Source organism: Nocardia mikamii NBRC 108933 (genome assembly GCF_001613505.1).
GTDB lineage: Bacteria > Actinomycetota > Actinomycetes > Mycobacteriales > Mycobacteriaceae > Nocardia > Nocardia mikamii.
On record NZ_BDCM01000014.1, the window covers coordinates 113,378 to 171,048 of the forward strand.

Sequence of the window (57,671 nt, forward strand, 5' to 3'; positions counted from 1 at the left end):
CATCATCGCGTCTTGCTATCACATGATTCAGCTGTGCGCGACCCCAGCGGCGATCGGCGTGTTGTCGGCACGGCCGCTGCCGTTGAGATTGAGGGCCTTGGTCGACCAGTCCCACACCTCGTGGAACAGCGCCTGATTCTCCGAGAGCTTCACACCCAGTGACGGCACCATTTCCTTGAGTTTCGGTGTCCAGTCGGCGTATTCGCGCGGGAAGCAGCGCTGCAGCACGTCGATCATCGCGCTGACACAGGTGGACGCGCCGGGCGAGGCGCCGAGCAGTCCGGCGATGGAACCGTCTCCGGCGGCGATCACCGCGGTGCCGAGTTCCAGGACGCCGCCCGCACCCTTGCGCCGGATGATCTGCACGCGCTGGCCGGCGGTGATCAGCTCCCAGTCGTGGCCGTCGGCGCGCGGGATGAACTCCTCCATGGTGTTCACCTTGCCCGCCGGCGACTTCAGCAGTTCGCTGACGAGGTATTTGACCAGGCCGAGTTCGGTGACGCCGACACCCAGCATCGGGGTGACGTTGCCGGCCCGCACGGACTTGAGCAGGTCGCTGAACTTGCCGTCCTTCAGGAACTTCGGGGTCCAGCCGGCGTAGGGGCCGAACAGCAGGCCCGGCTTGCCGTTGATGACGCGAGTGTCCAAGTGCGGCACCGACATCGGCGGCGCGCCGACGGCGGCCTTGCCGTAGACCTTGGCGTCGTGCTTGGCGATCAGCTCGGGGTTGGTGCAGCGCAGGAACTGGCCGCTGACCGGGAATCCGGCGAAGCCCTGGATCTCCTTGATGCCGGCCTTCTGCAGCAGCGGCAGCGCGTAGCCGCCCGCGCCGACGAAGACGAATTTGGCGTCGATCGTGCGCGAGGTGCGGGTGCGGGTGTTGCGGACCTTGACCGTCCAGCTGCCGTCGGACTTCTTGGACAGGTTGCGCACCTCGTTGCCGAACGCGATCTCCACGCCCGAGGAACCGAGGTAGGCCAGCAGCTGCTTGGTCAGCGCTCCGAAGTCGATATCGGTACCGGTCTGGGTCCAGTTCAGCGCGACCGGCTCGGAGAAGTCACGGCCCCGGGCCATCAGTGGCAGGCGGCGGGTGAACTCGTCCGGGCTGTCGATGAACTCCATGCCCTCGAACAGCGGGTGCCGCGACAGCGCCGCGTGACGCTTGCGCAGATAGTCCACACCGTCGGCGCCGTGGCAGAAGCTCACGTGCGGAATGGGATTGATGAAGCCCGACGGGTCGGCGAGCACGCCGTTCTCGGCACCGTAGGCCCAGAACTGGCGCGACACCTGGAAGCGCTCGTTGATATCGATCGCCTTGGTGATGTCGACCGAACCGTCGGCGGCCTGCGGCGTGTAGTTCAGCTCGCACAGCGCCGAGTGGCCGGTGCCCGCGTTGTTCCACGGGTCGCTGCTCTCGGGCGCGGCCGCGTCCAGCCGCTCGAACATGGTGATCGACCAGTCGGGCTGCAACTGGCGAAGCAGTGCACCCAGGGTGGCACTCATGATGCCGGCACCGATGAGGACTACATCGGTCTTTTCAGTCATCGCAGCGTTCGGCACGGGGTGATCGACTTCCTTGTCCAGCGCGGGCACTTGGTGGGCGGGTAATGAGGTTACCCGCCGTTCACTTCAACTTGATTCTGCCCCTCACCATGCCCGTTTCCGAAACCGTCACACATGCACGTTCGCCACGGCTCACCGTGCAGGCCCCTGAGCGGGTCGAATATCGTGAAGCTGTGACGAACGAGACGCCCCTTGCCCCGTCGACCACTCACGCCTGGCAGCCCGATGTTCTGGGCGAGGGATATCGGCAGCTGACCATCCCGCTCGGCCCCGATCCGGACGGCGAGGGAGCGGTGGCGGCCACCCTGGTCCGCCACGAGCCCGATATCGCCGAGCCGGCCGCCGGCGCGGTGCTGTACGTGCACGGCTTCACCGACTACTTCTTCCAGAAGCATCTCGCCGAGCACATGAGTGCGCGCGGCTATCGCTTCTACGCCCTGGATCTGCGCAAGTGCGGACGCTCCCGCCGCCCCGGCCAGACCGCGCACTACGTCAGCGACCTGCGGCTCTACGACGCCGAACTGGATCGCGCGGTGCGGATCGTGCGCGAGGAGACCGGATTGCCGGTGCTGCTGATGGCGCACTCCACCGGCGGTCTGGTGTTGCCGCTGTGGCTCAACCGCCGCGACGCCGCCGCCGAGGGCATCACCGGGCTGGTGCTGAACAGTCCCTGGTTCGATCTGCAGGGCCCGGCCTACTACCGCCACATCGGCACCGCCGTGATCGACGGAGTGGGCCGGTTGCGCGCGATGACGCGCCTGCCCGGCGGCGAGCTGAGCACCTACGGCGACAGCCTGCACACCAGCGTCTCCGGCGAATGGGACTACAACCTGGACTGGAAGCCGCTGGGCGGGTTCCCGGTCCACCTGGGCTGGTTGCGCGCCATCCGCCGGGGCCACGCGGAGCTGCACCGCGGGCTCGACGTCGGAGTTCCGGCGCTGATCCTGCGCTCGAAGGTGACGAAGTTCATGCGCAAGTACGGCCCCGCCGCCGATGTGTCGGATGTGGTGCTCGACGTGCGCCAGATTCAGCGCTGGTCGGGATGCCTGGGCGGTCGCACGAACATCGTGCCGATCGAGGGCGCCCGCCACGACGTCTTCCTCTCGTCGCCGCAGGTGCGCTCACACGCGTTCAACGAACTGGACGCGTGGCTGAGCTGGCTGCGGGATTTCCGGGACGCGAACTGAATGACGTTGCCGTAGAAGGTGTATCGCCGGGATACACCTCGGCGGCGATGGCATCTCGGCCGGGGTTCCGATGAGTGTCGGCACTCACCACAGACCGGAGCGCAGCACGATCTCGGTGGCGAATTCGTGATCGGCCTTGATCGGCACCTCGGCGGTGTCGACCTGGGTGACGCGGAATTCGCCGAAGACGTGGCGACCGCAGGAATCGGCGACCGCGCGCGGCAGGTCCTCGGTGGCGATGACGGTGGTCGGCAGCTCCACTGCCGGGCAGGTGGTGTCGGCGGCGGTTCCGTCCACGGCCACGGCCGGATGCGGTCGCCCGGCCACCACCAGTCCGACGAATCGGCCGAAGCCGCGCGCGCCCAGCTGCCAGGCCAGTTCCGCGCCCGCGCCGTAGCCGGCCAGGTTGGCCCAGGCCACGCCGAGGTCGTCGAGGATGGCGTAGACGGCGGCCTTGTCCAGGCCGTCGATCGACTCCACCGTGATGGTGCGCAGATCGGAATTGTGCAGTCGCTCGCACACCTGGTCGTAGACGTCGGCCGGAGCTCCGGCGTCGGGTAGCAGCAGCACCGTATGCCTGGACTCCGGCCCGCCGACTCGTACGGTCCAGGCGCGGTCACCGACCGCGATTCGCCGGGTCTCCATGCCGATCAACGCTACACGGCAGCGGACGGGCGCACGCCATGTCCTCGGCCACGTTCATCGCCCGGTGATGACGCGGATCGCAGCGCTGTGAGGTGGGTAGCCCCGGCACCGGAAACTCGACCGCGGCACATCGAGCGAGTACGGCATCGGCCTGCGACCGGGGTCCGGCGCCCCGCGCGCACCGGCCCCGCCGGACCCGGCGGTCACCGGCCGACGGTGAGAGTGGGCAGCTCCGCGGGCGCACCGTCGCTGATCAGGCGCTCGAGCGCCGCGATGTCGAGGTGTTTCTCGATCAGGTCGGCGAGCAGATCCAATTGAGCGGTACGCACCGCCTCCACACAGGTATCGGAGGCGACCGCGAAGCCGGTGCGACCGGCCTGCCGCGCGGCCTCCCGCAGCCAGGCGCGGCGGAACTCGTCGGATTCCAGCAGCCCGTGCAGATGTGTGCCGCGAACAGCCCTGCGCACGCTGCCTTCGCCGACCGCGACCCCGGCGCCTCGGACTCGCACGTGACCGTCGGCGTCATCCGCGCGGGCCGCCCGGTCGCCGCCCCCGGGCCTGGCCGGATCCGTCTCGACACCGCTGGTCTCGACCCAGGCCGGATCGCCACTGCGCCGCACCCGGCCGTGGTGGATCTCGTAGCCGGACAACGGGATTCCGGCGACCGCTCCCCCGCTCGCCGCGCCGTGGCCGGCACTGCGGCGCAGCACCTTCGGATCGGCGAATTCGATCTCGAGGTCCAGCAGGCCGAGACCGGCCACCTCGCCCGCGCCGGATTCGACGTCGTCGTGGATGCGGCGGCCGAGCATCTGATAGCCACCGCAGATGCCCAGCACCGGCTTTCCGGCGCCGGCGTGGGCCGCGATCGCGTCCGCGATTCCGGTGCGGCGCAACCAGTTCAGATCCGAGACGGTGGATTTGCTCCCCGGAACGACGATCACATCGACGCCGGCCAGCCGCGACGGGTCGCTCACCCAGCGCACCGAGACTCCCGGCTCGCACGCCAGCGCCTCGATATCGGTGGAATTGGAGATACGTGGCAGCCGGATCGCGGCGACGCTCAGCCACTCGCTGCCCACCGGCGGGCGGGGGCGGCCGACCGGAGCGTCGGCGACCGTGCCGAGCGAATCCTCCGCGTCGATCCACAGCTCGTCGCTGAACGGCAGGACACCCAGCGTGGGGCGGCCGGTGAGCGCGGTCAGCTGGTCCAGTCCCGGTCGCAGCAGATCCACGTCGCCGCGGAACTTGTTGACGATGTAGCCCGAGATCAGCTGCTGATCCTCGGGATCGAGAATCGCCACGGTGCCGAACAGGTGCGCCAGCACCCCGCCGCGATCGATATCGCCCACCAGCAGGACCGGCAACTCCGCGGCCCGGGCGAGACCCATATTCGCCAGATCGGTCGCGCGCAGGTTGATCTCGGCGGGTGAGCCCGCGCCCTCGCAGATCACCACGTCGAATTCGGCACGCAGGGCGGCGAGTTCATCGGCCACCACCTCGCGCAACCGCCCCCGGTGCCGGAAATAGTCGCGCGCGCCGACGGTGTCGACGGCGACACCGCGCACCACCAGCTGCGAGCGGCGGTCGCTGCCGGGTTTGAGCAGTACCGGATTGAACCGCACGCTGGGTTCCAGGCCGCAGGCGCGCGCCTGCAAGGCCTGTGCCCGGCCGATCTCGCCCCCGTCGAGGGTTACGACCGAATTGTTGGACATGTTCTGCGCCTTGAACGGCGCCGCCCGCACGCCGCGCCGCGCCAGCATCCGGCAGATGCCGGCCACCACCACGCTTTTACCGGCGTCGGAGGTGGTGCCGGCGACCAACAGCGCGCCGTTCACCGCGTCACCGCGCCGGCCGCAGCGGCGAACCTCATGGGAGCGTGAGGATTTCGGCGCCTTCCTCGGTCACGACCAGCGTGTGCTCGAATTGCGCGGTCCACCGGCGGTCCTTGGTGACCACGGTCCAGCCGTCGTCCCAGATCTCGTAATCGATACCGCCGAGGTTGATCATCGGCTCGATGGTGAAGGTCATGCCCGGCTCGATGACCGATTCGATGGCGGGCTGGTCGTAGTGCAGGATCACCAGGCCGCTGTGAAAGGTCGGGCCGACACCGTGGCCGGTGAAGTCGCGGACCACGCCGTAGCCGAAACGGTTCGCATACGACTCGATGACGCGCCCGATCACGTTCAGCGCACGACCGGGCCGGACCGCCTTGATGGCCCGCATGGTGGCCTCGTGGGTGCGCTCCACCAGCAGCCGGGCCTCCTCGTCGACGTCACCGGCGAGGAAGGTGGCGTTGGTATCGCCGTGCACGCCGTTGATGTAGGCCGTGACGTCGATGTTGACGATGTCACCGTCCTCGATCACCGTGGAGTCCGGAATGCCGTGGCAGATCACCTCGTTCAGCGAGGTGCAGCAGGATTTGGGGAAGCCCTTGTAACCCAGGGTCGACGGGTAGGCCCCGTGATCGCACAGATACTCGTGCACGACCGCGTCGAGGTGATCGGTGGTGACGCCCGGGGCGACGGCTTTACCGGCCTCCTGCAGCGCCTGGGCGGCCAGTTTGCTCGCCAGCCGCATCTTCTCGATGGTCTCCGGCGTCTGCACCCACGGTTCGCGGCCCTCGTTCACGGTCTTCTTCCACGCGTACTCCGGCCGCTCGATCGAGCGCGGCACCTCGCGCACGGGCGAGAGCGTTCCGGGGGCGAGCGGCTTGCGGGTGCGCACAGACATGTATCCAGACTATCCGCCCCGGGGCGAGGCCACGGCGGCGACGCCGCTGTGCGCTGCGGTTACCGGGCGGGCGGCGCGGTGACGCCGCTGACGAGGTCGGTATAGCCGTCGACCAGTTCGGCGAGGTGGTACCAGTGCTTGTGGGTGGTGTCGCTGCGGGCGCCGTCGCGGTCGATGGCGCGGTTGGCGGCGACCCAGCTGCCGGCCATGCGGTCCACCATCGGCCCGAGGACGTCGGTGCGCAGCGCGACGCCGGTGCGATAACCCGGCAGTTCGCGTTCAACCCATTCGTTGATGTCGTCGATGAGTTCACCGCGGCGGCAGTCGATTTCCGCGATGAGAATCGGGTCGGCGACCTGCGCGCGCCGGGTGTGCAGGTCGGCCAGCGCCCGGGCGGACCGCAACAGTTCGCGGTCCTGGAATCGCCGACCTTGGAAGGCGCACAACAATTGCGGGGCTGCGGGTAACGCACTGGCAATCGAAGTCGTCATCGTCGCACCGTCATCACTGATCTCCGGATTTCGCTCGTCCGTCGTTCGGATCGAATGTGGCGAATTCAAGGGTAGATCGGATTCTGCTCTTGCATATGCAAGAACGCAAGATTGCGTCCGCATTGCTGGAATCACGGTGTGGTCACAGTCTTCTCGACCTCAGGATATGCCAGCGACGTGCGATGATGCCTCGAGAACGACTGTGCTGGTAATCATTTCACGGGCCGTTCGCCCACGGCCGGAACCCGCGACGGCGCGTCGGCAGTGATCACGCGACGCACTCAGTGTGGCGACAAACCACGCAAAACGATCGCCATACCACCGCGAAATTCCTCCTCGGCCGAGATGTCGCGGGCGTGCGCGGCGGTTTCGACGAGGTACGGATACTCGTCTGTCGGCAACGTAGTGATCGCCGTCGTGCCCGCACCACCGATCGCGGCATGGTGTTCGTTCTCCAGGCTGCCGAGCAGGAAGGCCACCAGCGTTCGCTGAGCTATCACTCGCTCCCGCCCCGTGAAACCGCCCGTGGTGAGTGCGGCGAGGGTGGCGTCCATCCATCGCAGTGCGGCCGGACTCGCGTGCCGATGTCGCGGCACCAGCGGGGCCACCGCCGGATGCGCCGCGACCGCGGCCCGCATGCGCTCGAGCAGTACCGCGATCGCCGCCCGCCACTCGGCGTCGACGGGGGTGGACACGTCGACGTCGCCGAGCACCCGGTCGACGATCAGCACTTCGAGAGCTTCCCGGTCGGCCACGTAGCGATACAGCGCCATGGTGGCCATGCCCAGTTCGGCGGCCACCGCGCGCATGGTCAGCCCGGACAGGCCCACGCGGTCGATCACAGCGAGGGCCGCCGTCGAGAGGTCCGCGGTGGTCAGCGAGCGAGGGCGGGGCACGGATTGACAGCGTACAAGATACGCGCATACTGGTCCGTAGGCGTACGAGGTACACCTATCTACCGAGGAGCATGCATGTCGGCACCCACCACCATCGCGAGCCGGACCCTGACCGCGGTCACCGGCGAACCGATTCCCGTCCCGGATCCCGATCGCCTGATTCATCTGCAATTCCGCCGGTTCGCCGGATGTCCCATCTGTCATCGCCATCTGCGCACCTTCGTCACCCGGCATGCCGAAATCGCCGCCGCCGGAATCCGCGAGGTCGCCGTCTTCCATTCCGCGGCAACCGAATTGACCGACTATGCCGCCGATATCCCCTTCGACCTGATCGCCGACCCGCACAAGACGCTGTATCGCGAATTCGGCGTGGAATCCGCGCCTCGCGCACTGCTGCATCCGCGGGCGTGGCCCGGTATCGCACTGGCGATCGGCAGCGCCGTCGGCCCGATGGCACGCGGCGAACAACCCACACCCCGCGGCACCCCACAGGGTGGCCGCCTCGGGCTGCCCGCCGATTTCCTCATCGCCTCCGACGGATCCCTCGCCGCCTCCCACTACGGCACCCACGCCGACGACCAGTGGACGGTCGACGAATTGCTCTCCCACGCAGAGGAACTCCGCCCATGACGATCTCGAAGCGGGACCGAGATCCCCCGGCTGATCCCACCGCCGGCGGCTGAGCCGGTCCGGGCGGCTCAGTGCGTGCTCGCGTGCTTCTCCCAGATCCGCACCTTGCTCGGCGCCACGGCCGTGATGCGTTGCCCGCCGGTGGCCGTGGTGCGGACCGCGTCACCGGCGGACAGGGTGGTCTGCCCGGGCGATCGCGGATATTCCCGGGAGGGCACGATCGCGCCGGGACCTGCGGGGCGGGCGGTATGCTCGCCCGACCGTTCCCATATCCGTGGAACGTGCTCCAGCGTCCCGAATCTCACAAGGGAGTACGCGCGCGATGGCAGGTAAACGCACGGTGCTGACGGTTCAGCTGCGACGGCTCGCCGCACTGCTGTCGGAGATGCGTGAGCAGGCGGGGATCAGCAAGGAAGTGGTCAGCGCCCGCACCGGCATCAACGTCACCACGCTCTACCGGATCGAAACCGCGCAGGCGCGCCCGCAGCGACGCACCCTCACCGCGATGCTCGACCTGTACGGCATCGGCGAACCCCAACGCTCCGACGCGGTGCAGTTGCTGATGGAGGCGCAGAAGCCGGGCATGTCGCGCCCGTTCGAGGCGGCCGTCTCGGAGGTCTACGCCGCCTACATCAACTTCGAGACCGAGGCGCTGTCGGCGCGACTGTTCCAGACCTCGTTCATCCCCGGCCTGCTGCAGACCGAGCGCTACGCGTGGGCCGTCCTGGACACCGCGATGCCGAAGGTCGAGACCTCGGTGATCGAACAGCGCCTGCGGGCCCGGGTGGAGCGCTCCAAGGTGCTGACCCGGGACGGGAATCCGCTGGAGTTGTGGGTGGTCCTCGACGAGGCCGCGATCCGCCGGGTGGTCGGCGGGCCGGAGGTGATGCGCGAACAGTTGCTGCGGCTCACCGAGGACACCGACAAACGCAATGTCATCCTGCAGGTGCTGCCGTTCGGCGCGGGTGCGCATCCGGCGATGGTCGGCTCCTTCGTCGTCCTCGACTTCCCTGATCCGGCCGACCCCGAACTGGTCTATGTCGAAGGGATCGCCGGCGACGATATCGTCGAGGGCCACAACGAGATTCGGCGCTTCGGCGTGATGTTCGACCAACTGCGCGCGATGGCATTGAGTCCGCGCGATTCCGCGGAGATGATCAACGAGATCGCCGACGGCCTGCGCTGAGCGACGCCGCGCGGCCCCCGCTCACTGCCGGCTGGCACGCCGGAATCCGACCGCCGCCGGCACCGCGAACACCACCATCGCCCCCACCGACCATCCCACCGTCGCCCACAGCGGCCCGAGTGCCGGCTCCCCGAGCGCCAGCGCACGCATCGAGTCGATGGCCGTGGACATCGGCTGATGGGCCACGATCGGCTGCGCCCACGCGGGATAGGCGACCAGCGGGACGAAGCCGGTGCTGAAGAACATCAGCAGCGACGATCCGAGCGAAATGGCCTCCACCACGAACGTTTTCGCCGAAAACACCGCCACCGCCGTCACCATGGTGGCGAATCCGATTCCGTAGAGCAGCGGCACCCCGAGCACCGCGAGCGCGGTGGCGGGACGGTGGAACCGGAAACCGAGCGCCATGCCCACCGCGAAGAGCACCACCGTGCAGACCACGATCCGGGCGACCTCGGCGAGCAGCCGCGACAGCAACCCCGAGGCGCGATGGACCGGCAGCGCCCAGAAGCGGCCCAGCAGACCCGCATCGCGTTCGCGGCCCAGCGTCACCGCCCCGGCCAGCGATCCCGACATCACCGACACCACGGTCACCATCGGCACCGAACCGTAGAGCGCGTCGACCCCCGAGAACGACGTGATCTGCCGGCCGAGCACCGTATTCAGCATCACCAGCAGCAGCGCCGGGAACACCAGGATCTGCGCCATCGTGAGCGGATCGCGGCGCCAGCGCCGCAACAACCGGCCGGTCTGCACCAGGGTCTGCGGCAGCAGATACCGCCAGCGCTCGGTATCCACGTGCACGGTCGCCAGTTCGCGCACCGCGGTATCCGCCGCCGTCATCGCTGCCGCCGTACGGCCAGCACCACCGACCCGCCGCCGAAAACCAGCAGCCCGGACACCGTCCACACCACCCCCGGCCCGATCGTGGACCAGTCCACCGCCGTCGCGAAGCCCGGCTTGTCACCCGCGAGCGCCCGCATCGCGTCGACGAACTGCGACACCGGCTGATTCCGCGCGAAACCCTGAATCCACGGCGGGAATTGCGAGGCCGGCGCGAACCCCGTGGACACCATGCCGAGGATCAATTGCGGCAGCATCAGCACCTGGGTGGTGGCCTCCGGCGATTTCGACAGCGCGCCCAGCAGGTCACCGAACAGTCCCAGCATCACCCCGACCGACACCGAGAACAAGACGAAACCCAGTGTCTCCCAGAGACTTCCGCCGAAACGAAAGCCGATCACGCCCGCGGCCAGCAGGGCCGCCACCAATGCGATCACGATGCGGTATCCGGTGGCGGCGGTGCGGGCGATCAGCGGCGCGATCGGCGGAATCGGCATGGTCGCGAGCCGGGCATCGAGACCGTCGCGGGCATCGACCGCCGCTTGGAGCGCGGCCGCGGTCGCGCAGAACGACACCGCCTGCATGACGATCATCGGCATCAGGAACTGGGCGTAGCTGCTCGCCCCGTGCCCGGCGAAACTCATCACCCGATTCAGCGGTACGTAGAACCCCAGGGTGAACACCGTCGGCGCCAGCACCGCCGTCAACACCTCGCCGTTGCGCAGCGACGGCCGGATCTGGCGCCGGGTGAGCACCCAGCACGGCAGCCACCAGCCGCGCAGCACGGCATGCGCGCCCCGCCGCGGCATCGCCTGGATTCGCACGGTCATCGCATGCTCCGTTCGCGCCCGGTCGGCATCGGTCCATCACACCAGATCCGGGGCCGCCTCGGCGCGATCTCCGGACAAGCGAGGTCCGTTTCGCGATGTATGTCGCGACATACCGGGTCTCGTCCCGGACGAACCGGACCGGCCCGCGTGGTCCTCCCACCCTCGGCGGCGCGGGGAACTAAGCTGTGCGCCGTGCTCGAACCCCAGCCCGCTGTCGCGCCCCATCCGGATATCGCCCATCTGGCTCCGCTGCTGGGCACCTGGCGGGGCTCCGGTCACGGGGAGTACCCGACCATCGAGCCGTTCGACTATCACGAGGAAATCCGGTTCGGCCATGTCGGCCGGCCGTTCCTCACCTATCGGCAGCGCACCCGCCACGCCGGCGACGGCCGCTCGCTGCACGCCGAGACCGGCTATCTGCGCTCGATCGGCGCGGACCGGGTCGAGCTGATCCTGGCCCACCCCACCGGTATCACCGAGATCTGCGAAGGGCGGATCGCCGTCGCCGAGGACGGGCTGCGGCTCGAACTCGATTCCACTCACATCGGCAACTCCAGTACGGCGAAATCTGTCACCGCGCTGGGCCGCTCGATCCATCTGTCCGGGGACACGATCGACTACAAACTGCGGATGGCTGCCGTCGGGCAACCGAAGCAACACCATCTGTCGGCCAGCTTGCACCGAGCTGAACAGAATTAGAAATTGAAGGTGTAACCAGGCTTTTCATGGCCTTTTCCGCTGCGCATTCCGGCACAGGGGGTTGTCGGCGCGCGGTTCGCCGGTTTACGGTTTTCCAGGTCGGCTAATAGTCGGCGAACCCGATGGTTCGATGCCAGTGGCTCTCACTCACCGACAAGGGAGAAGACCATGAAGCGTTCGACGCTCACGCTGATCACCGCGGGGATGATCCTCGCCGGGACCGGGGCCGTGGAGATTCTGGGAGACGGTTCGGCCGGGGCGTCACCCCCGACCGAGCACGCGACCTCGGCCACCGTCGGTGGAACGGAGGTGCAGGGACAATAAACGGCACCCGAACTACACACCTTTCACCCCCGTGACCGGACGCGCCGAGCGTCCGGTCACGATTGTTTCAGGCACTCCCCGGTGGCAGAGCCGCCAGCATGTCCCTGGTCACCGCGACCGCGTTGTCGGAACTTCCGCCCCGCACCAGCAGTGTGGCCCACGCCAGATCGCCGCGGTAGCCGATGAACCACGAATGAGATCCGCCGTCGACCTCCGCCTCACCGGTCTTACCGAACACCTCACCCTGGTCGGCGATCCGCTCCGCGGTACCGCCGGTGACCACCTTGCGCATCATCGCCTGCAGCCCCTCCACCACCCGCGGCGACAGGCTCGGCCGATCGCCGTGCACGGCCGTCTCGTGCCCGGAGATCAGATACGGCGTCGGCGCCGATCCGTGCGCGACCGTCGCCGCCACCAGCGCCATGCCGAACGGGCTGACCACCACCTTGCCCTGGCCGATCCCGTCCTCGGTGCGGACCACCTCGTCGTCGGCGCGCGGCACCGAACCGGACACGGTCGGCAAGCCGGCCACGGTGTAGTCCGGGCCCACGCCCATCCGCGCCGCCGCGTCGGTCAGTGCCGTACCCGGCAGTTCGCTGGCCAATTTCGCGAAGGCGGTATTGCAGGAACGCTCGTACGCCGTCGACATCGGCACATCGCCGAGGGAGAACTCGTCGTAGTTCGGAATCGTGCGCTCGCCCACCACGATTCGGCTCGGGCACGGGACGACGGTATCCGGGTTCGCGATGTCGGCGGTCATCGCGGCGGCGGCGGTGACGGTTTTGAAGGTGGAGCCGGGCGGATACAGCCCGGTCGTCGCGACGGGACCGTCGGTGTCGGCGGCCTCGTTCTGCGCCACCGCGAGGATCGCTCCGGTGGAGGGCTGGATCACCACCATCATGGTCTGCTCGCGGCGCGGGCCGACGGCCCGCTGCGCGGCGTTCTGCACGGTGCGGTCGATACTCAGCGAGAACGACGGCGCCGGTTGCGGCGCAACCTCTTTCAGCACATCGGTGTCGACGCCGTCCGCATTCACGGTGACCACACTCCAGCCGGCCTTGCCGTCGACCTCGTCGATGACGGTCTTGCGGATCTGGGTCATCAGATCCGGCGCGAAATGCCGGTCGGTGGGGATGAGGTCCCACTGCCGGTCGGTGGTCACCCCCGGCAGGCCCAGCAGCTGTCCGCTGACCTGATCGAATTCCCAGTCGCTCAGGCCCAGGACGAGTGCGGGGCCGTGTTGTTTCCGGGCGGCGGCCAGGATCGCGTCGGTGGTCAAGGTGTCGTCGAACTGCTTCAGCGCGGCCGACAGCGCACCGGCCACATAACCCGGGTCCGGGGCGTCGGTCACCGTGAACGAGATCCGGTGCACCGCACCCGGAACCAGGACGTCGCTGCCGGATCGTTCGTTGACCCGGGCGCGCGGCGCCGGTGTGGTGCGCAGGTGCAGACTCTGGGTATCACCCAATTTCGGGTGGATGTCGGAAGCGCTCCAGCGCACCTGCCACTGCCCGCCGCTGCGGCCCATCTGCAACTGCCCGGAGTAGGTCCAGACGCGGTCCTTCGGCAGCGTCCACTCGTAGGTGTAGTCGACGGTGGCGGTGTCGCCGGTGACGCGCGCGGATCCGGTGTGTGCGGTCAGGTGCTGTGCCTGCAGGTTCTGCCACGCCGAAGCCAGTGCCGCCGAGGCCTTCTCGGGCTGCGTGGTCAGATCGGCGGCGGCCGCCGGATCCTGCCGGGCGAAGGCCGCCAGGAAGGAGTCGGCGGCGGCGACCGGCCCCTGCGGTCCGGACGAACACGCGCCCGCCGTCATCACCACGGCGGCGACCGCACTCAGCACCAGCGCGCGGGGCGCCCACGCGCGCGGCGCACATCTCGACTTGGACATCGCCCCCGATGGTAGCCAGCCGGTCGCTGGTAAACGTTGCGACACACTGGTTTTGCCCAGCGCGGCGGAACCGGGCGTTCAGTCCACGAGGATCGTCGCGAATGTCGCGACCTGATGGAACCCGACCTTGGCGTAGGCGCGGCGGGCGACCTCGTTGTAGGAGTTCACGTACAAGCTCGCGGTCCGCCCCGCCGCGACCACCGCATCGGCGACAGCGGCCGTCCCGGCGGTGCCCAGGCCGCGCCCGCGCCACCGCGGATGCACCCAGACGCCCTGGATCTGGCCGGTCCGCCGCGACACGGCCCCCACCTCGGCCTTGTAGACGACCTCACCGTCCTCGAAGCGCGCCCAGGCACGGCCGGCTTCGATGAGGCTCGCGACGCGACGCCGGTATCCGCGACCGCCGTCACCGGCCCGCGGATCGACGCCGATCTCCTCGGTGAACATGGCGACCGCGGCGACCAGATACCGTTCCAGCTCGTCACCGCGTACGCGGCGCACCTTCGGATCGGGGACGGCCTGGGCGCGGCCGTCGAGGGCCAGCAGTGGCTGATCGGCGCGGATCTCGCGCGGCGGACCCCACCGCTGCTCCAGCGTCTCCCACAGCGGCAACGCCAATTCCTGGCGGCCCACCACCGAGGAGCACACCCGCGGCCAGCGGGCCGCGCGGTCGGCGAAGGCACGCATATCGTCGGTCGTCCCGCGCAGCGGCACCAGATTGGCGCCGGAGAAACACAGCGAATCCGCCGGGGTGCCCCGCGTCCACAGTTCCCCACCGCCGCGATTGTCCAGACCGTATTCCTGCAGGCGCGCGGCGACCATGCACCCGGCCACCGGATCGGTGTCCAGCACTTCCAGCACCTGCGCCAGATCGCGATCCGCGAGCTGACGAGCACCGGAAATCCGTGACCGGCGCGACGGTTCCAGCACACTCCGCACGCTCCCAGCCTGCCATGAACGTCGCTTGCGTGCGGGGGCTTTGCTCGGCTCCAGGGACAGAATGCGGCCGGCGCGCGACACGCCCACTCCCCTATCCGCGTCCGGCGATCAACCGACGGTGACGACGGGCTCGCCGGTTTCGGCGTCGGTACCCATCTCGTCGGCGATGCGCATGGCCTCTTCGATCAGCGTCTCCACGATCTGATGTTCGGGCACGGTCTTGACCACCTCGCCCTTCACGAAGATCTGGCCCTTGCCGTTGCCGGAGGCGACACCCAGATCGGCCTCGCGCGCCTCACCCGGACCGTTGACCACACAGCCCATCACCGCCACCCGCAGCGGCACCGCGAGACCTTCCAGACCCGCGGTCACCTCGTTGGCGAGGGTGTAGACATCGACCTGCGCACGTCCGCAGGACGGGCAGGACACGATCTCGAGTTTGCGCGGCCGCAGATTCAGCGACTGCAGGATCTGCCCACCGACCTTGACCTCCTCGGCCGGCGGCGCGGACAGCGACACCCGGATGGTGTCGCCGATGCCCTCGCTGAGCAGTGCGCCGAAAGCCACCGCCGATTTGATCGTGCCCTGGAAGGCCGGTCCGGCCTCGGTGACGCCCAGGTGCAGCGGGTAGTCGCACTGCGCGGCCAGCTGCCGGTAGGCCTCGACCATCACCACCGGATCGTTGTGCTTGACCGAGATCTTGATATCGCCGAAGCCGTGCTCCTCGAACAGGCTCGCCTCCCACAGCGCCGACTCCACCAGCGCCTCGGGGGTGGCCTTGCCGTACTTCTCGAGCATGCGCTTGTCCAGAGAGCCGGCGTTCACGCCGATCCGGATCGGGATCCCGGCCGCACCGGCGGCCTTGGCGACCTCCTTGACCCGGCCGTCGAACTCCTTGATGTTGCCCGGATTGACGCGCACGGCGGCACAGCCGGCATCGATCGCGGCGAAGATGTAGCGCGGCTGGAAGTGGATGTCGGCGATCACCGGGATCTGCGACTTCTTCGCGATCATCGGCAGCGCGTCGGCATCCTCCTGCCGCGGGCAGGCCACGCGCACGATGTCACAGCCCGATGCGGTCAACTCCGCGATCTGCTGCAGCGTGGCGTTCACGTCGTGGGTCTTGGTCGTGGTCATCGACTGGACGGAGATGGGGTGATCACTGCCCACTCCCACCGTGCCCACCATCAGCTGACGCGTCTTGCGCCGCGGTGCGAGGACCGCCGCCGGTGCGGCCGGCATCCCCAGGGTGATGGCTGTGCTCACGTTCGGCTGCCTACTTTCGTCTGCGTCTGGTGCACCCGTTCGCTGCCGAGTCTAGTGCGGGCGGTATGGGAACGACCTGTGAGAGCACCGACACCCCGGCCGATGGCCGGCGCGCTCACGGTCTTCGGCCGCCGGAAACGACTGTGACCAGGACCGCACCGCTGCCCGGCCTGGGTGCCCCCAGCTCCCTGATATTGCCCGTCAGCCGGGGCTTTTCGCTCGGATGACGATGTAGTTACCGTGGACCGGCCGAAGGCCGGCACCCACCGTCGCGTTCAGGAGGATTCACCGGATGTACATCCCACGACCACGTGTCGGGCGGCGCTGACCGTGCGCCTGGCGATGACTCCGGAACTGCCCGCCGACCCGGAAGCGGCTGCGGCACTGCAGCAACGATTGCGCGATTCGGTGCTCACCCACGACCCGCGGCCGCCGCGATTTCGCACCGTCGCGGGCCTGGATTCGGCCTACGACGAGTCCGGCGCGGTCGTCGCCGCCGTCGTGGTCCTCGATATCGACACGATGGAGACCGTCGACACCGCCGTCGCCCACGGCACGACGCGGTTTCCGTACGTGCCGGGCCTGCTCGCGTTCCGGGAACTGCCGACCACCCTGGCCGCGCTGGAACGCCTCGAGACCACGCCCGACCTGCTGGTCTGCGACGGCCAGGGCATCGCCCACCCGCGGCGCTTCGGGCTGGCGTGTCACCTGGGGGTGCTGACCGGCCTGCCGTCGATCGGCGTCGCCAAGACGGTGTGGGGTGAATGCGACGTTCCCGATGCCGCGCGGGGTTCGGTCACCGCCGTCACCGCGGACGGCGAGGTGGTCGGGCGGGCGCTGCGCACCCAGCCCGGGATCAAACCGGTGTACGTGTCGGTGGGCCATCGCATCTCCCTCGACACCGCATGCGCCCAGGTCCTCGCGCTCGCGCCGAAGTACCGGCAGCCGGAGACCACCCGCCGCGCCGACCATCTGTGCCGAACCGTGTTGCGCGACATCCTCGCTCGCGGCTAGGGAACCGTCCGCGCACCGCCGGGCGGCGGCATCGAACCAGCCTGCCGACGCAGCCATCGGCAACTGGATCGCTAATTGACGATTCGCGTCGCGCGCACCGGCGAGATTCGCCGAACACCACCGCCCCCGACGCGCCGTACCATCACCTCCGGGGGTGCCAGAGGGGAATGTCACCTCCTTTTCGAATATTCGCTCTCGGATTACCATCGCACCCGATGCGGGCGATTGAATTTCCGTTTCTTCGCCCACAATCGAAGGAGCCGGAATCCGATCACGATTCGCCGATCGCGGCAGGATGCGAGCCCTTTACTCCGATCCACTTCGGCGGCAGCCGATCGCGACGAACTCCGCATCCGGTGCCGAATACCGCAGCTCAGAAGGCATACCGCGGGATGGGCAAGGGCCACGGATATGACGAACCACGAAAACACAAGCCGCGGCCGAATTTCGCGCCCGATTCGTGCCTTGACGACCATCGCCGTCGGGCAGACGATAGACCGATGACCGGCGATGAGGAATTGATTCAGGTCGAACAAGTCATCGAGCGGCTGATCGCCAGCCACCCGTCCGTCCCGCCCGGGGACATAGAACTCATCGTGCGCGGCATCCACAAGCGCTTCTCCGAAGCGCGAGTACACGACTTCGTCCCTCTGCTCGTCGAGAAGGCGGCGAGGCAAGCGATCAGCATCCGACCGGCGGGAACAGCGGCGCCCTCGTCTCGCACCCGTGCGCGCGGCGCCCGCACAGTGACGGTCATCTGAGGAGACGAGCGTTATGGCGGCCACACGCGCGGTGCCACAGAGCCCGTCGGCGGGTCCGCCGGCTTCCGAACCGGCCGATTGGCACGCCCGCGACGCCGACACCGTAGTGGCCGCGCTGTCCTCGGACCGGCACGCCGGACTCACCACCGGCTCGGCCGAGGAGCGACGTAAACGCTACGGCCCCAACGAAATAGCCGCCGAGCCCGCACCGGCCCCGTGGACCGTCGCGCTGCGACAGCTCCGGGATCCGATGAACCTGATGTTGATCGCGGTGGTGGCGGTCAGCGTCGTCATCGGCGAGATCCCGACCGCCGTCGTGGTGGCGGCGCTGGTCGTGCTCAACGTCGTGCTCGGCACACGGCAGGAACTTGTGGCGCGCGCGAGTGTGGACGCACTGGCCAAGATGCAGTCGCCGCAGGCGCGGGTGCTGCGCGACGGCGCGCTGATCCAGCTCGACGCGCTCGAGCTGGTCCCCGGCGATATCGTCCAGCTCGAAGCCGGCGATATCGTCCCCGCCGACGGCCGGCTCGTCACCTCCGCGACCCTGGAAACCCAGGAGGCGGCGCTCACTGGTGAGAGCGCCCCCGTCGCCAAGGATCCCGGCACCCTCGCCGCCGCGGACGTGCCGCTCGGCGACCGCGTCGACATGGTCTATCAGAACACGTCGATCACCCGGGGAACCGCCACCATGGTGGTCACCGAAACCGGAATGAACACCGAGATGGGCCGGATCGCGTCCATGCTGTCCGCGGTCGCCCCGTCGAGGTCACCGCTGCAGCGGGAGCTGGATTCGCTGACGAAACTGCTCGGCGTGATCGCGTGGACGGCGGTGGCGATCATCGTGCTGATCGGCGCGTTGCGCGGCCAGGATGTGACAGCGGTACTGCTGCTGGGCATTTCGATGGGCGTCTCCGCGATTCCCACCGGGCTGCCGACGTTCGTGCAGGCGATGCTGGCCTACGGCGCCCGCCGCCTCGCCGACGCCAAAGCGGTGGTCAAGAACCTCACCGATGTCGAGACACTGGGCGCGACCAGCGCGATCAACTCCGACAAGACCGGCACCCTGACCATGAACCAGATGACGGTGCGCTCGCTGTTCTTCCACTGCCGGTGGTACGGCGTGACCGGAGAGGGCTACAGCAAGAACGGAACCGTCACCGAGGCCGCCGGTGCGGGCACCCCGGATTTCACCCTGCTCGCCTACGGGCTGTGCCTGGACAGCGACGCCACCGTGTCCGACACCGGTGAGGTGGTCGGCGATCCGACCGAGGCGGCGCTGGTGGTACTGGCGGCCAAACTGGGCATCGACGCTCCGCTCACTCGCCGCGACTACCCGCGCGTCGCCGCGGTGCCCTTCGACTCGGCCTACAAATTCATGGCGACTTTTCACCACCTGCGCGTCGACGATCGAACTCGCTTCGTCGAATTGGTCAAGGGCGCACCCGATATGGTTCTGGCCCGCTGCGCCGAGGCCTACCGCCCGGGCCGCACCGAGGTGCCGGTCGACGAGGCGCGCGCCGAGATCACCGACGCGATGCGCACCATGTCGGAGAAGGGACTTCGCGTACTGGCCTTCGCTGCCCGGATCCTCGACGGCCAGGAGGACGCCGCACAGGCCGACCCCATGTCGATGGTCGAGAATCTCACCTTCGTCGGCATGGCGGGCATCATCGACCCGTTGCGCCCCGAAGCGGTCGAATCGGTGCGCATCGCGCACGAGGCAGGGATCGACGTCCGCATGATCACCGGCGACCACGCGATCACCGCCGCCGCGATCGGAGCCGAACTCGGGCTGGGGCCGGGGGCGGTCGGCGGCGCGGAACTGCAAGCCATGACCGACGAGCAACTGGCCGAAGCGCTGCCCAGGCTGCATGTGTTCGGCCGGGTGACCCCGCAGGACAAACTGCGACTGGCCGACGTGATGCAACGTGGCGGCGCGGTGGTGGCGATGACCGGTGACGCGGTCAACGATGCCGCCGCCCTGAAGAAGGCCGACATCGGCGTCGCGATGGGTTCGGGCAGCGAGGTCACCAAGCAGGCGGGCAAGATGGTGCTCACCGACGACAACTTCGGGACCCTGATCACCGCGATTCGCCTGGGCCGCAGCATCTACGACAAGATCGTGTCCTATATCCGGTACCAGATGTCGAAACTGTTCTCGCTGGTACTGCTGTTCCTGGTGGCCAGTATCTTCGACATCAACCACGGCGTCGCGCTGACCCCGCTGATGGTGCTGTTCCAGCACTTCTTCATCACGCTGTTCCCGGTCGCGGTCATCATGACCGACCCCCCGCCACCGAATCTGATGAACAAACCGCCCCGCGACCCGGCGATGCCGGTCGCCAACCGGACCGCGTTCACACAGTGGCTGATCTACGGGGTACTGCAGTTCGCGGTCGCCCTCGCCGCCATGCTGCTGGCTCCCGGCCAAATGAGCACCGACACCGCCTCGGTGCCGATGACGACGACCTTCGTGGTGTTGTCGCTGGGGTCGGTCCTGGCCGGGCTGGCGATGCGCCGCGATCCCGAATCCGGTTTCACCGCACCGATTCTCGGTGCCCTGAAGATTCTGTCGATACCGGTCGTGGTCACCGTCCTGGCCGTGCAGCTGGGATTTCTGCAGGACCTGCTGATGACGACGTCACTGACGGGTGGGCAGTGGCTGGCCTGTCTGGGCTGGTCGCTGCTGATCCCGATCGCCGTCGAGGCGGAGAAGGCGTTGCGGCGCAGGCACATTCGCCGCAGCACACCGCCGGAGCCGTTGAACGCCGCGGTCGCGGTGGCGCCGCTGCGTGCCCGGGCCCACTGAGGCCCGGGCGTGCGCTACCGCCTACGCCGCACTCTGCGCCACCATCGTCGTGCTGCTCGCCTATGCCCTCGTCGGTCCCTCGCGAATTCTGGTGCTCGGCCCGGACTCCTCGCCGGCGCCGTTGATCGCGGCGGCGCCGCCGTCGGCGATCCCGCTACGGGAACAGCTTGATCGGGTTCACGATATCGGCGACCAGCGTGAGGATCATGTACGCACCGCCGATCACCACCACGATGTAGGTGGCGGGCAGCAGTTTCATGTAGTCGACCGGAGCGCCGTTGGGCAGGCCCTTGCGGTTGCGCCACATGTTGCGCAGCTTCTCGAAGATCACCACCGCGATATGGCCGCCGTCCAGCGGCAGCAGGGGCAGCAGGTTGAAGGCGCCGAGGAAGAAATTCAGGCTGGCCAGCACCAGCACGAACGCACCCCACAGCCCGTGTTCGGCGGTTTCGCCGCCGATCTTGCTGGCACCGTAGACGCTGACCGGAGTATCGGCATCGCGCTGGCCACCGGTGACCGCGTGCCACAGGCTGACCACCTTGCTCGGCATCTGCGCCAGCGAGGCGAACGTGCGGCCGAACATGTCCCCGGTGAAGGCCACCGAGGCCGGCACCGCGGAGACGATGTTGTGTTTGACCGGCAGGTAGAAGTCCTGTGCCACACCGACTTTGCTCACGTACACCGGCGTGGTGACCCGCTCGGAACTGTCCGTGGACTTCAGCGGATAGGTCGCCACACGCTCCGGGGTCACCGGAATCTGCAGCGTCCGATCGTCACGCTTCACCGTGTAGACGACCGGACCGCTCGCCTTCTCGGTGATCGAACGGAAGTCGTCCCAGGTCTTGACGGGTTTGCCGTCGATCGCGGTCACCAGATCGCCGCGCCGCAATCCGGCGCGTTCGGCCGGGCCGGGACCGGTGCACTTCTGCATCGACCCGTCGGGGTTCTGCGCGGGCACACAACCGGCCGGGTAGATCTGGGTGGCGGGCGGCGAATCCAGCCGCGGCAGCCCCCAGGCCACCGCGAGCAGCATGATCAGCAGGAAGCCCAGAATGAAGTTCATCGCGATGCCGCCGAACATCACCACCAGTCGCTTCCAGGTGGCCTGCCGGTACATCGCGCGATGCAGGTCCTCGGGTGGTACCTCGTCCAGCGCGGTCATGCCCGCGATATCGCAGAAACCGCCCAGCGGCAGCGCCTTGAGGCCGTATTCGGTCTCACCGCGGCGGAACGAGAACACCTTCGGCCCGAAGCCGACGAAATAGCGGCGCACCTGCATGCCGGTGGCCTGCGCCGCCCACATGTGGCCACATTCGTGTAGCGCCACCGATACCGTGATGCCGAGGGCGAACAGCACGAATCCGATCGCGAAGCCCATGCGGTATGGAACCCTCCTGAATCAGTTGCTCACGAGCGTGCGCGCACGCTGTCGCGCCCACGCATCCGCCGCGAGCACCTCGTCCAAGGTACTGGGTTCGACGGCCCAGCGGTCGGCCGACTCGACCACGCGCGCGACCGTGCGCACGATATCCGGGAATCGGAGCACACCGTCGAGGAACGCCTGCACCGCGATCTCGTTGGCGGCGTTGTAGACCGCGGTGACGCTGCCGCCGGCCTTACCCGCCGCGCGAGCCAGTTCGACCGCGGGGAAGACCTCGGTGTCGACCGGTTCGAATTCCCAGGTGAACGCCGTGCCGAAGTCGATCGGCGCGAGGGTGCCGGGGACCCGCTCCGGCCAGCCCAGCGCCAGCGCGATCGGCAGTTTCATATCCGGCGGGCTGGCCTGGGCGAGGGTGGAGCCGTCGGTGAAGGTCGCCATCGAGTGCACGATCGACTGCGGATGCACCGTGACGTCGATCTTGTCGTAGTCGATGCCGAACAGCATGTGCGCCTCGATCAGTTCGAGGCCCTTGTTCACCAGCGTGGCCGAATTGAGGGTGTTCATCAGACCCATCGACCAGGTGGGATGGGCCTTGGCCTCCTCGGGGCGCACCGACTCCAGCATCTCGGCGGTCCAGCCGCGGAACGGGCCACCGGAGGCGGTGAGCACCAGCCGCGCGACCTCGTCGGCGCGGCCGCCGCGCAGGCACTGCGCCATCGCGGAGTGTTCGGAGTCGACCGGGACGATCTGCCCGGGAGTTGCGGCCCGCGTCACCAGGCTGCCGCCCGCGACCAGCGATTCCTTGTTGGCCAGTGCCAGGCGCCGCCCCGATTCCAGGGTCGCGAGCGTCGGCCGCAGCCCCAGCGCGCCGACCAGGGCGTTGAGCACCACGTCGGCGTCGGTGCGGCGCACGAGTTCGGTCACCGCGTCCGGACCGGCCAGGGCCACACCGAGTTTCGCGGCCGCGGCCGGATCGGCGACGGCCACGTTGTCGGTACCGGTGGCACGGATCTGCTCGGCCAGCAGGTCGGTATTGCCGCCACGCGCGGCCAGTCCGACCACCTGGAATCGGTCCGGATTGGCGGCGACGACCTCCAATGCCTGGGTGCCGATGGAGCCGGTGCTGCCCAGCAGCAGAACTTTCACGATGTCGGACACGCACTCATTGTCCACGGTGAATCGCCGCCGGCGTCACCCCGCTGGCTACGACGGCCGGTCGTATGCAAACATATTCTCGACAGACACCTTCACGACCTGCGGACCTCACGGCGTACTCCGCGCACGCGAGCCGCAGCGCACACGGAAATGATGGGAGCGAACGTGGCCGCCACGGAACTGGAACCCGCCAAGAGCGCCGGCGTCGTCACCAAGGTCGATCCCGCCGAGGTTCCCTCCGCCGCCTGGGGCTGGAGTGGTGAATCGCGGCGCACCTTCCGTATCGCCGGATGGGTCGTCGTCGTGATCCTGCTGGCCATGCTGTTCGAGAACCAGCAGGGCCACACCTCCGGTACCGGTTACACCGGATACATCTTCCTGATCGGTTTCGCCGTCGCGCTGGCGGCCGTGCTGATCCGCGATTCGATCATCCAGCGCAAGCCGCGCTGAATCCGCTTCGCGCACAGCCTGGTTCGACCGGCCGCTGAGGTTCTGCCTCAGCGGCCGCGTCGTTTCCGGGGGCCGCCGGCCTTGCCCGCCCGCCCCGGTTTCGGCGCGCCACCCCGGCGCGCGGCCGGTTTCGCACCACCCTCGCCCCGGCTCCTGCCGCGCTGCGCCGCAACGCCTTCGGCGCGTGTGGCGGAATCCAGCCGGCCGCGCCGATCCCGTTCACCGGTGGTCCGGGAACTGCGTGCCGTGCGGCCCCGCACGACGCCGATGAACTCCTCGGCGAGTTCGACCGCGTCCTCGATCGGCCAGGCCAGGGCGATCTGCGTCGGATCGACATCGGTGAGCGGACGATAGATCAGGTCGCGGCGATGATGCAGGCGCGCCAGCGACTGCGGCACCACCGCCGCCCCGCCGACCGCGGCCACCAACTCGACGGTGTCGCCCACGGCGTCGAGATCGGTCGCGTCCTGCATCCGCTCGCCGTCCAAATCGGCCAGGCTCACCTCGTCGAACAACCCGATCGGATGATCCTTGGGCACCACCGCCACGGCGACCTCGTGGTAGAGCGGAATCGCGTGCAGCCCTTCGCGTTCGATCGGCAACCGGACGAAGCACATGTCGACTCGGCCCTGTGCCAGGGCCTCGCGCTGCTGAGCCTGCGGCACCGCGATCACGTCGAGCGGGATGTCGGGGAAGCGTTCGGCCCACACCCGCGCCCACTTGGCGACGGTGACGCCCGGGACGTAGCCGATGCGCAGCGTGGTGGGAGCAGACTCGGTCATGCGGCCAGCGTATGGCACCGGGCGGGGCGGTCCGGCATCCGCCGCGAACCACAGCGGCCCCGTACGTGATCGAGGTGACGCGGAGGTCGACGGCAGTGGTCGAAACCGTGCCCACCGGGCGAACACGGTAGAAATGATCGCAGTACGTTTCCCATCCTCCCCCGGCGTTCCGGGCAGACCAGATCGGATATGCGTTGACGACCCCCTCCCCGGCCCCGATGGCATCCGGCGGCCCCGGATTCGATCGGCCGCTGTTCACCACCATCACCGATTTCGCCGACCACACCCGGTGGCTCAACGACACGATGCTGTGGTTGACCGATGCCGGTCTGGCGGTGTTCGCGGTGCTGATGGTGATCGGCTGGTGGCAGGCCCGCCGCCGCGACGACCGGTCGATGGCGCTGGCGCTGCTGGCTCCGGTGAGCGTGGTGATCGCCTATCTGGTCGCCGAGGTGGTGAAGGTGATCGTCGCCGAACCGCGCCCGTGCCGGGGCGTGCCGACCGCCTACATCATCGAGGCGTGTCCGGTGCCGAGCGACTATTCGTTCCCCAGCGGCCACACGACCACGGCCGCGGCGACCGTCGCGGCGCTGTATCTGCTGAATCGGCGGCTGGGCTGGATCACGGCGGTATTCGCCGTCGCCCTGGCCTTCAGCCGGGTCTACGTCGGCGGTCATTATCCGCACGACGTCGTGGCCTCGGCGATCCTGGCCATTCCGGTCGCCGCGGCCGTCAGTCTGCTGCTGGCCCGCCCGGCCACCGCGGTGGTGACGCGTATGCGGTCCTCCGCACTGGCGCCGCTGGTCGCCGACACCGGAGGTGCTCCGGTGTCGCGGGTGTGAGCGAGGCCGGCCGGATTCGCTATCCTGTCCGACGTGGCGGTGGGGCTCGCCACTTCGGCCCAGCGGCCGGAGCAACCGTGATCGGACGATCGCCAACAGTCCCTACTCGAGGTACCGCCATGTTCGTGTTCGAGTAGGAGTCCGTCGTTGACCGAACTACGCCGCGAGGAGCCCCGGCCCGGCGCATCCGCCGACCGGCCGGTCGATCCCGATATCGATCCGCACGTCCCGTCTCAGCGCCGCGAACTGCTGCGCGGACACGGCGCCGTGCCGGCGGTGATCGGGCTGGGTGGCGGATTGGGCGGTCTGGCCCGCTACGGCCTGACCCAGCTGTTGCCGACCCGCCCCGGACAGTTCCCGTGGGGCACCTTCACCGAGAACGTGCTCGGCTGCCTGGCCATCGGCGTGCTGATGGTGCTGATCACCGAGGTGTGGCCGGCGCATCGGCTGGTGCGGCCCTTCCTCGGGGTCGGATTCCTGGGCGGGTTCACCACCTTCTCCACCTACGCCGTCGAGATCCGCAATCTGCTGCAACCCGGTTCGGCCGTGACGGCGTTCGTCTATCTGGCCGCGACCCTGCTCAGCGCGCTGCTCGCGGTGCTCGCCGGGGTGACGGTGACGCGAATGACGGTGCTTCGCAAGGGGATTCGAGGACAGACGCGGTGACCGTCGTCCTGGTCTTCGCCGGTGCGGTGCTCGGTGCCCCGGCCCGCTATCTCACCGACCGGTTCGTTCAGGCGCGCCACGACAGCCTGTTTCCGTGGGGCACGCTGACGGTCAACATCGTCGGCTGCCTCATCCTGGGCGCGCTCACCGGTGGTGCGGCCGGCAGTCCGGTGCTCGCGTTCGCCGGCACCGGATTCTGCGGGGCGCTCACCACCTACAGCACCTTCGGCTACGAGACCGTCCGGCTGCTCGAACAGCGCGCCGTGTTCTACGCCGCGATGAACGTGATGATCAGCGTGATCGCCGGACTGGGCGCCGCACTGCTCGGCTATGCCGTCGCGCACGCGCTGGCCGGCTGAGATCCGCGTACTCCACTCACCCGGCTCGTCCGTGCGGCTGATCCCAGACCAGCGCCAGATACATGCGGGCCCGCTCGCGCGGCGAATCCAGGCGTTCTCCGAGCAGATCGTGCAGCCGGTCCATGCGGTAGCGCACGGTCTGCGGGTGGATGTGCAGATCGTCGGCGACCGCGTGCCGGTCGCCCATGTGCCACAGCCAGCTGCGCAGCGTTTCGACCAGCCGGTCGCGCTTACCGTCGGGCAACTCCCGAAGTGGTTGCAGCACTTGGGCTCGCAGCGTTTCCAGCAGCCATTCGTCGCGATTGGCGATGATGGTGTCGAGTTCGTCGGCGACCACCACCGGCGATCCGGACAGCACGCCGGCCTTGCGCAATCGCAGCGCGGTGCGAGCGATCCGCATACCGGTCGGCAGCAGGTCCAGCGTGAGCGGATGACCGATCACCGCGTCGCAGCCCCGCAGCGCCGCGACGAGCCGGGTGATCCGCCCGCCCAGCATCGGACTGGGCACGATCGCCCCGACCGCGTCGTCGCGCCGGATCGGCAGGCAGTGACCGCCGAGATGTTCCACGACCCCGCAGGAGCGCGCATCGGCCGGATCGGCGAGCACCACCGCGACCTCGGGGGGCAGCTGCCAGCCCGCGCGCTCGGCGGCCAGCCGGATTCCGATGGTGTCGGAACGCCCGGAAAGCAACATTTCCGCCAATTCCTCGCGATGACGTTCCCGGGCCGCGCTGGATGCGGATTGTTCGAGCACATAACCGTGCGCGGAGGCCGCGGAGAATTCGTCGACGAAGGCGAAAACGGCCTCCGCCAGCACCGCGAGCACCTCCGGTCCCAGGTCGAGTTTCAGTGCCGTTTCCGCGACGTGATGCCAGGCCGCGCGGGCGCCGACCTGGTACGCGCCGAGCAGATCCGACAGGTCCGCGCCGTCCTGCAATTGCTGGCGGCCGACCTGTTCGAAGACCAGCTGCGTCGGCGGCGGAACACCCTCACCAGCGGAATCGCCTGTGCGCGGGCCGTGTTCGGCCAGGTCCAGCAACCGATGGACGAACAGCACGCCGACCTCGGCCACCTCGGGGCGATGGTCGTCGAGATAGCGCGCGTAGTCGGGCCACTCGGCAGCGAGCAGATCACGGACCTCGTCCAGGAGATCGGGCATCCTAGCGTCGAGTTCCTCCGAAAGCTGCTCCAATGCCTCCGGTGTTATCGGAATTTCATTATGGGAATCGCTCATTCGAGTCCTCTCCGACTCGATTATCTTCCGGATACAAAAAACACCAACCGGAATCACTTCAACGGTTGAAGATTTGAGCCCTGTGTTGCGTTCACCATCGAATCATGGACGCAGCGACAGCCCCGGCCCGCTGGCTGCGGGCCCGTGAAAAGGAAGAGAACTTTCCCGTCGCGCTGCGGTGGTTGCCGCGCGAACCACGCCGGCACCTGCACGCGGTCTACGCAGCCACCAGGTTAATCGACCAGGTCGGCGACGCAGCCCCCGGAGATCGTGTGTCGCACCTGCTGACGCTGCGCGCCGACCTCGCCGGTCTGTACCAGGGTCGCACACCCGACGATCCGGTGCTGCAGATGCTGGCCCCCACCGTGGCGGCGTGTGATCTGCCGCAGGATGCGTTCCAGGAACTGATCGAGGCGAATCTGCTCGATCAGCGCGTCGGCCGCTACGCCACCTTCGAGGATCTGCTGGGGTACTGCCGGCTGTCGGCGAATCCGGTGGGCCGCTTGGTGCTGGCGGTCTTCGACCAGTCCACGCCGGACACGGTGGCACTGTCGGATCGGGTGTGTTCGGCCCTGCAGGTGCTCGAGCACTGTCAGGACGTCGCCGAGGACCATGCGGCCGGGCGCATCTATCTGCCGCAGGACGATCTGGCCGCGGCCGGGGTGGCGGAAGCGGCGCTGGCCACCGGCGGACCGGGTGATCCGGCGTGCCGGGCGGTGGTGCTCACCCAGGTAGAACGCTGCGAATCGATGCTCGGCGAAGGCGCTCCGCTGGTCGCCCGGCTCACCGGATGGGCCCGGCTCGCGGTCGCGGGGTATCTCGCGGGCGGCTGCGCGACCGCGCGGGCGTTGCGCGTGGCCGAGGGCGACGTGTGGAGCCAACCGGTGCGGCCCCGGCACGTCGACACCGTGGCCTCGATGGTCACGCTGCTCGGCAAGGCCACGGTGGTGCCGCAGTGAGCACTATCGCGACCGGGCCGACCACGGCGGCGGCCTACGACACCTGTGAACGGATCACCCGCACCGAGGCCAAGAACTTCTACTACGGCATCCGGCTGCTGCCCCCCGAGAAGCGTTCGGCACTGTGCGCGCTCTACGCGCTGGCACGGCGCATCGACGATATCGGTGACGGGCAGGGCCGACCGGCCGCCAAAACCGAGGCGCTGACGCTGTTGCGCAAGGAATTGGACAAGGTCACCGGCGGCGCCGGAACCGACGATCCGGTGCTGTTCGCCGTGGCCGACACCGCGCGGCGCTATCCGGTGCCTCTGGGCGCGTTCGGCGAACTGATCGACGGGGTGCAGGCCGATGTCGACGGCGTCACCTACACCGATTTCGACGAGCTCACCCATTACTGCCGCTGCGTGGCCGGGGCGGTGGGCCGCTTGTGCCTGTCGATCTTCGGCTCGGGCGGCGATCCGCGCGCGCCGCTGTACGCCGATCAGCTCGGGATCGCGTTGCAGCAGACCAACATTCTGCGCGATATCCGCGAGGATCTCGGCAACGGCCGCGTCTATCTGCCCCGGGACGAACTGCGGCGCTTCGGCGTCCGGCTGGAACTCGACGCCGGTGGGGCGCTCGACGATCCCAACGGCGGACTGGCCGCGCTGATCCGCACCGGCGCCGAGCGCGCCGAGAACTGGTACTGCCTGGGGTTGCGCCTGATTCCGCATCTGGACGGCCGCAGCGCCGCCTGCTGTGCGGCGATGGCGGGTATCTACCGGCGGCTCAACGAGCGCATCCGCGCGAATCCGGTGGCCGTCTACGACCGGCGGCTGTCGTTGAGCGGACGGGAGAAGACACGCGTCGCCTCCGGCGCGCTGCTGCAGTATTCGATGACGGCATTCGGGTGGGGCCCGCGATGACGGCGCGGGTGGCCGTGGTGGGCGGTGGGCTCGCGGGGATCACCGCGGCCCTGCGCTGCGCGGACGCCGGCTGTGCGGTGCGGCTGTTCGAATCCCGGCCCTGGCTGGGCGGGCTGACGCATTCGTTCCCCCGTGGTGATCTGTGGATCGACAACGGCCAGCACGTATTCCTGCGCTGCTGCGACCGCTATCTCGCACTGCTGGATCGGCTCGGCATGCGCGATGCGGTCCGGCTGCAACCGCGACTCGACATCCCGGTATCCGGCGCCGGGCGGGTGGGCAGGTTGCGGCGGTTGCCGCTGCCGGCGCCGCTGCATCTGAGTTGGGCGCTGCTGCGCTATCCCTGGTTGTCGCCGGGCGCGCGGCTGCGGTTCGTCCGGGCCGCGCTGGCGCTGCGGGCGGTCGACACCACCGATCCCCGCACGGACACAACCAGTTTCGGCGACTGGTTGCGTGCGCACGGCCAGCATCGCGACGCCGTCGACAGTCTGTGGGATCTGGTCGGCATCGCCACCCTCAACGCCCGGGCCGACGACGTATCGCTGGCATTGGCCGCCACCGTGTTCCGGATCGGCCTGCTCACCGACTCGGACGCGGCGGATATCGGCTGGTCGCGTATCCCGTTGCGCCGGTTGCACGGCGACGCCGGACAGGCGGCACTCACCGCGGCGGGCGCGACGGTGATCCACGAGAAGGTCACGGCCGTGCGGCGGGCCGAGGCCGGCTGGACGGTGCACACCGGCGCCGGCGAATATGCCGCCGACGCGGTCGTCTCGGCCGTGCCCCCGACTGCGGCGCAGGCGCTGTTGCCCGCCGACGCGGTCGATCTGCCCGCGAAGTGGGCTGTGGCCCTGGGCAGTTCGCCGATCGTCAACATTCACGTGATCTACGACCGGCAGGTGATGGACGAACCGCTGCGAGCCGGTGTCGGCACGGTGGTGCAGTGGGTGTTCGATCGAACCGGTGCGTCCGGGTTGCCCACCGCGGCAGATTCCCGTGGCGCGGCGGCGACCGGCAGCCCCGGCGCGGCGCGAGCGGCGGGCCCGCTTCCGGCCGGCGCGCAGTATCTGGCCGTCTCCGTGTCGGCCGCCGACGCCTTCATCGATCGCCCGGTCGCCCAGCTGCGCCGGGAATTCCTGCCCGCCCTCGAACAGCTGCTGCCCGCCGCCCGTGCGGCACAGGTGGCCGACTTCTTCGTGACTCGCGAACGCCATGCGACGTTCCGTCCCGCGCCGGGCAGCGCGCGGCTGCGCCCGCCCGCGGCCACCGCATCGCCCGGCCTGGCGCTGGCCGGGGCGTGGACCGACACCGGCTGGCCCGCGACCATGGAGGGCGCCGTGCGCAGCGGGGAAGCCGCTGCGGCCGAAGTCATTTCACATCTGGCGGGGTTGCGGCCCCGCCCCGGTGCCACCGAGCGCACCGGTACGCCCGCACCCCGCACGCGGATATCGGAGGTGATCAGATGACGGTGACAACCCTGTCCACGGTCGATGCCGACGGTCATGCCGTCCGGTCGGCGCTGTCCGACGCCGTCGGACGGCTCGACGACGCGATTCGGCCGGTGGTCGCCTATCACCTCGGCTTCTGCGACGAACACGGCCGCCCGGTCGTCGCCGGCAGCGGCAAATCGGTGCGGTCACGGCTGACCATGCTCGCCGCCCACGCCGCCGGTGGCGACGGACTCTGCGCGATCCCCGGTGCGGTGGCGGTCGAACTCGTGCACAACTTCTCGCTCGTGCACGACGACCTGATGGATCGCGACGCCACCCGACGGCATCGCCCGACGGTGTGGGCGGTGTGGGGAGATCCGGTCGCGGTGCTGGCCGGTGACGCGATGCTCTCGCTGTCGCACGAGGTGCTGCTCGATTCCGGCTCCCCGCATGCGGTGGCGGCGGCCCGGCTGGTCGGGAAGGCGACCCGGGATCTGATCATCGGCCAGGCCGCCGACGTCGACTTCGAACATCGCAACGACGTGAGCCTGGCCGAATGTATCCGCATGGCCATGGGCAAGACCGCGGCGTTGCTCTCGGCGAGTGCCGCGGTCGGCGGCGTCCTGGCCGGGGCGCCACCGGCGACGGTCGCGGCGCTGCAGGCCTACGGCGACAACATCGGCCTCGCCTTCCAGCTCGTCGACGATCTGCTCGGCATCTGGGGTGATCCGGCGGTGACCGGCAAACCGGTGTTCTCGGATCTGCGTTCGCGCAAGAAGTCGCTGCCGGTCACCTGGTGCCTGGAATCCGGCCGCCCGGCCGGGCAGGCGCTGGCGCAGTGGCTGGCGCAATCGGGCGAGCCGAGCGAGCACGACCTGCGCGCCGCCGCCGACATGGTCGAGACCGCCGGTGGCCGGCGCTGGGCACGGGCCGAGGCGCGGCGGCGGGTGCGCACCGCCCAGCAGGCCCTCACCGCGGTCACCCTCACCCCCGAATATCGCCGGGAGCTCTGTGACCTGGCGGATTTCATCGTGGAACGGAGTGCATAGGAATGACAGTCACCCACACCGGCAATGCGGCAGCGGACCGGCGGACAGCGGTCGCTCCGGCGCACGGCGCCGACGACCTGAGCGCGGTCCGTGCCGCCACCGACGCGGCGGTGCGGCTGCTGCGCTCATCCCAGCACGAACAGGGCTGGTGGAAAGGCGAATTGGCGACCAATGTGACGATGGACGCCGAAGATCTGCTGTTGCGGCAGTTCCTCGGCATCTCCACCCCGGACGTGACCGAGCCGGCGGCGCGCTGGATCCGATCGCAGCAGCGCGCCGACGGAACCTGGGCGACCTTCCACGGCGGACCCGGCGATCTGTCGACCACCGCCGAGGCGTGGGTGGCGCTGCGACTGGCCGGTGACGACCCCGCCGCACCGCATATGCGCGCCGCCGCCGACTTCGTGCGCGCCGAAGGCGGGATCGAGGCCTCGCGGGTCTTCACCCGAATCTGGTTGGCGCTGTTCGGGTTGTGGTCCTGGGACGATCTGCCGAATCTGCCCCCGGAACTGGTGCTGTTCCCGTCCTGGTTTCCGCTCAATATCTACGACTGGGGATGCTGGGCCCGCCAGACCGTGGTGCCGTTGACCGTGGTGGCCACGCTGCGGCCGTGCCGCCCGCTGCCGTTCGGCATCGACGAATTGCGGACCGGCGCGCCCCGGGCCCGCCGCGCGCCCCTCACCTCGCTCGCCGGAGTGTTCCAGCGGGTCGACACGGTGCTGCACACCTACGCTCGACTGCCCCTGAATCCGCTGCGTGATGTGGCGATGCGGCACGCCGCGGAGTGGATTCTGGCCCGCCAGGAGGCCGACGGCGGCTGGGGCGGAATTCAGCCACCGTGGGTGTATTCGCTACTGGCCCTGCACCTTCTGGGCTATTCGCTCGATCATCCGGCGATGCGGGCGGGCATCGCGGGCCTGGACGGATTCGTCGTCCGCGAGCAGACACCGGAGGGCGAGGTGCGGCGGCTCGAAGCCTGCCAGTCCCCGGTGTGGGATACCGCGTTGGCGACGGCCGCGCTGCTGGACGGCGGAGTGGCGCCGGACGATCCGGCGGTGCTGCGGGCCACCGACTGGCTGCTGGGCGAGCAGATCACCGCCGTCGGCGACTGGCAGGTGCGCCGGCCACATCTGGAACCCGGCGGCTGGGCCTTCGAATTCGCCAACGACGTCTACCCCGACACCGACGACACCGCCGAGATCGTCATTGCGCTGCACCAGGTTTCGCCTCCGGACCGCACCGCACTGGATGAGGCGATCGAACGCGCGGTGCGCTGGACGGTCGGCATGCAGTCCGCCGACGGCGGGTGGGGCGCCTTCGACGCCGACAACACCTCGATCCTGCCGACGAAACTGCCGTTCTGCGATTTCGGTGCCGTCACCGATCCGCCCTCCGCCGATGTGACCGCGCACGTGGTGGAGATGCTGGCGGTGCTCGGCCGAAGCGGTGATCGCGCATGCCGGCGCGGCGTGCGCTGGCTGCTCGACCATCAGGAGTCCGACGGTTCCTGGTTCGGGCGCTGGGGCGCCAACCACGTCTACGGCACCGGCGCGGCGGTTCCGGCGCTGGTCGCGGCGGGCACGAGTCCGCGATCGACGGCGATCCGCGCGGCGGTGCGCTGGCTGGAAGCCCATCAGAACGCCGACGGCGGATGGGGTGAGGATCTGCGCTCCTATCGTGACCCGGAATGGGTCGGCCGCGGCGAATCCACCGCCTCGCAGACCGCGTGGGCGCTGCTGGCCCTGCTGGCCGCCGAGGAACACGACTCTCCCGCCGTACGCCGCGGCATCGACTGGCTGGTGCGCACGCAGCGACCCGACGGCGGCTGGGACGAGGACCTGTTCACCGGCACCGGATTCCCCGGCGACTTCTACATCAACTACCACCTGTACCGGCTGGTGTTCCCGGTCTGGGCGCTGGGGCGGTACCTGCGGCGCCAGACCGCATCGGGCGGCGAGGCGGCCGCGGTATCGGCACCGGTCCTGTCCCCGGCAACCGACGGCGCGGCCGTCCGGCGGCCCCGGTACGCGGGCGCATTCGGCGAGGTCGGCGCCGACTCGCTCCGCGGCAGCACCTCGATCGGCGCGCCCGCCACGAGCAATCACACCGGCTCGGACGGCGAGGGCCGCAGCGTTGACACCCCGCGCTCGAACGGGACCGGTACCGCCGGCCGGGACGGGGGCTGACCGTATGACCCGGCCTGGAACCATCTGCGCCCCACTACTTTCGGAGTGCGTGGCACTGCGCGGCGCCGTCGCGGCGCCCGTGGTGCACACCGGGCGCGGTCCGCGGCGGCGCTACGACGCCGCCGCGGCGGGCCCGGTCGCGGTGGCGGGAGTCGCGGGTGCGCTGACCACGCAGCTGCGCCCCGGCGATCTCGTGGTGGCCAGTGAGATCCGGCGCAACGGTACCGAATTGCCGAGTCCCGCAGCGATTCTGCTGCACGGCGAACTGTTGCGACTGGGCCTGCCCGCACGCCTCGGGCCGGTGTATTCCGCCGAACGCGTCGTCACCGGCCGGGCGCGCGCCGCGCTGGCGGAGTCCGGCGCGCTCGCGGTCGATACCGAAACGGCATTCCTCGCCGCCGACGCTCCCGACGGGCAGGCCGTCGCGGTCCGGGCGATCGTCGACACCCCGGACGCGCCGCTGCTCCGCCCGGGCACGATCCGGCGTGGGGTGCGGGCATTGCGGTCGCTGCGCGCGGCGGCGCCGGCGCTGGACCGATGGTCGGCGGCGACCGGCGATCGTGAGATCCTGCTCGCCGGACCGCGCTCGTTCTGCGCCGGGGTCGAGCGGGCGATCGAGATCGTCGAACAGGCCCTGGATCGCTTCGGCGCACCGGTCTACGTGCGGCGTCAGATCGTGCACAACAGCCATGTGGTGCGCGAATTGGCGGGGCGCGGAGCGGTTTTCGTCGAGGAGCTCGATCATGTGCCCGAAGGCGCGGTGGTCGTGCTCGCCGCGCACGGGGTGACCCCGGAGGTCCGCCGCCAGGCCGAACGACGCCGCCTGCGCGTGGTCGACGGCACCTGCCCGCTGGTGTCGAAGGTGCATGCGGAAGTGCGCGCCTTCGCCGCGGCCGACAAGACGGTCTTCCTGATCGGGCACGCCGAGCACGAGGAGGTGGTGGGCACCCGCGGCGAGGCGCCCGAGCACGTCGTCGTGGTCGCCGATCCGGAAGCGGCCGCCCGGGTGTCGCCGCCGGATCCCGATCGGGTCGCCTACGTCACGCAGACCACTCTGGCCGTCGCCGAAGCCGAGGCCACGGCTGCCGTACTGCGGCAACGGTTTCCGGCGTTGAGCGGGCCACGCAAGGACGACATCTGTTACGCCACCACCAATCGCCAGCAGGCGGTGCGCGCGGTGGCCCGCGAATCGGACCTGGTGCTGGTGCTGGGTTCGCGCAACTCCTCCAATTCGCTGCGGCTGGCCGAGGTCGCCGCGGCCGAGGGTGTGGCGGCACATCTGGTGGAGGACGCCGGCGAGGTCGAATTGAACTGGCTGGCCGGCACCCGCCGCATCGGCGTCACCGCCGGCGCGTCGGCACCGCCGCATCTGGTGGACGACCTGGTCGAGGCCCTGTCCGGGCTCGGCGACCTCCGGGTCCGCCACACCACCGTGACCGAAGAGAGTATTCGATTCAACCTGCCTCGGGAGGTGAGCTGAATGGCCATGCCATTCCGTCAATCCGTACGTCTGGGAGCGTATCTCGCCAAGCAGAAGCTGCTGCGGCGCGAGAAGTTCCCCATTCTGGTCGAATTGGAGCCGCTGTTCGCCTGCAATCTGAAATGCGCGGGCTGCGGCAAGATTCAGCATCCGCACACGTTGCTCAAACAGCGCATGCCGGTCGAACAGGCCGTCGGCGCGATCGAGGAATGCGGCGCCCCGATGGTGTCGATCGCCGGTGGCGAGCCGCTGATGCATCCGCAGATCGACGAGATCGTGCGGCAACTGCTCGACCGCAACAAGATCGTCTTCCTGTGCACGAACGCGGTGCTGCTGCCCAAACATCTGCACAAATTCGCCCCGCACCGCAATTTCGCGTGGATGGTGCACCTGGACGGATTGCGCGAACGCCACGACGCCTCGGTGTGCAAGGACGGTGTCTTCGATCAGGCCGTGGCCGCCATCCGCGAGGCCAAGGCCGCGGGATTCCGGGTGATGACGAATACCACGTTCTTCGACGTGGATTCGCCACAGGACGTGATCGACGTCCTGGATTATCTCAACGACGAGCTCGAGATCGACCATATGCAGATCGCGCCCGGCTACGCCTACGAGAAGGCGCCCGATCAGGAGCACTGGCTCGGCGTGAAGGAGACGCATCAGCTGTTCGCCAAGGCCTTCGCCGACGGGCGCCGCAAGAAGTGGCGGCTCAATCACTCCCCGCTGTATCTGGATTTCCTGGAGGGCAAGGTCGACTTCGACTGCACCGCCTGGGCTATTCCGTCGTATTCGCTCAAGGGATGGCAGCGGCCGTGCTATCTGCTCGACGACGGTTATGTGGCCACCTATCGGGAATTGATCGACGACACCGACTGGAACGCCTTCGGCCGCGGCAACGATCCGCGCTGCTCGAATTGCATGGCGCACTGCGGATACGAGCCGACCGCGGTGGTCGCGACCCTGGGTTCGTTGAAGGAGACGATCCGCGCCGCCGTCAGCTGAGTCGAATCGAGACCGGGTCGAATTCCCACACCGGAAGGTGAGCCACGCATGAAACCCTCGCCGCGCGGGCCGGATCCGCTCGCCGCCCTCACCGGCCCCGACGCGCTGGCCGCGCTGTCCGACGACGAACTGCCCGCGCTGGCACAGCGGTTACGCGATCGCCTCGTCGAGACCGTCACCGGAACCGGCGGCCACCTCGGCGCCAGCCTGGGGACGGTGGAACTGACCATCGCGCTGCATCGCGTATTCCGTTCGCCCACCGATGTTCTCGTCTTCGACACCGGACATCAGAGTTATGCGCACAAGTTGCTCACCGGGCGGGCCTCCACCTTCGACACACTCCGGCAGGCCGGTGGGACCGCGGGGTATCCGAGTCGCACCGAATCCGCGCACGACTGGGTGGAGAACTCCCACGCCTCGGTCAGTCTCGCCTGGGCCGACGGCATCGCCAAGGCCTTCCACCTGCGCGGCGAGCACGATCGCCGGGTGGTGGCGGTGATCGGCGACGGGGCGCTGACCGGCGGTGTGGCATGGGAAGGATTGAACAACCTGGGTGCGGGCGGGCGGCCGGTCGTGGTGGTGCTCAACGACAACGGGCGCTCCTACGATCCGACCGTCGGTGCGCTGGCCGGCCATCTCACCGGGCTGCGCGACGGCGATATCGTCTCCGGAAATCTGTTCGACGCCTTGGGTTTCACCTATCTGGGCCCGGTGGACGGCCACGATATCGGCGCGCTGTGCACGGCCCTGCACAAGGCGGTCGCATTGGCCAAACCCGTTGTGGTGCACGCGGTGACGGTCAAGGGCCGCGGCTTCGGCCCGGCCGAGGCGGACGAGGCCGACCGCATGCACGCGTGCGGGGTGATCGATCCGGTCACCGGTGCGCCGCGTAGACAACCCGTCCCCACCTGGACCGATATCGTCGAATCGGAACTGGCCGATATCGCCCGCGCCCACCCGGAGGTGGTCGCCCTGACCGCGGCGATGCGGTTGCCCACCGGACTCGGCGAATTCTCCCGCACCGCACCGGAGAGGGTGTTCGATTCCGGAATCGCCGAACAGCACCTGCTGGCGTCCGCGGCGGGATTGGCGGCGGCCGGTATGCATCCCGTGGTGGCGGTGTACTCGACCTTCCTCAACCGCGCCATCGATCAGGTCCTGCTCGATATCGCCCTGCACGAACTGCCCGTCACCCTGGCCTTGGACCGCGCCGGCGTCACCGGTCCGGACGGGCCCAGCCATCACGGGATGTGGGATCTGGCGCTGCTCACCTGTGTACCGGGGATGCGGATCGCCTGCCCGCGCGATCCCGGCCGGGTCCGCGAACTCCTGCGCGAAGCCGTCGCCACGGCCGGGCCCACCACCGTGCGTTATCCGAAAGCGACTGCTGGAGAAGATATTTCACCGCTGGCGCGAATGGACGGAATGGATATCCTGTATCGCGGGCCGCGCAGCCCGCTCGATATTCTGCTGGTGGCGGTCGGTCCGATGGCCGGGGCGTGCCTGCGCGCGGCGGAACTGCTGACCGCCAGCGGTTTCGGCGCCACCGTCATCGACCCGCGCTGGGTGTGGCCGATCAATCCGGGGCTGCCGGCGATCGCGGCACGGCATCGGCTCACCGTCTGCGTGGAAGACGGTATCGCCGCCGGCGGGGTCGGCTCGCATCTGGTCCACGCGATCGCCCGCGACCCCGCTGCCGCCCCGGCGCGCGCGCTCGGCCTGCCCACCGCGTTCATCCCCCACGCCTCCCGCGACAGCATCCTGGCCGAGTACGGACTCACCGGCGAGGGCATCGCCGCGGCCTGCGCGGAGTGGTTACCCGCGACCGAGAGGATCCGATGACCGCCGTATTCCTGTCCGAGCCCGCGACTCCGACGCTGCGACCGCGCCGGGAGAGCCGGCGTATCCAGGTCGGCTCGGTGCCGGTGGGCGGCGGCGCGCCCATTTCGGTGCAGTCGATGACCACCACCGTCACCGCCGATGTCGAGGCGACGCTGCGCCAGATCGCCGAATTGACCGCTGCCGGTTGCGATATCGTCCGCGTGGCGGTGCCCACTCAGGACGACTGCGCGGCACTGCCGACGATCGCCCGCCGCTCGGCCATTCCGGTGATCGCCGACATCCATTTCAACCCGCGCTACGTCTTCGCCGCCATCGACGCCGGTTGCGCCGGTGTACGGGTGAATCCGGGCAATATCCGCACCTTCGACGACAAGGTTCGTGAGATCGCCGCCGCGGCCGGTGCGGCGGGGGTGCCGATCCGCATCGGCGTCAACGCCGGCTCCCTCGATCGGCGCATCCTGGACCGGCACGGCGGTCGCGCCACGGCCGCCGCCCTGGTCGAATCGGCGCTGTGGGAGGCGAGGCTGTTCGAGGAGCACGGTTTCGCCGCTCTGAAGATCTCGGTGAAACACAACGATCCGCTGACGATGATCCAGGCCTACCGGCTGCTCGCCCAGCGCTGCGACTATCCGCTGCATCTCGGGGTCACCGAGGCGGGTCCGCCGCTGCAGGGCACCGCGAAATCGGCCACCGCGTTCGGGATCCTGCTGTCCGAGGGGATCGGCGACACGATCCGGGTCTCGCTGTCGGCGCCGCCGGTCGAGGAGGTCAAGGTCGGTCACCACATCCTGGCCGGGCTCGGGCTGCGCCCCCGCACCCTCGACATCGTGTCCTGCCCGACCTGTGGTCGCTGTCAGGTCGACGTCTTCGAGCTCACGAAGAAGGTCGAGGCGGCCTTCCGGGATTTTCCGGAAGGCCGCTGCGCGTCGCGGTGATGGGCTGCATCGTCAACGGTCCGGGTGAGTCACGGGAAGCCGATATCGGGGTCTCGGCGGGCAATCACAAGGGTCAGATCTTCGTCCGCGGCGAGGTGGTGCGGACGGTGCCGGAATCGATGATCGTGGAGGCGTTGCTGGAGCAAGCGCTGACACTGATCGACGACGCGACGGAGAGCTGGCCCAGCTAATACGGACATACCTCGCATACCGGCCCATCTGCGGCGATACGCACTCGCTACAGGCATGCAGGATTGGACCTGTGGTATAGGTATGCCTTACCTTTGGACGGTGAGCTGGGCCGAGGCTGTACCGAACCTACTGATCTGCCTGCGGGAGGGCCTCGAGGCGGGACTCGTGGTGACGATCCTGCTGGCTGCCGTGCGCAAGACGTCGACCCCGCAGCGCCCGGTCTCCTCGACCCCCGTCTGGCTCGGCCTGCTCGGTGCGGTATCGGTGGCGGCCAGCTTCGCGGCCGTGCTCACCTACTCCACGAGCGTGCTCTCGAACTCCGGCCAGGAAATCGTCGGCGGCACCCTGAGCGTGATCGCGGTCGGACTGGTGACGGCGATGGTGTTCTGGATGCGGCGCACCGCCGCGTCGCTGTCCGGCCAGCTTCGCGGTGAGGTCGCCCGCGCCACCGCGATCGGCGCGGGAGCGCTGGCCATCACGGCCTTCATGGCCGTCGGGCGCGAAGGCCTGGAATCGACGCTGTTCGTGTGGACCGCCGTGAAGGCCTCCGGCACCACGGTCGCACCGCTGGTCGGCGCCGCGCTCGGATTCGCCGCCGCGGTGGTGCTGTGCTGGTTGCTGTACCGGCAGTCGGTGAAACTCAACCTCGGCGTGTTCTTCAACCGCACCGCGCTCGCGCTGATCGTGATCGCCGCCGGTGTGCTGTCCTACGGCCTGGGCGATCTGCAGGACGCCGGAATTCTGCCCGGACGTCACTGGGTCGCCTTCGACCTGTCGGCGCATATCGACCCGAACTCCTGGTGGGTGTCGATCATCACCGGCATCACCGAACTCACCCCGCGAATGACCGTGCTGCAAGTGGTGGCGTGGGTGGTCTACCTGGCCGTGGTGATCCCGTTGTTCATCCGCGCGGGCCGCCACGCGCCCGCGAAGGCCCCGGCCCAGGCGGCGCAGCCGACGGCCGCAGCGCCCGTGACGACTACCGCTGCGGCGAGTGACGGGGGCGCCACACCGGCGTCAGCGGCTCCAGCCGACTCCGAGCACACGCCCGACTGGTGGGAGCGAATCGCCGGGCCGCGACCGTTGCTGGTCGGCGCGGTACTGGTGGTCGTTCCCGCCGTGGCCGCCGGGGTGGCGATCTCGCTGCTGCCGTCGAGCGGCTCCGGTAAGGCGCAGGCGGTGTCGGTCGGCGACAGCTCGTGTGCCTCGGAATGGAAGTCCGGCCGGGCCGGGACGCAGACGTTCGAGGTACAGAACAAGACGTCCAAGGCCGGGGAGATCAATCTGGTGAACTCCGCCGGTGCGGTCGTCGGCGAGATCGAGACGATCGGCCCGGCCACCACCGCCAACCTGACCGCGACCTTGAGCAGCGGCACCTACACGATGCAATGCCTGATGTCCGGTAAGCCGGTGACCTCGTCGGCGGCGGTGCGGGTCAGTGGCGAAGCGGGCGACACCCCGCCGGCCGTCAAACGCGTCACCGAGGATGATCTGCGCGGCCCCAACGACGCCTATCAGGCCTATGCCGGCGGTGTGCTGACCCGGCTCTCCGGCGCCGTCACCGCGATCGGCAACGATCTGCGTGGCGGCAATATCGCTGCCGCACAAGCGGATTGGCTCGGGGCCCAGCTGGAATGGGAACGGGTCGGCGCCTCCTACAACAGTTTCGGCGACGCCGGCACCGCGGTCTCGGGTCTGCCCGACGGCCTGCCCGGTGGTGTGAACGATCCCGGATTCACCGGTCTGCACCGGCTGGAGTACGGCCTGTGGCACGGACAGCGCCCCGATCAGCTGCTGCCGGTGGCCGATCGGCTCGGCGGCGATATCGCGAACATCCGGAACAACCTCGGCAGCGACGACCTCGCCGGCGATCCGAAGAATCTGCCGCTGCGCGCACACGAAATCCTGGAAGACGCGCTGCGCGACCATGTTTCGGGCATCGACGACCAAGGCGCGGGTGCGGCGTATCCGATGACGCTCGCCGACATCGACGTGACTCGCGCGGTTCTCGATCAGCTCGGCCCGCTGATCGATCCGCGAGCGCCGCACCTGCGCGCCGCCCTGCGCACCCGCCTCGACGAGTTGCAGGCGGCCCTGCTCGCCACCCAGAACCACGGACAGTGGCAGTCACCGGATCGGACCCCGCCGGCCGCGCGGCAAGCCGTCAACGCACGCCTCGGCGCCGCACTCGAGGAGCTCGCCAAGGTGCCGCGGTTGCTCGAAGTGCCGATCTCCCACTGACCATGCCGAACCACCGACCGACCAGTAAGGCTTCACGATGAACGTCAGCCGCCGCCGCTTCCTCTCCGGCGCCGCCGCCGGTGCCGCCGGAACCGCGCTGACCGCGGGCATTCTCGCCGAGGGTGCCCGCCAGGACGCCGACGCCGCCACCGTGGGCACCCCGAAGGCCGAGGCGAGCTACCCCTTCCACGGCGAACATCAGGCCGGCATCCTCACCCCGGGCCCGTCGGCGAAACAGAACGCCGCCTGCTTCGCCGCCTTCGACGTCACCACCCCCCACCGCGCGGAACTGGTCGAGGCGATGAAAACCCTCACCGCACGTGCCCGCTTCCTCACCGCCGGCGGCGCCCCGACCGACCTCGGCCTCGGTCAGCCGCCGTCCGACAGTGCGGTGCTCGGGCCGGAGGTGATAGCCGACGGGCTCACCGTCACCACCGGGGTGGGCGCGAGCCTGTTCGACGGCCGCTTCGGGCTGGCCGCGGCCAAACCCGCCAAACTCACGCCGATGCGGACCTTCCCCAACGACACCCCCGATCCGGCCTGGATGCACGGCGACCTGCTGATCCAGCTGTGCGCCCACCACCCCGACACGGTCCATCACGCGCTGCGCGACATCACCCGCCAGACCCGCGGCGCCCTGCAACTGCGCTGGAAGATCGACGGCTACAACTCTCCGCCGCGCCCCTCCGGCACCGGCCGGAACCTGTTGGGTTTCAAGGACGGAACGGCCAACCCGACCGGCGCCGACGCCGAATCGCTGATCTGGACCGACGGCGGCGGCGAACCCGAATGGACCCGCGGCGGCACCTACCAGGTGGTCCGGCTGATCCGCATGCTCGTCGAATTCTGGGACCGGGTCTCGATCAACGAGCAGGAGAACATGTTCGGGCGCCGCCGCGACTCCGGCGCCCCGCTCGACGGCAATCAGGAATTCGACACCCCCGACTACGCCGCCGACCCGGAGGGCTCGGTCATCCCCCTGGATTCCCATATCCGGCTGGCCAATCCGCGCACCCCCGAAACCGCCCGCCAGCAACTGGTCCGCCGCTCCTACAACTACGACCTCGGCGTGGAGCGCAACGGCAACATGGCCTCGGGCCACATCTTCACCTGCTTCCAGCAGGACGTCGCCCGCCAGTTCGAGGCCATCCAGACCCGGCTGGTCGACGAACCCCTCACCGACTACGTCCAGCCCTTCGGCGGCGGCTACTTCTTCGCCCTGCCGGGGGTGCGTGACGACAAGGATTGGTACGCACGAGCTTTGCTGAGCTGAGCGGACTTCCGGCCGGGAGCGCCGCGCGGCACTCCCGGCCCGGGACAGCCTATGAACCTGCGGGAGTCGGCTGTGCTCCGGAAGACTCCGGCGTCGTCACCGCGGTCCTGCGGCCGAGCAGCAGCGTCACCACCGGGAAGACCAGCAGACTGCACACGCCGCACAGCAGCCCGACCGACCAGAACGCAGAACCGCCGTCGAGCAGTGCGGCGGCCGCCGCGGTACCCGCCATCATCCCGCCGTACTGCACCGAATAGTTCAGTGCCAGAACAGTTCCGCGCGCATCCGGGCTGAGTTCACTGGCGAGGGTGGTCAGCGCGGACTGGCCGAAACCGACCGCTCCGCCCCAGACGATCTGCACCACGATCGCCAGCGCGAGCGATCCGGTCGAGAGCGAGAAGGCCAGCACCGACGCCGCGGCCACCAGCGCCGCGACCGCGATGACCCGGCGACGGCCGACGGCATCGGCAAGGCGGCCACCGTAGATGTTGCCCACAACGCTCATCGCGCCACCGCCGGCCAGCGCCAGCCCGACCCATCCGGTCGTCAGTCCGAAGTTGCTCGAGTAGAACAGTCCACCGTTGGCGAACATGCCCTGCAGTCCCGCGGTCCACAGGAAGGTGCACAGCAACGTGAACAGCACCGCCGGATTGCCGAGTGCGGCGCGGAACTGCCGCGCGAAGATGGCCAGCGGCCCCGCGGGTGCGGCCGCGGCCGGCGCACTGTGCGGGACGAACCTGGTCAGCGGAACCAGCAACAGCGCCGCGGCGATACCGATACCCCAGAATGTCCACTCCCAGGACACGATTCCGGCCAGGAAGGCGCCCGCGGGCACTCCGAGCACCGAGGCGCCCATCATCGCGCCCACGATCACCCCGATCGCGGCGCCCCGGCGTTCGGCCGCCACCGCACCGGAGACGAAGGCGAGGATGGCCGGCACCAGGATCGCGGCGCCGAGTCCGGAGATCGCGCGGAACACGATGATCGCCGCGAAGCCGGACGCGAATCCGGTCAGCACCGTGCCGATCGCAAAGACGGTGAGTCCCGCGGTCATCAGTCGCTTGCGCCCCCAGCGGTCCGAGAGCGGACCGAAGATCGGCGCGGCGATCATGTATGCCAGCGCGTAGGCGGTGACGAGCAGACCGCCGAGCCGGGGCGAGACGTGCACGGAGTGGGTGATCTGCGGCGCCAGCGGCGAGACCACCAGCGCGTCCAAGCCGACGAAACATCCGCAGATCGCCAGCACGGTGAGCCAGCGCCGCTCGGACACGACGCCGGAATGAGGTTCCGTCACGCTCACCACTCCACCGGAAAAGTGTTGGGCCGCAGCGTGAGCAGGCCACTGGACCAGTCGATGCTCTCCGGCGCGACCGCTAGGCGAAGATTCGGCAGCCGCCGGGCGAGTGTCGCCAGCCCGATCTCCAGTTCCAGCCGCGCGAGCCCGGCGCCGGGGCAGAAGTGACTGCCGTGGCCGAAGGCGACGTGTTTGACATCCTCGCGGGTGAGGTCGAGGCGGTCGGGTTCGATGACGTGGCGGGTGTCGCGACCGGCGGCGTGCATGATCGGGATGACCCCTTCGCCCTGGCGCACGACGACGTCGCCGATTTCGAGTTCCTCGGTGGCGACGCGAATGAACCCGATTTCCGACGGCGGGGCGTAGCGCAGCAGTTCCTCCACCGCGTGCCGCACCACCTGGCGGTCACCGACCTGATCGACCAGCAGCCGCCACTGGTCCGGATGTCGCAGCACCATGAACGCCGCGCGGCTGAGCGCACTGACCGTGGTGTCGTGCCCGGCGACGAGCAGATTGATCGTCAGCCAGACCAGTTCCTGTTCGGAGAGACGGTCACCGTCGTCGCGGGCGGTGATCAGATCCGAGAGCAGGTCCTCGCCGAGCTCCTCGCGCCGCTGCGCGAGCAGGGAGATGACGTAGGCGGCGGATTCCTCACGCGCGGTGAGTCTTTCGTCGGCGGTGTGCGCGGTGATGCTGACCAGATGGTCGGTCCAGCGCTGGATGTCGGCGCGACGTTCCCGCGAGGCGCCCAGCAGATCGGTGATCACCCAGATGGGCAGCAGGGCGGCGAAGTCGTGGTGCAGGTCGGCCGGGCGCGGTCCCGCCTCGAGCGCGTCGACCAGTTCGTCGGCGATCTCCTGTATGCGCGGGCGGATCTGCTCGGCACGTTTGGGCGTGAACGCGGGCGAGATCAGCCGCCGCAAACGCCGGTGGTCGGGGCCGTCCTGACTGAGCAGATTGAAGGGGTTGTCGGCGAAGTCGGGACCGTTGATCACCCGCGGCGCACCCGGTTCCCGCAGGGCCGCGCGCGACAGCCGAGAATCGGACATCGCGGCGACCACCTCGTCGTAGCCGGTCACCGCCCATGCGGTGTCGCCGCTGGGTAACCGCACCTTGGTGACCGGGCACTGGGCGCGCAGTTCCGAGAATCGCTCCGGTGGTTCGCCGAGCGGTCCCAGTGGAAACGGATAGTAGTCGAGCGTCTCGTCGATGGAATTCGACATGGGGATTCCCCCTCCTGGATCGGAAAATGCGACGACGAATGAGAAACTGCCTCGAACGGTGAGTCGAATTTCAAGTTCGACACTTGGCGAACTTTCGAATACAAAGATAACAGCCGATCTTCGACGAGCACAAGAGATCGGCCCGCCGGGAAACTCAGCCGGCGCGTGAGGCGATGGTCACCGTCGGCCGCAGGTACACGATCGCCTGTGCCCGGGTGCGGACGGACAATTTGCGCAGAATGTTGGAGACGTGGAACTTCACCGTCTTGTAGCTGACGTGCAGCACCTGGGCGATCTCGCTGTTGGACAGCCCGTCGGCGACCAGGATCAGGATTTCGTGCTCGCGCTGGGTCAGGCTGTCGAGGGCGGTGACCGGTTTGTGCGCCACCGCGGGGAGATACGGAGCCGTGGCGTCGAGGACCAGCCGGGTGATCGACGGCGACAACATAGCCTGGCCGCGCACCACCGCATCCACCGCGCTCACCAGGTCGACCGCACTCGAGCGCCGCGACACCAGCCCGCGCGCACCCGCCTGCAGATACCGCAGCAGCAGTTCGCTGTCGGTGCCCTCGGACACCACGACGACGCCGACCTCGCCGCCGGGGCGCACCGCGGTCAGGCGCTGGGTCAGGCCGGGCCCGTCCCAGCGTGGCGAGGGGCAGTGGTCGAGCACCACCACATCCGCCTTGTCGGCGGCCACCATCTTCAGTGCCGCTTCGCTGTTGACCGCCGGTCCGACCCAGCCGACATCCGGCATTCCGCGCAGTACGGAGATCAGTCCGCTGCGCATGATCTGCTCGCCGCACACCACGAGAACCCTGGCACGACCCGAATCGCGCCCATGGGCGTCGCCGAATTCCCTGGCCGTATTCGGTAGTTCGGTCACGGTCATCAAGGCCCCCAAATTTCCATGGGCCATGAATACAGTTGCAGGCCCGGCAGGTGACGAGAGGTATGGCGAACGAGAACCGCCGACAATGCCGGCGCGGACACCATATCGGGATGCTCCTATCACAACTCGGGAACAAACCCGACAAATAACGCTAACACCTGGGGGCCATTGCGGCAATATGAGATGGATTCACGCGGAGTGAAATTCGGGCGCAAACAATTCGCGAACCGGAAAAACCGGATTCGAACAGTAACCGGCGAAATACTTGACAAATCCGCAGCGACGAGAAACCCCACGTAGAATCAATTGTTCGTCACTTGTGGAAGTACCCGCCGGCACACCGCTCACGGTCGCGGCGCCAAGTCGCGCACGACCTGCAGAACCGCCTCCGGTCCGCCGGCGAACAACTCCGGCGTCGACTGGATCATCAGCACCGGAGTGTCGACCCCGGCCTCGACGTAGCGGTGGATCTGCTCCCGGCAGCGGTCCGGGCTGCCGTGCACCAGGACACCGTCCACCACGTCGTCGGAGATCGCCTCGCCCGCGCGCCGAAGATCTCCCGCCGCAACATGTTTGCGGACCTGTTCGACCTGATCGCCCCGCCCCAGCCACTCGTGGAAGGCGCCGTAGGTCGGCCGGGTGAACAGGTGGGTCAGCATCCGCCGGCCCGACTCGCGCGCGTAGTCGAGATCCTCGGTCGGGCAGACGAAAATGCGGGCGACCAGCTCGCCGCGGTCGCGATCGGCCCCGAGGCCACGAATGACCGTCGAAATGTCCTCGGCGGTGAGGAAATTGGTGATGGCGCCGGCGCCTTCCCGGAATCCGAGCCGCAACATGCCGGTCCGCAGCGCGCCGACCATGAGCTGCGGCGGAATCTCCGCCGGCCGCCCGAGTTCGAAATCCTCGATGGTGAAGGTGTCGAAGCGCCCCGCCACCCGGCCGTGCTCGTAGGCATGACGCAGGAACCGTAGCGTATCGCGCACCCGTCGATACGGCTCGTCCATCGCGATCCCGTTCATCCCGGTAACCAGCTGCGCTCCGGAGGATCCGATGCCCAGCACGACCCTGCCGGGGGCCAGCTCGGCCAGCGCGGCGCCGGTCTGGGCGATGACCGCGGGCCCGCGGGTGTACACCGGCACGACGGCGGTGCCCAGCCGCAGCGACGGCGAACCCCATGCCGCGGCGAGCACCAGCGGCGTGAAGGCATCGACCCCGGCGTATTCACCGGTCCACGCGTCGGTGTAACCGAGATCGGCCAGCTCGCCCAGTATTTCGCGATGGCGCGGGAGCGGGACGAACGGCAAGGGCAGGGTGACCCCGTAGCGGGACATGACAACCAACTCCACTTCATCTGCGTCGACGACGGCTGGGCCGGAGGACATTGCACCGGCGCGAATTCACCACCGGCACAACATAGTTCGATAGTTGTACATCTATCGAACTAAAGCTACTATTCACGGTGTCGGCTGGCAAGAATCTCGCCGAAAATTCTCTTCTCCGTACTCCGGAACAGGCAGGGGCCACATCATGAGTGAGATAAAGATCGAAATCGACGCGGCCGAGGCCGGATTGGACCCGGACCGGCTGCGGCGGTTCGACGACTACCTCGACAGCCTGGTGGAAGCGGGCCGGATGCCGGGGTGGGTCGGCATCATCGCGCGCGACGGCAAGATCGCCCATATCGGCACCGGCGGCCACCGCGACCGCGAGGCCGGCCTCGCGATGGAAGCCGACTCCTTGTTTCGCTCCTGGTCGCTGACCAAACCGTTCACCTCCGTCGCGGCGCTGGCGCTGTACGAGGACGGGGCCTTCGGGCTCAATGATCCGGTGGCCGACTACATTCCGTCGCTGCGCGATGTGCGCGTGTACACCCGCGGCGGCGGGGCGAACCTGGAGTCGCGGCCCGCGCGCGAACCCATCCGGATCTGGCATCTGCTCACCCACACCGCCGGATTCACCTACGGCTTCCATCATTCCCATCCCGTGGACGAGCTGTACGTCCAACGCGGCTTCGAGTGGAGCGCGCCGCCCGGAATCGACCTGGCGACCGCCGTGGACACCTGGGCTTCGCTGCCGCTGCTGTTCGAACCGGGTACCGCGTGGAACTACGGCGTGAGCACCGACGTGCTCGGCCGGCTGATCGAGGTGGTCTCGGGCAAGTCGCTCGATACCGTTTTCGCCGAACGCATTACGCAGCCTCTCGGACTGCACGACACCAGATTCTGGATCGAGCCGGAGGAGACCCAGCGGCTCGCCGCGATCTACATGGCCGATCCGGCGACCGGTCTGGCGGTCCGCAACGACGCGATGGGCGGCGACCCCACCCAGCGTCCGACCTGGCTGTCCGGCAGCGCCGGCTTGCTCACCACCGCCGCGGACTTCCACACCTTCCTGCAGATGCTGCTGGCGGGCGGCAGCTGGAACGGCGCACGGGTGCTCTCGCCGGCCACGGTGCGGTACATGACCACCAATCAGCTGCCCGGCGGCGCCGACCTCGGAAGCTTCGGCCGGCCGGTGCTGCCCGCGCTGACCACGATGGCCGGCCTCGGATTCGGGTTCGGCTTCATGACCGTGCTCGATCCGGCGGCGAGCAAGGTGATCGCGAATCCCGGTGAGTTCTCCTGGTATTCGGCGACCAGCACCTACTTCTTCGTCGACCCGGTCACCCGGATCACCGCACTGGCCTTTCCACAGCTGTTCCCCTCCAAGGCGTTGCCGCTGTTCTCCCGGCTGCGCCAGTTGGTGCACGCCGCCGTCATCGAGTGATCGGCGTGATGACGCAAAGGGCGCCGGCCGTGGCCGGCGCCCTTCGTGCGTCAGCGGTCCAGCCATTCGCGCACCGCGCGCGCGGTCGAGGCCGCATGCTCCTCGAGGATGGTGAAATGGTCGCCCGGCACATCCTTCACCGTGTGCGGCAGCGTCCACGCCGACCGCCAGTCCAGATCCTCGAGCGCCGCGCCGGTGTGGTCGCGCAGCGGCTCGGACGCCCGCACCAGTAGCGTCGGCGCCGTGATCGGCTCCGGCCGCCAGTTCGCGAAAAGCGGTATGTACCAGCCCATCGCCGACAACCGCACGCCGTCGGCGAGCCCGAATCCGGCCTGCCGATCCAGCACGCCACCGATCACCCGATGTTGAGCACGCCGCAGCAGATCCGCATCGGGCAGATAGGTGTCCAGCAGCACCACCCCGGCGACGCGAAGCCCGTCACGTTCGAGCCGCGCGGCTACCGCGTGCGCCAGCCAGCCGCCGGACGACGTTCCGGTCAGCACCACCTCCGCCCGGGCGGCGATCGGCCGGACGATCTCGGTCTGCAGATCGATGACCGCCTCGATCGTCGCGGGCAGGCTGTCACCGCTGACGAAACCGGGAGCCGGTAACGCCGAAACCCTGCGCTGCCCGCGGAATTCGTCGGCGAAACGGGTGTACACCTGCGCACCGGTCATCGCCACCAGCGCGGAGAAGCAGATCATCTGCGGGCCGCCGTCGCCTTCGGCGAGGGTGACCGGATCGGGGTGTGGCACCGTCGCCGCGCTGTCGAACATCGGCCGCAGCCGTGCCGCATCGCGCAGCAGCGCCATCCCCTCCGCGAATTTGCCCGATTCGAACGCCTGGTGGAACAGCATGCTGACCGGGTCGGCCGGGGCGACCGGCGGCTCATCGGCGAGGGCGAGTTCGGATCCGAGCGCCTTGGCCAGCTCGCTGGCGGTGGCGTGGTCGAACAGGAAGGTCACCGCGATCGACAGTCCCGTCGCGGCATTGAGCCGATTGCGCAATTCGACCGTGGTCAGGGAGTCGAAACCCAGCTCGAGCAGATTGCGATCGTCATCGTCGGCGCGCGGGGCGTCGTAGCCGAGCACCGCGGCGATCTCGGCGCGAACCAGTTCGAGCAGGGCGCGGTCGGCCTCGTCCTCGGGCAGGGCGGCCAGGCGTTCGGCGAAGCTCCGGCCGGGCGTGGCCTCGACGGGCTCGGCCGCCGTCTGCGCTTCGGGCAGCTCCGCCAGCAGCGGGAGCGGTCGCGCGGCGGTGAGCACCGGCGCCAAGCGCGCCCAGTCGATATCGGCCACGAGCAGCCCGCTCTCGTCGGCGCGCAGCGCGCGTTCGAGTTGGTCGAGTGCCGCCTCGGGGTCCATCGGCAGGACTCCCTGCCGCCGCCACCGCTGCGCCGCGCCCGGTTCGGCGGCCATGCCGCCACCGTCCCACGCGCCCCAGGCGATCGAGGTGGCGGGCAGGCCGAGTCCGCGCCGGTGTGCCGCCAGGGCATCGAGATAGGCATTGGCCGCGCCGTAGACACCCTGGTCGGCACTCCCCCAGACGGCCGCGCCCGAGGAGAACAGGACGAAAGCGTCCAGAACACCGGTCAATTCGTGGAGATATTGTGCCGCAACGGCTTTCGGCCCGATGACGCGTGCGATGTCGGCGGCCGTCACCTCGGTCACGGCCCTGCCGTCCACGACGCCCGCGGCATGAACGACCGTGCGGAGATCGGCGATGTCGCCGATCACCCGGCCCAGTGCCGCGCGGTCGGTGATGTCGCAGGCCACGATGGTGATCGCCGATCCGAATTCCGCACGCAGCGCGGCCGCGTTCGGCGCGGCGGGACCGCTGCGGCTGAGCAGGACCACATGGTCGGTGCCGGTTCGCAGTAGCCACCGGGCCACCCGGGCGCCGATCGCGCCGGTTCCTCCGGTGACCAGCGCCGAACCCCGGGATCGCCACGGACCGCGGTCGATCCGCGCGTGGGCACGCACCAGCCGGCGCGCGAACAGACCCGACGGGCGTACCGCCATCTGGTTCTCGGTCGCGGTGTTCAAGGCACTCTCGAGCGTGGCGACGAGATCCGCGTCCAGTGGTGTCGCGGGCAGGTCGATGAGACCGCCCCAGCGGTCCGGACGCGCCAGCGCGAGGCTGTAGCCGAGACCCCACAGCACGCTCTGCGCCGGGTCGGCGAGCGGCTCCCCCGCCACGCTCACCGCCCCGCGCGTGATCACATACAGCGGAACGGGTTCGGGGAGCGAACGCAGCAGTTCCAGGGTTTCGCCGATATCGCCGAGGAACGACAACGCACCGCGCCACGGCCCGGAGTCGCGGTCGTCGGTGACCTCGAGCCTCGATCGCGACAGCGCGGCCCGCACCTCGGCCGGCGCGCCGACGAGCAGCCAGCGTCCGGCCGGACGCGCCGTGGCCGGCGGCAGCGCGCGCCAGTCGATGCGGTAGCGCCAGTCGTCGGCCGTGCGCGCGCGAGGCGGTTCGGCGGACAGCCAATAGCGTTGGCGCCGGAAGGTGTACGTCGGCGCCTCGGCGTCCGGTGCGGCGCCGATGACGCGGGGCCAGTCGACCGGCAACCCGCGCACCCAGCCCTCGCCCGCCGCGGGGAGCAGCCGGTCCAGCCCGCCCTCCCCGCGCCGCAGTGATCCGACGACGACGCCGTCGGCGCCCACCGTCTCCTCCACCGCCCCGACCAGACCGGGATGCGGGGAGGATTCGACGAAGAAGCGGAATCCGTCGGCGGCCAGCGCCGCCACCGCCGCGGTGAAGTCGACGGGCTCACGCAGATTCCGGAACCAGTAGGCCGCGTCCAGTTCGGCGGTGTCGAGCAGGCCCCCGTGCACCGACGAGTAGAACGCGACCGCCGAGCTGCGCGGCCGCAACGCCGCGAGTCGGTCCACCAGTTCGTCGTGGACCGCCTCCACCGCGGGCGAATGGGAGGCGTAGTCGACATCCACCCAGCGCACCCGAACGCCCTCGGCCTCGAAACCGTCGGCGACCGTGCGCAAGCGCTGCGAATCTCCGGACAGCACAACGACTTCGGGTCCGTTGACGGCGGCGACGACCACGCCGTCCACCAGCCGCGGCCGGATCCGCTCGGGCGCGGCCCACACCACGGCCATGCCGCCGGAGCCGCTCAGTTTCCGTGCGATCAGCCGCGACCGCGTCACGACGACGTGCACGGCGTCTGCGAGGGTCAGACCACCCGCGACGAACGCCGCCGCGACCTCACCCTGGGAATGGCCGGCCACCGCCTCCGCGCCGATCCCCCACGACGCCCACACCAGCGCCACCCCGACACTCATCGCGAACAGCGCGACCTGCACCACGTCGACGCGGTCGAGCGGTTCGGCCCCGGCCCGGTCGAGCAGCACGTCCCTGACGGACCAGCCGGTCGCCTCCCGCACCACCACGTCCAGGGTCGACACCCAGGCACGGAAGACCGGCGACGACTCCCACAGCTGCGCTCCCATCCCCGCCCACTGGCCGCCCTGGCCGGGGAACAGCACGGCGACGCCCTCGACCGGCTCGAATCGAAACCCGAACGCCGCCAGCAATTCCGGGAAGGTCAGCGCGGCGTTGCCGAGCGGCACCGGCTCGTGCTCGTGCGAGGACGGCGTCGGCACGGCCGCGACCACCCGCGTCGGTGCCTGCGCGATCCGGTGCAGCGCTTCGGCGAAGTCCCGCGGGGTACGCCCGATCACCACGGCGCGCTCGGCCAGGGTGGCGCGTGTGGCGAGCGCGGCGGCCACCCCGCGCGGATGCGGTGCGTCCGGCCGCCGGGCGAAATCGGCCAGCGCGGCGGCGTGTTCGCGCAAACCGTCGGCCGAGGCCGCCGACAGAATCCACGGCACCGGCCCGCCGCGCGCGGCGGGTGCGGAGTCCGCGACGACCGGCGCCTGTTCCAGCACCACGTGCGCATTGGTGCCGCCGATGCCGAACGAGGACACCGCCGCGCGCCGCGGGCGGCCGGTCACCGGCCAGGGCTCGTTGGCGGTCAGCAGTTCCACCTGCCCGGCGGCCCAATCGATCAGCGGTGACGGCCGGTCTGCGTGCAGCGTGCGCGGCAGCACCGCGTGCCGCAGCGCCTGCACCATCTTGATCACGCCGCCGACGCCCGCGGCCGCCTGACTGTGCCCGATATTGGATTTCAGCGAGCCCAGCCGCAGCGGATGCCCGCCCGCCCGGTCGCGGCCATAGGTCGCCAGCAGCGCATGGGCCTCGATCGGATCACCGAGCGCGGTTCCGGTGCCGTGTCCCTCCACCACATCGACGTCCGCGGTGGTCAGCCCGGCATCGGCGAGGGCCCGGCGGATCACTCGCTCCTGAGCGGGCCCGTTCGGCGCGGTCAAGCCGTTGGACGCCCCGTCGGAGTTGACCGCACTGCCGCGCAGCACGGCCAGCACGCGGTGGCCGTGGCGCCGCGCATCCGACAAACGTTCCAGCAGCAGCACTCCCACACCCTCGGCCCAGCCGGTGCCGTCGGCACCGGCACCGAAGGCACGGCAGCGGCCGTCCGGTGAGAGTCCACGCTGCTGGGAGAATTCGACGAAGATGCCCGGTGTGGACATGACCGTCGCGCCGCCGGCCACGGCGAGCGAGCATTCGCCGCGCCGCAGGGCGGCCGCCGCGAGATGCAGGGCGACCAGCGAACTCGAGCACGCGGTGTCCACCGTCAGCGCCGGCCCCGTGAAGCCGTGGACATAGGAGATCCGGCCCGAGGCCACGCCTCCGGTGGTGCCGGTCAGGACGTATCCGGCCGCCCGTTCGCCGGCCTCGCTCATGCGCGGTCCGTAGTCGGGAGCCATCGCGCCGACGAATACGCCGGTATCGCTGCCGCGCAGCGCGTGCACGTTCAGCCCGGCGCGTTCGAACAGCTCCCACGAGGTTTCGAGCAGCAGGCGCTGCTGCGGATCCATCGCGGCCGCCTCACGCGGTGAGATCCCGAACAGTTCGGCATCGAATTGCGGTGCGTCGTAGAGGAATCCGCCCGCGCGTGCCGACGACTTGCCGGCCCGCCCGGGCTCGTCGTCGAACAGCCCGGCCAGATCCCAGCCGCGGTCGGCCGGGAACGGGCCGATCGCATCCCGTCCGGAAACCACCAGATCCCAGAGTTTCTCGGGGGTGTCGGCGCCGCCGGGATAACGGCAGGCCATCGAGACGATCGCGATCGCATCAGAATCGTCCGGCACGTCACTGCCGGTGTCCTGGACGGCGTCGCCGGCACGAGGTGCCGAAAGCGCCTGGACGGGAGAGGTGTTCAGGAGATTCGCGAGGTGGCCGGCGAGCCGGTCGGGACTGGGGTGGTCGAACAGGACCGACGCGGGCAGTGACAGGCCGGTCGCGAACGACAGCCGGTTTCGCAGTTCGATCGCCATCACCGAATCGAATCCACTGCCGGTGAAACTCACCGCGGTGTCGGAGATGTCCGAGGCACCGACCGCTGCCGCGGCGGCACGAATGAGTTCGAGCAGTTCCCGGCGGCGACGGGCCGGCCCCAGCGCGTTCCAGCGTGTGCCGGGGGCCGGGCGGCCGGACTCCGCGGCGGTCGCCACGCCGGGCCAGAAGGTGGTGCGGCGGAACGAGTATCGCGGTGCGGGCCGACGGGCCCCCGGTCCGACGACGGAGGCCCAATCGACACCGACGCCGGCCACCCACGCCTGGGCCAGCGACTCCAGCAGGCGGTTCGCCCCACCGTCGTCCCGGCGCAGCGAACTCAGGACCACCGCCCGCGGGCCCGCCGCATCCTCCACCGCCCCGGCCAGACTCGGATGCGGTGAGCATTCGACGAAGGTCCGGAATTCACCGGCGACCAGGGCGTCCACAGCGCCGGCGAAATTCACCGGTTCCCGCAGGTTGCGGAACCAGTACTCGGCGTCCAATCCGGCCACGGCCAGGTGCGCCCCGGTGACCGAGGAGTAGAACGGCACCTGCGCGCGGCGGGGCCGCACCGCGGTCAATTCGGCCACCAACTCCGCACGCACGGGGTCGACCTGGGGCGAGTGCGACGCGTAGTCGACGTCCACCCAGCGCACCCGCACGCCTTCGTCGTCGTAACGAGACACCAACGCCGCCAACGCCTCCGGGTCGCCGGTCAGCACCGTCGTGGCCGGGCCGTTGATCGCGGCCACCGAGACTCCGTCGACAAGACGGGCCCGCACCGAATCCGCGGGTGCCCACACCACGGCCATGCGTCCGGCCCCGCTGAGCCGCCGCGCGACCAGCGCCGAGCGGCCCGCGACCACACGCACGGCGTCGCCGAGGGTCAGCGCGCCCGCCACGAAAGCCGCCGCCACCTCACCCTGGGAATGGCCCACCACCGCGTCCGGCGCGATCCCCCAGGACGCCCACACCAGCGCGATCCCGACCATCGTCACGAACAGGGCCGGCTGTACCACGTCGACGCGTTCCAGCGACGGTGCGCCGTCCACGTCGAGCAGCACCTCTCGCACCGACCATCCGGTCTCGGCCGCGATCACCTCATCCGCCACGCTCACCCAGGCGCGGAACACCGCGGAGGTCTCCCACAGACGCGCTCCCATACCGGCCCATTGACCGCCCTGGCCCGGGAAGACGAAGGCGACGGATTCGGCCGCGGCCGCCGGGAAGGCCCACAACTCCGTCAGCTCCCGGAAGGTCGCCGACGGACCTGCCGGGACCGGAAGCGGGCGGTCGTCGGACCATGCGTCGCGCGCGGAGACCACCCGGGTCTCGCTCCGCGAAACCTGTTGCAGCCCAGCGGCAAGCTCGTCCGCGCTCTGCGCGAAGACGACCGCGCGCTCGGGCAGGCCGGAACGGGCGGCGAGCGTCCGCGCGACAGCCGGCAGCGCGGCATCCGAATCGGGTATGCCCGCCCGCAGATCCGCCGCCAGCGCCCGCACGCCCGCGTCCGAAACCGCCGAGAAGACCCAGGGCACCGGCCGGACCGCGACAGCCGGACCGGAGGGAGTGTCGCCGCCCGCCGGTCGATCCGGCGCGGCCGCGACGACCACGTGGCAATTCGTGCCGCCCATACCGAAGGCCGAAACCCCCGCCACGCGTTCGCCGTCCGGCCAGACGCGTCGGCCGGTCACCACCTCGAGCCGCCAATCCTTCCATCGCACAGCGGGATTCGGGGTCCGGAAGTTCAGACTCGGCGGTAGTTCCCCGTGATGTACAGCCAGCACGACCTTCAGCAGGCCGGCGATTCCGGCCGCACCTTCGAGATGCCCGATATTGGTCTTCACCGATCCGACCAGCAGCGGGGTGCGGCGCGGCGCACCCAATTCGGCGCCGAGCGCCTCGGCCTCCACCGGATCACCCACCCGCGTCCCGGTTCCGTGCAGTTCCACGTAGGCCACCGCGGCCGGGTCGACACCGGCCGCACGGTATGCCTCGCGCAGTACGGCACGCTGCCCGTCGACCGTCGGCGTGGTGAGATCCTTTCCCGCGCCGTCGTTTCCGATCGCACTGCCGCGCAGCACGGCGTAGATCCGATCCCCGTCGGCGAGCGCCTGCGGGACCGTCTTGAGGACCACGAAGCCGCCGCCCTCGCCACGGACGAAACCGTTGGCCCGCGCGTCGAGGGTGTAGCAGCGACCGTCCGGCGACAGTCCGCCGAACCGCGACATCCGCAACGCGCTGTCCTCGACCAGATTCAGCTGCACTCCGCCCGCCAGCGCGGCGGTCGATTCGCCGCGACGCAGGCTCTCCATCGCCAGATGGACCGCGACCAGCGACGAGGACTGTCCGGTGTCGACGGTGAGGCTGGGACCGCGCAGGCCGAGCAGGTAGGAGATCCGGTTCGCGATCACGCCGCGACTGGCCCCCGCACCGGTGTGGTGTGCGATCGCCGCATCGCCGCGGCGCTGCTGCACGATGCGATAGTCGTCGGCCATCGCGCCCACGAATACTCCGGTGCGGCCGGGCCGGCGGCCGAGGGCATCCTCGAATGCCTGCCAGGCCAATTCCAGCATCAACCGCTGCTGCGGGTCCGTCTCGATCGCCTCGCGCGCGGAGATGCCGAAGAACGCGGCATCGAAATCCGTGACGGTGTCGAGGAATCCACCTCGCCGCAGCGATTCGTCGGCGGAGCGCCACCGCTCGGGCGGGGTATCGGTGATCGCGTCGATACCGCCGCGCAGCAACCGCCAGAAGGCTTGCGGGTCGGGCGCCTGCGGTAGGCGGCACGACAGCCCGACCACGGCGATGGCGGTCCGGGACGGGGGTAGGGGAACCATGCTCATTCGGCCACTTCCGTTGCTGTGCGAACGACCGCGAGGTCTGTGCGAGCGTCGGCCGGCATCGTCGCCAGGGCCGCGGGTGAGGCCCGGAGGTCCGGCGACTGGACAGCGCCGGTCTGTGCACCCTCGGGCGGCTCGGCTCAGTCTGTCCGAGCAGGGATGTGCGCGTCTTCGGCCGCAGGCACGGATCGCCGGCCGCGGTACCGGTCC

At 69.4% G+C, this 57,671-nt stretch carries 45 protein-coding genes and 1 pseudogene (1 of these 46 cut by a window edge); 24 read left to right on the forward strand and 22 right to left on the reverse strand.

The features are described from left to right. Window positions 1-6, reverse strand: partial view of a GNAT family N-acetyltransferase gene (locus NMI01S_RS22110; RefSeq protein WP_039779600.1) — the beginning only. 444 nt of this gene lie to the left of the window's left edge; the window shows 6 of its 450 coding nt (coding positions 1-6); it begins with the start codon at window positions 4-6; the stop codon falls past the left edge of the window. A gap of 21 nt (window positions 7-27) precedes the next feature. Then, a complete protein-coding gene (mqo, locus tag NMI01S_RS22115) occupies window positions 28-1,545 on the reverse strand; it encodes a malate dehydrogenase (quinone) (RefSeq protein ID WP_063000913.1) in 1,518 nt (505 codons plus the stop codon). A 191-nt stretch (window positions 1,546-1,736) separates the two neighbouring features. Here mqo and NMI01S_RS22120 point away from each other — a divergent pair, with 191 nt between their 5' ends. Then, window positions 1,737-2,750, forward strand: a complete 1,014-nt coding sequence (locus NMI01S_RS22120; RefSeq protein ID WP_063000160.1) for an alpha/beta hydrolase — start codon at window positions 1,737-1,739, stop codon at window positions 2,748-2,750. An 84-nt stretch (window positions 2,751-2,834) separates the two neighbouring features. Here the strand turns inward: NMI01S_RS22120 and NMI01S_RS22125 are convergent, their stop codons facing one another. The 5 genes from NMI01S_RS22125 to NMI01S_RS22145 all read right to left on the reverse strand — a co-directional run bounded on the left by NMI01S_RS22125 (window position 2,835) and on the right by NMI01S_RS22145 (window position 7,512). After that, complete coding sequence (locus tag NMI01S_RS22125) at window positions 2,835-3,395, reverse strand: hypothetical protein (protein WP_063000162.1); 561 nt, start codon at window positions 3,393-3,395, stop codon at window positions 2,835-2,837. A gap of 203 nt (window positions 3,396-3,598) precedes the next feature. Continuing rightward, on the reverse strand, window positions 3,599-5,230 hold the full coding sequence (locus NMI01S_RS22130; RefSeq protein WP_063000164.1) for a cobyric acid synthase: 1,632 nt from the start codon (window positions 5,228-5,230) through the stop codon (window positions 3,599-3,601). A 31-nt stretch (window positions 5,231-5,261) separates the two neighbouring features. Then, window positions 5,262-6,125, reverse strand: a complete 864-nt coding sequence (map, locus tag NMI01S_RS22135) for a type I methionyl aminopeptidase (protein WP_063000166.1) — start codon at window positions 6,123-6,125, stop codon at window positions 5,262-5,264. 59 nt (window positions 6,126-6,184) lie between these two features. Beyond that, on the reverse strand, window positions 6,185-6,616 hold the full coding sequence (locus tag NMI01S_RS22140; protein WP_245716976.1) for a hypothetical protein: 432 nt from the start codon (window positions 6,614-6,616) through the stop codon (window positions 6,185-6,187). A 281-nt stretch (window positions 6,617-6,897) separates the two neighbouring features. Next, window positions 6,898-7,512 (reverse strand): TetR/AcrR family transcriptional regulator, encoded by a 615-nt coding sequence (locus tag NMI01S_RS22145; protein WP_063000168.1) that lies wholly within the window; start codon window positions 7,510-7,512, stop codon window positions 6,898-6,900. 75 nt (window positions 7,513-7,587) lie between these two features. Here NMI01S_RS22145 and NMI01S_RS22150 point away from each other — a divergent pair, with 75 nt between their 5' ends. Then, window positions 7,588-8,142, forward strand: coding sequence for a peroxiredoxin-like family protein (locus NMI01S_RS22150; RefSeq protein ID WP_063000170.1), 555 nt, complete (start codon window positions 7,588-7,590; stop codon window positions 8,140-8,142). 68 nt (window positions 8,143-8,210) lie between these two features. On the opposite strand, the gene NMI01S_RS34985 is transcribed toward NMI01S_RS22150, so the two are convergent. Beyond that, window positions 8,211-8,360, reverse strand: a complete 150-nt coding sequence (locus tag NMI01S_RS34985) for a hypothetical protein (RefSeq protein ID WP_174554561.1) — start codon at window positions 8,358-8,360, stop codon at window positions 8,211-8,213. Between the two features lie 104 nt (window positions 8,361-8,464). Here NMI01S_RS34985 and NMI01S_RS22155 point away from each other — a divergent pair, with 104 nt between their 5' ends. After that, a complete protein-coding gene (locus NMI01S_RS22155; RefSeq protein ID WP_036503530.1) occupies window positions 8,465-9,328 on the forward strand; it encodes a helix-turn-helix domain-containing protein in 864 nt (287 codons plus the stop codon). Window positions 9,329-9,349: 21 nt separating this feature from the next. On the opposite strand, the gene NMI01S_RS22160 is transcribed toward NMI01S_RS22155, so the two are convergent. Next, a complete protein-coding gene (locus NMI01S_RS22160; protein ID WP_084513161.1) occupies window positions 9,350-10,171 on the reverse strand; it encodes an ABC transporter permease in 822 nt (273 codons plus the stop codon). Further along, window positions 10,168-11,001 carry an ABC transporter permease gene (locus tag NMI01S_RS22165; protein ID WP_084513162.1) on the reverse strand — a complete coding sequence of 278 codons (834 nt, stop codon included), beginning with the start codon at window positions 10,999-11,001 and terminating at the stop codon, window positions 10,168-10,170. Before NMI01S_RS22165 ends, NMI01S_RS22160 begins: the two co-directional genes overlap by 4 nt. Window positions 11,002-11,184: 183 nt before the next feature. Here NMI01S_RS22165 and NMI01S_RS22170 point away from each other — a divergent pair, with 183 nt between their 5' ends. Both NMI01S_RS22170 and NMI01S_RS34990 read left to right on the forward strand, forming a co-directional pair. Next, on the forward strand, window positions 11,185-11,700 hold the full coding sequence (locus NMI01S_RS22170) for a peroxynitrite isomerase (protein WP_439955958.1): 516 nt from the start codon (window positions 11,185-11,187) through the stop codon (window positions 11,698-11,700). A gap of 168 nt (window positions 11,701-11,868) precedes the next feature. Then, window positions 11,869-12,024: a hypothetical protein gene (locus NMI01S_RS34990; protein ID WP_156055460.1), complete on the forward strand. Its 156-nt coding sequence runs from the start codon at window positions 11,869-11,871 to the stop codon at window positions 12,022-12,024. Between the two features lie 67 nt (window positions 12,025-12,091). Here the strand turns inward: NMI01S_RS34990 and NMI01S_RS22175 are convergent, their stop codons facing one another. The 3 genes from NMI01S_RS22175 to ispG (NMI01S_RS22185) all read right to left on the reverse strand — a co-directional run bounded on the left by NMI01S_RS22175 (window position 12,092) and on the right by ispG (NMI01S_RS22185) (window position 16,093). Continuing rightward, window positions 12,092-13,912, reverse strand: coding sequence for a penicillin-binding transpeptidase domain-containing protein (locus NMI01S_RS22175; RefSeq protein ID WP_084513164.1), 1,821 nt, complete (start codon window positions 13,910-13,912; stop codon window positions 12,092-12,094). Window positions 13,913-13,990: 78 nt separating this feature from the next. Further along, entirely contained in the window at window positions 13,991-14,851 is an 861-nt protein-coding gene (locus NMI01S_RS22180; RefSeq protein ID WP_084513165.1) for a GNAT family N-acetyltransferase, read from the reverse strand. A gap of 108 nt (window positions 14,852-14,959) precedes the next feature. Then, window positions 14,960-16,093 (reverse strand): flavodoxin-dependent (E)-4-hydroxy-3-methylbut-2-enyl-diphosphate synthase, encoded by a 1,134-nt coding sequence (gene ispG / locus NMI01S_RS22185; RefSeq protein WP_439955959.1) that lies wholly within the window; start codon window positions 16,091-16,093, stop codon window positions 14,960-14,962. Between the two features lie 366 nt (window positions 16,094-16,459). Between ispG (NMI01S_RS22185) and nfi the strand changes: the two genes are divergently transcribed. The 3 genes from nfi to NMI01S_RS22200 all read left to right on the forward strand — a co-directional run bounded on the left by nfi (window position 16,460) and on the right by NMI01S_RS22200 (window position 20,701). Then, the gene (gene nfi / locus NMI01S_RS22190) at window positions 16,460-17,131 is read left to right on the forward strand and encodes a deoxyribonuclease V (protein ID WP_063000924.1); all 672 of its coding nucleotides are present in this window, start codon (window positions 16,460-16,462) and stop codon (window positions 17,129-17,131) included. 215 nt (window positions 17,132-17,346) lie between these two features. Beyond that, complete coding sequence (locus tag NMI01S_RS36420) at window positions 17,347-17,892, forward strand: three-helix bundle dimerization domain-containing protein (protein WP_369689927.1); 546 nt, start codon at window positions 17,347-17,349, stop codon at window positions 17,890-17,892. A gap of 13 nt (window positions 17,893-17,905) precedes the next feature. After that, window positions 17,906-20,701, forward strand: coding sequence for a cation-translocating P-type ATPase (locus NMI01S_RS22200; RefSeq protein ID WP_084513166.1), 2,796 nt, complete (start codon window positions 17,906-17,908; stop codon window positions 20,699-20,701). 154 nt (window positions 20,702-20,855) lie between these two features. Here NMI01S_RS22200 and NMI01S_RS22205 read toward each other — a convergent pair whose 3' ends face one another. Together NMI01S_RS22205 and dxr are read right to left on the reverse strand one after the other, a co-directional pair. Continuing rightward, entirely contained in the window at window positions 20,856-22,079 is a 1,224-nt protein-coding gene (locus tag NMI01S_RS22205; protein ID WP_063000178.1) for a M50 family metallopeptidase, read from the reverse strand. A 21-nt stretch (window positions 22,080-22,100) separates the two neighbouring features. After that, window positions 22,101-23,240, reverse strand: coding sequence for a 1-deoxy-D-xylulose-5-phosphate reductoisomerase (gene dxr / locus NMI01S_RS22210; protein ID WP_063000928.1), 1,140 nt, complete (start codon window positions 23,238-23,240; stop codon window positions 22,101-22,103). A 162-nt stretch (window positions 23,241-23,402) separates the two neighbouring features. Here dxr and NMI01S_RS22215 point away from each other — a divergent pair, with 162 nt between their 5' ends. Beyond that, complete coding sequence (locus NMI01S_RS22215; protein ID WP_086007267.1) at window positions 23,403-23,687, forward strand: DUF2631 domain-containing protein; 285 nt, start codon at window positions 23,403-23,405, stop codon at window positions 23,685-23,687. Window positions 23,688-23,734: 47 nt separating this feature from the next. Here the strand turns inward: NMI01S_RS22215 and NMI01S_RS22220 are convergent, their stop codons facing one another. Next, a complete protein-coding gene (locus NMI01S_RS22220) occupies window positions 23,735-24,469 on the reverse strand; it encodes a LysR substrate-binding domain-containing protein (RefSeq protein ID WP_063000180.1) in 735 nt (244 codons plus the stop codon). A 194-nt stretch (window positions 24,470-24,663) separates the two neighbouring features. On the opposite strand from NMI01S_RS22220, the gene NMI01S_RS22225 reads away from it, so the two are divergent. From NMI01S_RS22225 to crcB (NMI01S_RS22235), 3 genes are all read left to right on the forward strand, one after another. Further along, a complete protein-coding gene (locus tag NMI01S_RS22225) occupies window positions 24,664-25,311 on the forward strand; it encodes a phosphatase PAP2 family protein (RefSeq protein ID WP_063000182.1) in 648 nt (215 codons plus the stop codon). 147 nt (window positions 25,312-25,458) lie between these two features. Then, on the forward strand, window positions 25,459-25,977 hold the full coding sequence (crcB, locus tag NMI01S_RS22230; protein WP_063000184.1) for a fluoride efflux transporter CrcB: 519 nt from the start codon (window positions 25,459-25,461) through the stop codon (window positions 25,975-25,977). After that, window positions 25,974-26,336 carry a fluoride efflux transporter CrcB gene (gene crcB / locus NMI01S_RS22235; RefSeq protein WP_063000186.1) on the forward strand — a complete coding sequence of 121 codons (363 nt, stop codon included), beginning with the start codon at window positions 25,974-25,976 and terminating at the stop codon, window positions 26,334-26,336. Before crcB (NMI01S_RS22230) ends, crcB (NMI01S_RS22235) begins: the two co-directional genes overlap by 4 nt. Window positions 26,337-26,352: 16 nt before the next feature. On the opposite strand, the gene NMI01S_RS22240 is transcribed toward crcB (NMI01S_RS22235), so the two are convergent. Further along, the gene (locus NMI01S_RS22240; RefSeq protein ID WP_063906082.1) at window positions 26,353-27,570 is read right to left on the reverse strand and encodes a helix-turn-helix domain-containing protein; all 1,218 of its coding nucleotides are present in this window, start codon (window positions 27,568-27,570) and stop codon (window positions 26,353-26,355) included. Window positions 27,571-27,674: 104 nt separating this feature from the next. Here NMI01S_RS22240 and hpnC point away from each other — a divergent pair, with 104 nt between their 5' ends. The 11 genes and pseudogenes from hpnC to efeB all read left to right on the forward strand — a co-directional run bounded on the left by hpnC (window position 27,675) and on the right by efeB (window position 43,064). Then, window positions 27,675-28,529 carry a squalene synthase HpnC gene (hpnC, locus tag NMI01S_RS22245; RefSeq protein WP_063000190.1) on the forward strand — a complete coding sequence of 285 codons (855 nt, stop codon included), beginning with the start codon at window positions 27,675-27,677 and terminating at the stop codon, window positions 28,527-28,529. Between the two features lie 5 nt (window positions 28,530-28,534). Continuing rightward, a complete protein-coding gene (hpnD, locus tag NMI01S_RS22250) occupies window positions 28,535-29,434 on the forward strand; it encodes a presqualene diphosphate synthase HpnD (protein WP_063000930.1) in 900 nt (299 codons plus the stop codon). Then, complete coding sequence (gene hpnE, locus NMI01S_RS22255; protein ID WP_063000932.1) at window positions 29,431-30,900, forward strand: hydroxysqualene dehydroxylase HpnE; 1,470 nt, start codon at window positions 29,431-29,433, stop codon at window positions 30,898-30,900. The genes hpnD and hpnE overlap by 4 nt, the downstream gene beginning before the upstream one ends. Beyond that, entirely contained in the window at window positions 30,897-31,913 is a 1,017-nt protein-coding gene (locus tag NMI01S_RS22260) for a polyprenyl synthetase family protein (RefSeq protein ID WP_063000192.1), read from the forward strand. Before hpnE ends, NMI01S_RS22260 begins: the two co-directional genes overlap by 4 nt. Window positions 31,914-31,915: 2 nt before the next feature. Next, the gene (shc, locus tag NMI01S_RS22265) at window positions 31,916-34,099 is read left to right on the forward strand and encodes a squalene--hopene cyclase (RefSeq protein ID WP_084513167.1); all 2,184 of its coding nucleotides are present in this window, start codon (window positions 31,916-31,918) and stop codon (window positions 34,097-34,099) included. A 460-nt stretch (window positions 34,100-34,559) separates the two neighbouring features. Beyond that, entirely contained in the window at window positions 34,560-35,579 is a 1,020-nt protein-coding gene (gene ispH, locus NMI01S_RS36010; protein WP_439956296.1) for a 4-hydroxy-3-methylbut-2-enyl diphosphate reductase, read from the forward strand. Then, window positions 35,580-36,581 (forward strand): adenosyl-hopene transferase HpnH, encoded by a 1,002-nt coding sequence (hpnH, locus tag NMI01S_RS22275; RefSeq protein WP_036503553.1) that lies wholly within the window; start codon window positions 35,580-35,582, stop codon window positions 36,579-36,581. Between the two features lie 48 nt (window positions 36,582-36,629). Beyond that, complete coding sequence (locus NMI01S_RS22280) at window positions 36,630-38,423, forward strand: 1-deoxy-D-xylulose-5-phosphate synthase (RefSeq protein ID WP_063000196.1); 1,794 nt, start codon at window positions 36,630-36,632, stop codon at window positions 38,421-38,423. Beyond that, window positions 38,420-39,549 (forward strand): annotated as a pseudogene (gene ispG / locus NMI01S_RS22285) (flavodoxin-dependent (E)-4-hydroxy-3-methylbut-2-enyl-diphosphate synthase). Before NMI01S_RS22280 ends, ispG (NMI01S_RS22285) begins: the two are co-directional and overlap by 4 nt. A gap of 100 nt (window positions 39,550-39,649) precedes the next feature. Beyond that, the gene (gene efeU, locus NMI01S_RS22290; RefSeq protein WP_084513168.1) at window positions 39,650-41,791 is read left to right on the forward strand and encodes an iron uptake transporter permease EfeU; all 2,142 of its coding nucleotides are present in this window, start codon (window positions 39,650-39,652) and stop codon (window positions 41,789-41,791) included. A gap of 37 nt (window positions 41,792-41,828) precedes the next feature. Next, a complete protein-coding gene (gene efeB, locus NMI01S_RS22295; protein WP_063000200.1) occupies window positions 41,829-43,064 on the forward strand; it encodes an iron uptake transporter deferrochelatase/peroxidase subunit in 1,236 nt (411 codons plus the stop codon). A 49-nt stretch (window positions 43,065-43,113) separates the two neighbouring features. On the opposite strand, the gene NMI01S_RS22300 is transcribed toward efeB, so the two are convergent. The 4 genes from NMI01S_RS22300 to NMI01S_RS22315 all read right to left on the reverse strand — a co-directional run bounded on the left by NMI01S_RS22300 (window position 43,114) and on the right by NMI01S_RS22315 (window position 47,804). Continuing rightward, complete coding sequence (locus NMI01S_RS22300) at window positions 43,114-44,358, reverse strand: MFS transporter (RefSeq protein WP_063000202.1); 1,245 nt, start codon at window positions 44,356-44,358, stop codon at window positions 43,114-43,116. A 2-nt stretch (window positions 44,359-44,360) separates the two neighbouring features. Continuing rightward, the gene (locus NMI01S_RS22305) at window positions 44,361-45,581 is read right to left on the reverse strand and encodes a cytochrome P450 (RefSeq protein WP_063000204.1); all 1,221 of its coding nucleotides are present in this window, start codon (window positions 45,579-45,581) and stop codon (window positions 44,361-44,363) included. 154 nt (window positions 45,582-45,735) lie between these two features. Then, the gene (locus NMI01S_RS22310) at window positions 45,736-46,473 is read right to left on the reverse strand and encodes a response regulator transcription factor (protein WP_063000206.1); all 738 of its coding nucleotides are present in this window, start codon (window positions 46,471-46,473) and stop codon (window positions 45,736-45,738) included. Between the two features lie 344 nt (window positions 46,474-46,817). Further along, entirely contained in the window at window positions 46,818-47,804 is a 987-nt protein-coding gene (locus NMI01S_RS22315; protein ID WP_063000208.1) for an LLM class F420-dependent oxidoreductase, read from the reverse strand. Window positions 47,805-48,000: 196 nt separating this feature from the next. Between NMI01S_RS22315 and NMI01S_RS22320 the strand changes: the two genes are divergently transcribed. After that, window positions 48,001-49,239, forward strand: coding sequence for a serine hydrolase domain-containing protein (locus NMI01S_RS22320; RefSeq protein ID WP_063000210.1), 1,239 nt, complete (start codon window positions 48,001-48,003; stop codon window positions 49,237-49,239). A gap of 50 nt (window positions 49,240-49,289) precedes the next feature. Here NMI01S_RS22320 and NMI01S_RS22325 read toward each other — a convergent pair whose 3' ends face one another. Beyond that, complete coding sequence (locus NMI01S_RS22325) at window positions 49,290-57,464, reverse strand: SDR family NAD(P)-dependent oxidoreductase (protein WP_063000211.1); 8,175 nt, start codon at window positions 57,462-57,464, stop codon at window positions 49,290-49,292. Between the last annotated feature and the right edge of the window lie 207 nt (window positions 57,465-57,671).

Bases quoted from the DNA above. Each gene is read 5' to 3' on its own strand.
- NMI01S_RS22280 (WP_063000196.1), top strand. From the start codon at position 36,630: ATGAAACCCTCGCCGCGCGGGCCGGATCCGCTCGCCGCCCTCACCGGC.
- NMI01S_RS22240 (WP_063906082.1), bottom strand. From the start codon at position 27,570: ATGAGCGATTCCCATAATGAAATTCCGATAACACCGGAGGCATTGGAG.
- NMI01S_RS22125 (WP_063000162.1), bottom strand. From the start codon at position 3,395: ATGGAGACCCGGCGAATCGCGGTCGGTGACCGCGCCTGGACCGTACGA.
- NMI01S_RS22150 (WP_063000170.1), top strand. From the start codon at position 7,588: ATGTCGGCACCCACCACCATCGCGAGCCGGACCCTGACCGCGGTCACC.
- shc (WP_084513167.1), top strand. From the start codon at position 31,916: ATGACAGTCACCCACACCGGCAATGCGGCAGCGGACCGGCGGACAGCG.
- hpnE (WP_063000932.1), top strand. From the start codon at position 29,431: ATGACGGCGCGGGTGGCCGTGGTGGGCGGTGGGCTCGCGGGGATCACC.
- NMI01S_RS34990 (WP_156055460.1), top strand. From the start codon at position 11,869: ATGAAGCGTTCGACGCTCACGCTGATCACCGCGGGGATGATCCTCGCC.
- NMI01S_RS22305 (WP_063000204.1), bottom strand. From the start codon at position 45,581: ATGTCGAATTCCATCGACGAGACGCTCGACTACTATCCGTTTCCACTG.
- hpnC (WP_063000190.1), top strand. From the start codon at position 27,675: ATGGACGCAGCGACAGCCCCGGCCCGCTGGCTGCGGGCCCGTGAAAAG.
- hpnH (WP_036503553.1), top strand. From the start codon at position 35,580: ATGGCCATGCCATTCCGTCAATCCGTACGTCTGGGAGCGTATCTCGCC.
- NMI01S_RS22200 (WP_084513166.1), top strand. From the start codon at position 17,906: ATGGCGGCCACACGCGCGGTGCCACAGAGCCCGTCGGCGGGTCCGCCG.
- map (WP_063000166.1), bottom strand. From the start codon at position 6,125: ATGTCTGTGCGCACCCGCAAGCCGCTCGCCCCCGGAACGCTCTCGCCC.
- NMI01S_RS36420 (WP_369689927.1), top strand. From the start codon at position 17,347: ATGCGGGCGATTGAATTTCCGTTTCTTCGCCCACAATCGAAGGAGCCG.
- NMI01S_RS22320 (WP_063000210.1), top strand. From the start codon at position 48,001: ATGAGTGAGATAAAGATCGAAATCGACGCGGCCGAGGCCGGATTGGAC.
- NMI01S_RS22325 (WP_063000211.1), bottom strand. From the start codon at position 57,464: ATGAGCATGGTTCCCCTACCCCCGTCCCGGACCGCCATCGCCGTGGTC.
- NMI01S_RS22140 (WP_245716976.1), bottom strand. From the start codon at position 6,616: ATGACGACTTCGATTGCCAGTGCGTTACCCGCAGCCCCGCAATTGTTG.
- mqo (WP_063000913.1), bottom strand. From the start codon at position 1,545: ATGACTGAAAAGACCGATGTAGTCCTCATCGGTGCCGGCATCATGAGT.
- NMI01S_RS22165 (WP_084513162.1), bottom strand. From the start codon at position 11,001: ATGACCGTGCGAATCCAGGCGATGCCGCGGCGGGGCGCGCATGCCGTG.
- nfi (WP_063000924.1), top strand. From the start codon at position 16,460: ATGACTCCGGAACTGCCCGCCGACCCGGAAGCGGCTGCGGCACTGCAG.
- NMI01S_RS22155 (WP_036503530.1), top strand. From the start codon at position 8,465: ATGGCAGGTAAACGCACGGTGCTGACGGTTCAGCTGCGACGGCTCGCC.
- NMI01S_RS22175 (WP_084513164.1), bottom strand. From the start codon at position 13,912: ATGTCCAAGTCGAGATGTGCGCCGCGCGCGTGGGCGCCCCGCGCGCTG.
- NMI01S_RS22220 (WP_063000180.1), bottom strand. From the start codon at position 24,469: ATGACCGAGTCTGCTCCCACCACGCTGCGCATCGGCTACGTCCCGGGC.
- NMI01S_RS22260 (WP_063000192.1), top strand. From the start codon at position 30,897: ATGACGGTGACAACCCTGTCCACGGTCGATGCCGACGGTCATGCCGTC.
- NMI01S_RS22160 (WP_084513161.1), bottom strand. From the start codon at position 10,171: ATGACGGCGGCGGATACCGCGGTGCGCGAACTGGCGACCGTGCACGTG.
- efeB (WP_063000200.1), top strand. From the start codon at position 41,829: ATGAACGTCAGCCGCCGCCGCTTCCTCTCCGGCGCCGCCGCCGGTGCC.
- ispG (WP_439955959.1), bottom strand. From the start codon at position 16,093: ATGCCGGCCGCACCGGCGGCGGTCCTCGCACCGCGGCGCAAGACGCGT.
- NMI01S_RS22310 (WP_063000206.1), bottom strand. From the start codon at position 46,473: ATGACCGTGACCGAACTACCGAATACGGCCAGGGAATTCGGCGACGCC.
- NMI01S_RS22205 (WP_063000178.1), bottom strand. From the start codon at position 22,079: ATGGGCTTCGCGATCGGATTCGTGCTGTTCGCCCTCGGCATCACGGTA.
- NMI01S_RS22315 (WP_063000208.1), bottom strand. From the start codon at position 47,804: ATGTCCCGCTACGGGGTCACCCTGCCCTTGCCGTTCGTCCCGCTCCCG.